The 57,671-nt window shown below is 37.8% G+C and carries 57 protein-coding genes and 3 pseudogenes (2 of these 60 cut by a window edge); 8 read left to right on the top strand and 52 right to left on the bottom strand.

Features of this window, described 5'->3' with window-relative positions; all coding sequences use genetic code 11:
* The 10 genes and pseudogenes from IGI49_RS16305 to srlA form a co-directional block, all read right to left on the bottom strand.
* On the bottom strand, positions 1 to 90 hold the 5' portion of the coding sequence (locus IGI49_RS16305) for a permease-like cell division protein FtsX (protein ID WP_429962525.1). Its footprint begins 798 nt before the window's first position; the window shows 90 of its 888 coding nt (coding positions 1–90); the start codon lies at positions 88 to 90; the stop codon falls past the left edge of the window.
* 266 nt (positions 91 to 356) lie between these two features.
* Entirely contained in the window at positions 357 to 2,999 is a 2,643-nt protein-coding gene (locus tag IGI49_RS16300; protein WP_429962524.1) for a calcium-translocating P-type ATPase, PMCA-type, read from the bottom strand.
* Between the two features lie 1,387 nt (positions 3,000 to 4,386).
* Complete coding sequence (locus IGI49_RS16295) at positions 4,387 to 4,821, bottom strand: type II toxin-antitoxin system HicB family antitoxin (RefSeq protein WP_429962523.1); 435 nt, start codon at positions 4,819 to 4,821, stop codon at positions 4,387 to 4,389.
* Between the two features lie 34 nt (positions 4,822 to 4,855).
* Positions 4,856 to 5,041, bottom strand: a pseudogene (locus IGI49_RS16290) (type II toxin-antitoxin system HicA family toxin).
* 206 nt (positions 5,042 to 5,247) lie between these two features.
* Positions 5,248 to 6,081: a class II aldolase gene (locus IGI49_RS16285; RefSeq protein ID WP_429962522.1), complete on the bottom strand. Its 834-nt coding sequence runs from the start codon at positions 6,079 to 6,081 to the stop codon at positions 5,248 to 5,250.
* Between the two features lie 20 nt (positions 6,082 to 6,101).
* Positions 6,102 to 6,776, bottom strand: a complete 675-nt coding sequence (locus tag IGI49_RS16280; protein WP_429962521.1) for a triose-phosphate isomerase — start codon at positions 6,774 to 6,776, stop codon at positions 6,102 to 6,104.
* The gene (locus tag IGI49_RS16275) at positions 6,766 to 8,229 is read right to left on the bottom strand and encodes a xylulokinase (RefSeq protein WP_429962520.1); all 1,464 of its coding nucleotides are present in this window, start codon (positions 8,227 to 8,229) and stop codon (positions 6,766 to 6,768) included. The genes IGI49_RS16280 and IGI49_RS16275 overlap by 11 nt, the downstream gene beginning before the upstream one ends.
* 5 nt (positions 8,230 to 8,234) lie before the next feature.
* Positions 8,235 to 8,603, bottom strand: a complete 369-nt coding sequence (locus IGI49_RS16270; protein ID WP_207700599.1) for a transcriptional regulator GutM — start codon at positions 8,601 to 8,603, stop codon at positions 8,235 to 8,237.
* Between the two features lie 18 nt (positions 8,604 to 8,621).
* The gene (gene srlE, locus IGI49_RS16265; protein ID WP_429962519.1) at positions 8,622 to 9,629 is read right to left on the bottom strand and encodes a PTS glucitol/sorbitol transporter subunit IIB; all 1,008 of its coding nucleotides are present in this window, start codon (positions 9,627 to 9,629) and stop codon (positions 8,622 to 8,624) included.
* Between the two features lie 29 nt (positions 9,630 to 9,658).
* Complete coding sequence (gene srlA / locus IGI49_RS16260; protein ID WP_207700597.1) at positions 9,659 to 10,192, bottom strand: PTS glucitol/sorbitol transporter subunit IIC; 534 nt, start codon at positions 10,190 to 10,192, stop codon at positions 9,659 to 9,661.
* A gap of 180 nt (positions 10,193 to 10,372) precedes the next feature.
* On the opposite strand from srlA, the gene IGI49_RS16255 reads away from it, so the two are divergent.
* From IGI49_RS16255 to IGI49_RS16245, 3 genes and pseudogenes are all read left to right on the top strand, one after another.
* On the top strand, positions 10,373 to 10,732 hold the full coding sequence (locus tag IGI49_RS16255; RefSeq protein ID WP_429962518.1) for a PTS glucitol/sorbitol transporter subunit IIA: 360 nt from the start codon (positions 10,373 to 10,375) through the stop codon (positions 10,730 to 10,732).
* Positions 10,733 to 10,884: 152 nt separating this feature from the next.
* Positions 10,885 to 11,619 (top strand): GntR family transcriptional regulator, encoded by a 735-nt coding sequence (locus IGI49_RS16250; protein WP_429962517.1) that lies wholly within the window; start codon positions 10,885 to 10,887, stop codon positions 11,617 to 11,619.
* An 83-nt stretch (positions 11,620 to 11,702) separates the two neighbouring features.
* Positions 11,703 to 11,861 (top strand): annotated as a pseudogene (locus tag IGI49_RS16245) (IS256 family transposase); the annotation flags it as partial.
* A gap of 229 nt (positions 11,862 to 12,090) precedes the next feature.
* On the opposite strand, the gene IGI49_RS16240 reads toward IGI49_RS16245, so the two are convergent.
* A complete protein-coding gene (locus tag IGI49_RS16240) occupies positions 12,091 to 14,400 on the bottom strand; it encodes a Spy0128 family protein (protein ID WP_429962516.1) in 2,310 nt (769 codons plus the stop codon).
* 658 nt (positions 14,401 to 15,058) lie between these two features.
* On the opposite strand from IGI49_RS16240, the pseudogene IGI49_RS16235 reads away from it, so the two are divergent.
* A pseudogene (locus tag IGI49_RS16235) lies at positions 15,059 to 15,359 on the top strand (IS256 family transposase); the annotation flags it as partial.
* 127 nt (positions 15,360 to 15,486) lie between these two features.
* Here IGI49_RS16235 and dagF read toward each other — a convergent pair.
* The 11 genes from dagF to IGI49_RS16180 form a co-directional block, all read right to left on the bottom strand.
* A complete protein-coding gene (gene dagF, locus IGI49_RS16230) occupies positions 15,487 to 16,227 on the bottom strand; it encodes a 2-dehydro-3-deoxy-phosphogluconate aldolase (RefSeq protein WP_429962515.1) in 741 nt (246 codons plus the stop codon).
* A gap of 2 nt (positions 16,228 to 16,229) precedes the next feature.
* A complete protein-coding gene (locus tag IGI49_RS16225) occupies positions 16,230 to 17,330 on the bottom strand; it encodes a DgaE family pyridoxal phosphate-dependent ammonia lyase (RefSeq protein WP_429962514.1) in 1,101 nt (366 codons plus the stop codon).
* Between the two features lie 25 nt (positions 17,331 to 17,355).
* Complete coding sequence (gene alr, locus IGI49_RS16220; RefSeq protein ID WP_429962513.1) at positions 17,356 to 18,501, bottom strand: alanine racemase; 1,146 nt, start codon at positions 18,499 to 18,501, stop codon at positions 17,356 to 17,358.
* Positions 18,502 to 18,578: 77 nt separating this feature from the next.
* Complete coding sequence (locus IGI49_RS16215; protein ID WP_429962512.1) at positions 18,579 to 19,646, bottom strand: pyridoxal-phosphate-dependent aminotransferase family protein; 1,068 nt, start codon at positions 19,644 to 19,646, stop codon at positions 18,579 to 18,581.
* A gap of 56 nt (positions 19,647 to 19,702) precedes the next feature.
* Positions 19,703 to 20,455 carry a GntR family transcriptional regulator gene (locus tag IGI49_RS16210; protein ID WP_429962511.1) on the bottom strand — a complete coding sequence of 251 codons (753 nt, stop codon included), beginning with the start codon at positions 20,453 to 20,455 and terminating at the stop codon, positions 19,703 to 19,705.
* 599 nt (positions 20,456 to 21,054) lie between these two features.
* Entirely contained in the window at positions 21,055 to 21,468 is a 414-nt protein-coding gene (locus IGI49_RS16205) for a PTS sugar transporter subunit IIA (protein ID WP_429962510.1), read from the bottom strand.
* Between the two features lie 24 nt (positions 21,469 to 21,492).
* Positions 21,493 to 22,710 (bottom strand): amidohydrolase, encoded by a 1,218-nt coding sequence (locus IGI49_RS16200; RefSeq protein WP_429962509.1) that lies wholly within the window; start codon positions 22,708 to 22,710, stop codon positions 21,493 to 21,495.
* Between the two features lie 3 nt (positions 22,711 to 22,713).
* Positions 22,714 to 23,553 (bottom strand): hypothetical protein, encoded by an 840-nt coding sequence (locus IGI49_RS16195; RefSeq protein WP_429962508.1) that lies wholly within the window; start codon positions 23,551 to 23,553, stop codon positions 22,714 to 22,716.
* A gap of 18 nt (positions 23,554 to 23,571) precedes the next feature.
* Positions 23,572 to 24,066, bottom strand: coding sequence for a PTS system mannose/fructose/N-acetylgalactosamine-transporter subunit IIB (locus IGI49_RS16190; protein WP_429962507.1), 495 nt, complete (start codon positions 24,064 to 24,066; stop codon positions 23,572 to 23,574).
* 18 nt (positions 24,067 to 24,084) lie between these two features.
* A complete protein-coding gene (locus IGI49_RS16185; RefSeq protein WP_429962506.1) occupies positions 24,085 to 24,960 on the bottom strand; it encodes a PTS system mannose/fructose/sorbose family transporter subunit IID in 876 nt (291 codons plus the stop codon).
* A gap of 16 nt (positions 24,961 to 24,976) precedes the next feature.
* Complete coding sequence (locus IGI49_RS16180) at positions 24,977 to 25,759, bottom strand: PTS sugar transporter subunit IIC (RefSeq protein WP_429962505.1); 783 nt, start codon at positions 25,757 to 25,759, stop codon at positions 24,977 to 24,979.
* A 684-nt stretch (positions 25,760 to 26,443) separates the two neighbouring features.
* Here IGI49_RS16180 and IGI49_RS16175 point away from each other — a divergent pair.
* Entirely contained in the window at positions 26,444 to 27,439 is a 996-nt protein-coding gene (locus IGI49_RS16175) for an IS30 family transposase (RefSeq protein WP_429962504.1), read from the top strand.
* Positions 27,440 to 27,943: 504 nt separating this feature from the next.
* On the opposite strand, the gene IGI49_RS16170 is transcribed toward IGI49_RS16175, so the two are convergent.
* From IGI49_RS16170 to IGI49_RS16085, 18 genes are all read right to left on the bottom strand, one after another.
* Positions 27,944 to 28,537 carry an SIS domain-containing protein gene (locus IGI49_RS16170; protein WP_429964934.1) on the bottom strand — a complete coding sequence of 198 codons (594 nt, stop codon included), beginning with the start codon at positions 28,535 to 28,537 and terminating at the stop codon, positions 27,944 to 27,946.
* Positions 28,538 to 28,557: 20 nt separating this feature from the next.
* Positions 28,558 to 29,031, bottom strand: a complete 474-nt coding sequence (locus IGI49_RS16165) for a PTS sugar transporter subunit IIB (protein WP_429962503.1) — start codon at positions 29,029 to 29,031, stop codon at positions 28,558 to 28,560.
* On the bottom strand, positions 29,032 to 30,111 hold the full coding sequence (locus tag IGI49_RS16160) for a PucR family transcriptional regulator (RefSeq protein ID WP_429962502.1): 1,080 nt from the start codon (positions 30,109 to 30,111) through the stop codon (positions 29,032 to 29,034).
* 99 nt (positions 30,112 to 30,210) lie between these two features.
* Positions 30,211 to 31,095 carry a 4-hydroxy-tetrahydrodipicolinate synthase gene (gene dapA, locus IGI49_RS16155; RefSeq protein WP_429962501.1) on the bottom strand — a complete coding sequence of 295 codons (885 nt, stop codon included), beginning with the start codon at positions 31,093 to 31,095 and terminating at the stop codon, positions 30,211 to 30,213.
* An 11-nt stretch (positions 31,096 to 31,106) separates the two neighbouring features.
* Positions 31,107 to 31,517, bottom strand: a complete 411-nt coding sequence (locus IGI49_RS16150) for a PTS sugar transporter subunit IIA (RefSeq protein WP_429962500.1) — start codon at positions 31,515 to 31,517, stop codon at positions 31,107 to 31,109.
* A gap of 11 nt (positions 31,518 to 31,528) precedes the next feature.
* Entirely contained in the window at positions 31,529 to 32,461 is a 933-nt protein-coding gene (locus IGI49_RS16145; RefSeq protein WP_429962499.1) for a phosphoglycerate dehydrogenase, read from the bottom strand.
* 12 nt (positions 32,462 to 32,473) lie between these two features.
* Positions 32,474 to 33,310, bottom strand: coding sequence for a PTS system mannose/fructose/sorbose family transporter subunit IID (locus tag IGI49_RS16140; protein ID WP_429962498.1), 837 nt, complete (start codon positions 33,308 to 33,310; stop codon positions 32,474 to 32,476).
* Positions 33,307 to 34,056: a PTS mannose/fructose/sorbose/N-acetylgalactosamine transporter subunit IIC gene (locus tag IGI49_RS16135; RefSeq protein WP_207700588.1), complete on the bottom strand. Its 750-nt coding sequence runs from the start codon at positions 34,054 to 34,056 to the stop codon at positions 33,307 to 33,309. The genes IGI49_RS16140 and IGI49_RS16135 overlap by 4 nt, the downstream gene beginning before the upstream one ends.
* 18 nt (positions 34,057 to 34,074) lie before the next feature.
* Positions 34,075 to 34,554 (bottom strand): PTS system mannose/fructose/N-acetylgalactosamine-transporter subunit IIB, encoded by a 480-nt coding sequence (locus tag IGI49_RS16130; protein WP_207700587.1) that lies wholly within the window; start codon positions 34,552 to 34,554, stop codon positions 34,075 to 34,077.
* 15 nt (positions 34,555 to 34,569) lie between these two features.
* A complete protein-coding gene (locus tag IGI49_RS16125; RefSeq protein WP_429962497.1) occupies positions 34,570 to 35,199 on the bottom strand; it encodes a ketohydroxyglutarate aldolase in 630 nt (209 codons plus the stop codon).
* 297 nt (positions 35,200 to 35,496) lie between these two features.
* Complete coding sequence (locus tag IGI49_RS16120; protein ID WP_429962496.1) at positions 35,497 to 36,015, bottom strand: helix-turn-helix domain-containing protein; 519 nt, start codon at positions 36,013 to 36,015, stop codon at positions 35,497 to 35,499.
* A 333-nt stretch (positions 36,016 to 36,348) separates the two neighbouring features.
* A complete protein-coding gene (locus IGI49_RS16115) occupies positions 36,349 to 37,458 on the bottom strand; it encodes an ABC transporter ATP-binding protein (RefSeq protein ID WP_429962495.1) in 1,110 nt (369 codons plus the stop codon).
* 25 nt (positions 37,459 to 37,483) lie between these two features.
* The gene (locus IGI49_RS16110) at positions 37,484 to 38,356 is read right to left on the bottom strand and encodes an ROK family protein (protein WP_429962494.1); all 873 of its coding nucleotides are present in this window, start codon (positions 38,354 to 38,356) and stop codon (positions 37,484 to 37,486) included.
* A gap of 16 nt (positions 38,357 to 38,372) precedes the next feature.
* Positions 38,373 to 39,845 (bottom strand): glycoside hydrolase family 32 protein, encoded by a 1,473-nt coding sequence (locus tag IGI49_RS16105; RefSeq protein ID WP_429962493.1) that lies wholly within the window; start codon positions 39,843 to 39,845, stop codon positions 38,373 to 38,375.
* A 13-nt stretch (positions 39,846 to 39,858) separates the two neighbouring features.
* On the bottom strand, positions 39,859 to 40,707 hold the full coding sequence (locus IGI49_RS16100) for a carbohydrate ABC transporter permease (RefSeq protein WP_207700581.1): 849 nt from the start codon (positions 40,705 to 40,707) through the stop codon (positions 39,859 to 39,861).
* Complete coding sequence (locus IGI49_RS16095; RefSeq protein WP_429964933.1) at positions 40,704 to 41,570, bottom strand: carbohydrate ABC transporter permease; 867 nt, start codon at positions 41,568 to 41,570, stop codon at positions 40,704 to 40,706. The genes IGI49_RS16100 and IGI49_RS16095 overlap by 4 nt, the downstream gene beginning before the upstream one ends.
* Before the next feature lie 107 nt (positions 41,571 to 41,677).
* Positions 41,678 to 42,994, bottom strand: coding sequence for an ABC transporter substrate-binding protein (locus IGI49_RS16090; RefSeq protein ID WP_429962492.1), 1,317 nt, complete (start codon positions 42,992 to 42,994; stop codon positions 41,678 to 41,680).
* Between the two features lie 143 nt (positions 42,995 to 43,137).
* On the bottom strand, positions 43,138 to 44,106 hold the full coding sequence (locus IGI49_RS16085) for a substrate-binding domain-containing protein (protein ID WP_207700579.1): 969 nt from the start codon (positions 44,104 to 44,106) through the stop codon (positions 43,138 to 43,140).
* Between the two features lie 496 nt (positions 44,107 to 44,602).
* Here IGI49_RS16085 and IGI49_RS16080 point away from each other — a divergent pair, with 496 nt between their 5' ends.
* Entirely contained in the window at positions 44,603 to 44,839 is a 237-nt protein-coding gene (locus tag IGI49_RS16080; protein WP_429962491.1) for a hypothetical protein, read from the top strand.
* A 115-nt stretch (positions 44,840 to 44,954) separates the two neighbouring features.
* Positions 44,955 to 45,053 carry a hypothetical protein gene (locus IGI49_RS16075; RefSeq protein ID WP_429962490.1) on the top strand — a complete coding sequence of 33 codons (99 nt, stop codon included), beginning with the start codon at positions 44,955 to 44,957 and terminating at the stop codon, positions 45,051 to 45,053.
* A 158-nt stretch (positions 45,054 to 45,211) separates the two neighbouring features.
* Here IGI49_RS16075 and IGI49_RS16070 read toward each other — a convergent pair whose 3' ends face one another.
* The 12 genes from IGI49_RS16070 to IGI49_RS16015 all read right to left on the bottom strand — a co-directional run bounded on the left by IGI49_RS16070 (position 45,212) and on the right by IGI49_RS16015 (position 57,494).
* Positions 45,212 to 46,165, bottom strand: a complete 954-nt coding sequence (locus tag IGI49_RS16070) for a tocopherol cyclase family protein (protein WP_429962489.1) — start codon at positions 46,163 to 46,165, stop codon at positions 45,212 to 45,214.
* 483 nt (positions 46,166 to 46,648) lie between these two features.
* Positions 46,649 to 47,530 carry a class II fructose-bisphosphate aldolase gene (locus IGI49_RS16065; RefSeq protein ID WP_429962488.1) on the bottom strand — a complete coding sequence of 294 codons (882 nt, stop codon included), beginning with the start codon at positions 47,528 to 47,530 and terminating at the stop codon, positions 46,649 to 46,651.
* The gene (locus IGI49_RS16060; protein ID WP_429962487.1) at positions 47,524 to 48,072 is read right to left on the bottom strand and encodes a DUF4428 domain-containing protein; all 549 of its coding nucleotides are present in this window, start codon (positions 48,070 to 48,072) and stop codon (positions 47,524 to 47,526) included. Before IGI49_RS16060 ends, IGI49_RS16065 begins: the two co-directional genes overlap by 7 nt.
* Positions 48,069 to 49,538 (bottom strand): xylulokinase, encoded by a 1,470-nt coding sequence (locus IGI49_RS16055; RefSeq protein WP_429962486.1) that lies wholly within the window; start codon positions 49,536 to 49,538, stop codon positions 48,069 to 48,071. The genes IGI49_RS16060 and IGI49_RS16055 overlap by 4 nt, the downstream gene beginning before the upstream one ends.
* 19 nt (positions 49,539 to 49,557) lie before the next feature.
* The gene (locus IGI49_RS16050; protein WP_429962485.1) at positions 49,558 to 50,601 is read right to left on the bottom strand and encodes a zinc-dependent alcohol dehydrogenase; all 1,044 of its coding nucleotides are present in this window, start codon (positions 50,599 to 50,601) and stop codon (positions 49,558 to 49,560) included.
* A gap of 15 nt (positions 50,602 to 50,616) precedes the next feature.
* On the bottom strand, positions 50,617 to 51,447 hold the full coding sequence (locus tag IGI49_RS16045; protein ID WP_429962484.1) for a PTS system mannose/fructose/sorbose family transporter subunit IID: 831 nt from the start codon (positions 51,445 to 51,447) through the stop codon (positions 50,617 to 50,619).
* Positions 51,440 to 52,204 (bottom strand): PTS mannose/fructose/sorbose/N-acetylgalactosamine transporter subunit IIC, encoded by a 765-nt coding sequence (locus IGI49_RS16040; protein WP_207700572.1) that lies wholly within the window; start codon positions 52,202 to 52,204, stop codon positions 51,440 to 51,442. The genes IGI49_RS16045 and IGI49_RS16040 overlap by 8 nt, the downstream gene beginning before the upstream one ends.
* 24 nt (positions 52,205 to 52,228) lie before the next feature.
* Positions 52,229 to 52,705, bottom strand: coding sequence for a PTS sugar transporter subunit IIB (locus tag IGI49_RS16035; protein WP_207700571.1), 477 nt, complete (start codon positions 52,703 to 52,705; stop codon positions 52,229 to 52,231).
* A gap of 61 nt (positions 52,706 to 52,766) precedes the next feature.
* Positions 52,767 to 53,180, bottom strand: a complete 414-nt coding sequence (locus IGI49_RS16030; protein WP_207700570.1) for a PTS sugar transporter subunit IIA — start codon at positions 53,178 to 53,180, stop codon at positions 52,767 to 52,769.
* Positions 53,181 to 53,198: 18 nt separating this feature from the next.
* Positions 53,199 to 55,100 (bottom strand): PRD domain-containing protein, encoded by a 1,902-nt coding sequence (locus tag IGI49_RS16025; RefSeq protein ID WP_207700569.1) that lies wholly within the window; start codon positions 55,098 to 55,100, stop codon positions 53,199 to 53,201.
* A 27-nt stretch (positions 55,101 to 55,127) separates the two neighbouring features.
* Positions 55,128 to 55,964 carry a class II aldolase gene (locus IGI49_RS16020; RefSeq protein ID WP_429962483.1) on the bottom strand — a complete coding sequence of 279 codons (837 nt, stop codon included), beginning with the start codon at positions 55,962 to 55,964 and terminating at the stop codon, positions 55,128 to 55,130.
* Between the two features lie 594 nt (positions 55,965 to 56,558).
* Complete coding sequence (locus tag IGI49_RS16015; protein ID WP_429962482.1) at positions 56,559 to 57,494, bottom strand: helix-turn-helix transcriptional regulator; 936 nt, start codon at positions 57,492 to 57,494, stop codon at positions 56,559 to 56,561.
* A gap of 89 nt (positions 57,495 to 57,583) precedes the next feature.
* On the opposite strand from IGI49_RS16015, the gene IGI49_RS16010 reads away from it, so the two are divergent.
* Positions 57,584 to 57,671: the 5' end (the start) of an FMN-dependent NADH-azoreductase gene (locus tag IGI49_RS16010; RefSeq protein WP_429962481.1), read on the top strand. Its footprint extends 581 nt past the window's final position; 88 of the gene's 669 nt are visible here — the first part of the coding sequence; its start codon is at positions 57,584 to 57,586; its stop codon lies off the right edge, out of view.

Below are 57,671 nucleotides of genomic sequence, written 5' to 3'. Positions count from 1 at the left end.
TACTAGCCAGCTCATAATTGAAAGAAAACGATGCCGCGAAATGTTTTGCCAGCTTTCTTTCCAAAGTTTTTTTATTCGGTAACGAAACATCTTTTCCCTCCTTTAACAATACCGCTTCCGGCATACATTGAAACTTACTTCTAGATAAGAATGTATCAAACTCTTACGCCAGATATAGCCGTACTTTGCTATATTTTCCTTACTTTAAAGCTAGAATTTTTATTTGTTCTAAATTATGACAACATCCTATTAAATTATTATCGTATGAATTCTTCTTGATTGTCAACCCTTTTTCCAGCTTTTACCTCAAACAAAAAAACGACAAGAAATGGATTAGATTTCTTGTCGTCGAAGGTTTAAATTTCTTCTGGATCAATTTCTGGTGCTTTATGAAACTTGATTAGTTCATTGATGATGATTGGTACAAAGGATAAGACAATCGCAATCATCCAATGCGTTAAACCAATTGGTACTAGGTTAAACAGCTCTTGCGTAATTGGTACTAACGCAATCACCGTGGTAATGCTGATAGCTAATAAAGCCATTTGTGCCAACGATTTATTGGTTAATAGATTCACCTGGAAGATCGATTTGCTACTGCGGACATTAAAGACATGCAGGATCGATGAGTACGCCAAAACTAAGAAGGCTACAGTTTGCCCCACTTCAATGCTTGGTGCGATCCAATGGCTGACTTCATTAACAAATGCACCAACATAAAAACCAATCAAGGTAACAATCGTAAAGATCGTCGCATTCAACGCAATCTTTTGCCACAATCCACGAGCAAAGATCCCCTCATCATGAGGAATCGGTTTTTCATCCATAATACCTTTTTCAGCTGGTTCACGACCAAGAGCAAATCCTGGAAGACCATCAGCTACTACGTTTACATACAATAATTGAACGGCAGTAAAAGGTGCTCCCCAACCTAGCAGCATGGCAATTAATACGATAAAGATTTCTGAGATATTACAGCTCAACAGAAAGTTGATCGCTTTACGAATATTTTGATAAACAGAACGGCCTCGAGCAACAGCATCGACAATCGTTGCAAAGTTGTCATCAGTCAATACCATGTCAGCAGCACCTTTAGCTACATCAGTACCAGTAATCCCCATGGCTGCTCCGACATTACTTGCTTTCAATGCAGGTGCATCATTGACTCCATCACCGGTCATCGCAACAACTGCACCGCTTCGTTGCCAAGCTTTTACAATTCGAATTTTATCTTCTGGTGTCACTCGAGCATAAACAGATAAATGTCTCACTTGCTCATCTAATTCTTCATCAGTCATTTTTTGTAATTGGGCGCCAGAAATAGCTTCCTTGCGCGAGGCCATGATCCCTAATTCTTTGGCTATCGCACCGGCAGTTACTACGTGGTCCCCTGTAATCATGACTGTCTTGATTCCCGCTTTTTTGGCACGGGCAATCGCTGGTTTTGATTCTGGGCGTGGTGGATCAATCATCCCGATTAAGCCCATTAAGTGCAGATCTTTTTCTAATGCTTCTGAAGTAATCTCTTTTGGTTCTTCATCATGGATCGCATACCCTACTGCAATTACGCGTAAAGCCTTTTTACCAAATCGGTCATTCACTACAGCTGCCTGATCTACATCACCGTAATGGAATTTAGGAAGTAGTACGTCAAATGCCCCTTTAGTAATCGACATATATTTCTTTCCGCGCTTATGTACGGTCGTCATCATTTTACGGTCAGAATCAAAAGGTATTTCAGCAATCCGGGGATACTTTTCTTCCAATTCAGCTTTGGTATGATAGTTTTCTTCGACCGCACGAACAATAGCAGCTTCAGTTGGATTCCCTTTGACAAGCAATTCGTTGTCTTCAGTTTCAACGATGACATCACTATTGAGAGCGGCAATACTTAGTACTTCCATCGCTTCATCGGTCATACCTTCTTCGGTATCGACCACGGAATCTCCACGCGTCCATACACGGCGGACACGCATTCTATTTTGGGTAAGGGTTCCGGTTTTATCCGACAAGATCACGTCGGCAGAACCTAATGTTTCAACTGCGGGTAATTTACGGATAATGGCATTTTTCTTCGCCATCTTCTGAACGCCATAAGCAAGGGTTAAAGTAACGATAACCGTTAGTGTCTCTGGAACAGCGGCAACGGCTAATGAAACTGAGGTGATGAACATTTCTAATACAGGTTCTCCCTGCAGTTCACCAATAATGAATACTAAAGCTGCGGCAGCTAACGCGATAATACTAATGCGTTTCCCAAGCTGATTTAAACGTTGTTGTAATGGTGTTTTCTGTTCATGATCTTGATTCAGCAGACCAGCAATTTTCCCCATTTCAGTCTGCATACCAGTAGCAGTAATCACGGCTTTTCCGCGACCATTTACGACGGTAGATCCTTTATAAATCATATTCAGACGATCACCTAACGAATCGTCTTCCTGCGTTTCATAATCTGACTCTTTCATAACTGGTTCACTTTCACCAGTTAAGCCTGATTCCTCTACTCGCAGCTGCGAATCCTCAATGAGTCGGGCGTCTGCGGTAATCAGCGCGCCAGATTCTAACAGAACAATATCACCTGGTACAAGTTTTTCAGCGTCAATTTCTTCTACTTTTCCATCACGCATTACTCGCGAGGTTTGTTTGTTCATGTCCTGTAAAGCCGATAGTGCCTTTTCAGCGTTTCCTTCTTGCACAATCGATAAAACGGCGTTGATCACAACAATGGCAATAATCAAGAAACTCTCGAAATAATCTCCGTGATCGGTGGCGATTGCCGTGTATAGCGAGATGACCGCTGCGACCAATAAGATAATCGTAGTAAAGTCCGATAGGCTGCGGAAAAACTTCTTAGCAACCGATTCTTTCTTCGCTTCCTCAAACTTATTTTCACCGTTATTTTTAAGTCTTTTATCAACTTCTTGAGATGTCAAACCGTTATCGAAATCCGTGTTGAATTCCTTCTTTATTTCATCAATCGTCTTTTTGTATGGTTCCATCCTATTCCTCCTTTGCGTTATAAAAACCCACTCTCTTTACTTACTATAACATAGTTTCTACGTGAAACTCAATGAATACAACTTGAAAACTGGTCTTAAAGTAACAAAAATCTGTAATAAAATAATCGGATGCAAACGCTTCCCAAACGCATGATTCTGTGCTATTATATAGATACAAGGAAGGAGGACAGTTGTTATTCGAAGAATTTCTCGATAGATTATGTAGAAGAAAAAAGTAAACAGTAAAGTTGTTCGTAATACCAGATTCACCAAAAAGCAACATGATATGTGTAGAGTATTTTCTTATAAGTAGTGAATGCGTATCAGTAGTTGAACAAAGAATCAAAAGTAAGTAATCAGAGATACGTAAGAATAGAACGTAAGTAAAACTGAATAGTGTGAAAAAAAGTAATATAAGCAAGATTTATGTTTATGATCTAGAAATTCGTTTAAATACTTTACATGTATATGAAGTAAAGAAGTAAGCAAATTCGAATAGCAAATCCTTCCGAAGCAACACAAAGCCAGGCTTATCGAGAGCCTGGCTTTTTTGGTGGTGAAGATTGAAATTGGCTGAAGCAACAGTTATTTGGCGTGGTTTATGGAGGCTCGAATTTATAATAAGGAACAGCTAAGTCATGTACCATAGAAAAATGCATAATAGCCTATTCTCGTCGAATGGCAGACGAAAAGAGATGAGGAGGATATATACCACCTGCGCATAATCAAATTATCATTACTGATTATTGCATTTCTGTTGCTGATTCTTCCATTATGGGTTTGTATTCAGGGTGTGATATTGGGTTCCTTAGAGATGTTTCCTCGAGCAAGCGATATAGCAGCACGACGTGTCATATACAGTTTATTTACGATTGGTATCTTGCTTTGTGAGATAGCAATCGGATATAAGATTATCCAATTCATAAAAGGCCCAAAGCGGAAGTAATGAGACAGACCCAAAGTCACTTCAAACGAATACAAGGATAAAGAAATTTTAGCAGGTTGTTCCCTTTTTCATCAAAAATCACTCATCTTAGCGTTTAATCACTAAAACGAGCAGTTCTCCTTATCATTTCGCCATACCTTGAATTTTTCAGACGAATGAGCCTTTTTTCTAATAAGCTTAAAAAAAATCATTGCTGGTATGAAATTGATATTGTTGACGATGAGATATTGTATTTATCCGAGATTTTCACTTTAGAATTGGGATAGGTTCAAGGTAAATACAATATCTCGGTATCCACACACCAAATAGCCCGAACCTTAATAATAGGTTTAAGCTATTTGGTATTTTTTACGTATGGTTTGGAATACATTTTTTGCACAATAAGAAATGCTAAGAACTTCATCTAAAGAGTATGTTCTAGTAGTCCTCTTGATTGAGTTACTATTTTCGAGATTTATTTGAGAGAAGGATATCGTTTGCTTTATCTGCGATAGCTTCTGTTAAAAGAACTGAAAAATTCATGCCTGCTCGTTTCCCTAAAGTATCTGCCCATTTAGGAATAGTCAACGTTTTCTTAACCAGTTCAGTATCTTTTAAATACTTTGCAACGTTCACTCGAATGAATGTAGTAAAGGAAGCATTTTCAACTTTTATTTCATTAATTGGTGTTGGTTTTGGTAAAGGATCTTCATGCTCAATATAATCAGCTAAGACCATTCCAAGTACCTCTTCTGCCATTGCAAGCCCATACGAAATGTCATCTTCATTGATTCCTGTATATGCGCCTTGAATATCAGGGAATGTAATAAAATATCCGCCACCTTCTTCTGGTTGAAATACAGCTGGATAAGTTTTAGCTAAAGGTTCACTCAACACTTCACTCAGTCCTTTCTTTTAATTAAACACAGGATTATTTCAATCCCGCGTCCTTCAAAATTTGTTGCTCAAGTCCTCGTCCAAGATCTTGATTACCATGAACAGGAACAGTAATTCTTATACCATCCTTATAAAGATGATGATGAGACCCCTCTTACCTACGTTCAATCCAACCATTCTTTTTCAATAACTTCAGCATCTGTTTTCCTGTAAGTGGCATGCGCACTATACCTCCTTACAGCTTCACTTTAACACGTATCAACACGTGTTTAAAGATTTTTAATGTTCTTCATCAGCTTTTCACTCGATCTTTCTGCTCTCTAACTCCCATATTATTCAAACAGACTTGTTAATTTTTCTTTGAGTCGCCATACTTTGCGCACTAAAAAAGCCAACAATATTTTGCTGGCTCGTTGATTGAAAAAATCAATCATTCAACTCTTTGATTTTTTCAATAGTTTTCTTTTGGACAGAATTTTTTGCACTGGTTAAGACCGCAATTAGATTCGCTTCTTGATGATTTTCATCGTAAGCATGACCAATACTTTGAATATAGCTCTGCCGCAATTCGCTAGCTACATTGATCTTCACTACATTGTAGGCTTTCATTTTCTGCAGCTGCTCGGAAGCAATCCCTGAACCACCATGGATAACCAGTGGAATAGGAGATTCTTTTTCGATCTCTGCTAATAAATCAAAATCAATACAAGGCTCTTCAGCCATTCCATGTACATTTCCTACTGAAACTGCAAGTAGATCACAGCCTGTTCGCTCAACAAACTCCTTCACTTGCTTTGGATCAGTCTTGCAATCCGCCTCATTGACATGATCATCCTCTTTTCCTTTGATCGCGCCTAATTCTGCCTCAACAGGAATACCATAAGCTCTCGCAAAATCCACTGCTTCTTTGGTATAGCGAATATTTTCTTCAAAATCAAACTCAGCTCCGTCAATCATTACAGAAGTAAACCCTGCTCGAACTGCTGCTTTGAAGTCTTCCATCTTTTTACCATGATCTAAATGCAAAGCTACTGGTGTATCCATTTGCTTAGCTTTGCGTTCTACCATTTCCACGATTCCCTCGTAACCTGCTAACTCAATATTTGAAGGAGCGATTTGGATAAAGCTTGGAATTTTTGTTTCTTCAATGGCCTCTAAAATCCCAACTGTCGTTTCCAAATTGGTCGTATTAAAAGCGCCGCCCATTACCTGTTGTTCTTGAATAAAATTTACTAATAACTTACCGTTAACTAATGGCATTTTTGTTCACTCTCCTTACGTTATCTTAACGCTCCTAGTAAATCCGTCAGCAGTTCATTTTTATTTTCTGCTAATGCCAATGTACTGGAAATCCCCGTACCTTGAGCACCTAATTTGAGCAAGCGCCGAACATCTTTACCACAAGTAATACCTGCACCCTCCATGATCAATATCTCAGAATTCACTGCCCGCACTGCCGCAATCGTCTCAGCAATATAGGATTCATCACTCACTGTCCCAGTACCTACTAAACAATCCGGTTCACATAATATGATATCAGGATCTAAAGTGGCAATTGCTGCTGATTCCTCTGGTGTATCTGCACAGGCAATGGTGATGATTCCTAATTCCTTTGCTCGCTTGATCGTTCCACTCAATTCTTTAATAGTTAATGGATGTTCCATATGATTCAAAAAAGTTGCCTCAACGCCATTTGCCTTTAAAGATTCTAAAGGGGTTCTCCCCATTCCTCTACCCAATCCATTAGCATCCGCCGTTTGTGCCGTTACAATCACATGTTCAGTATTTTGTACGATGTTCACCAACTCAGCTGCTGGTGCCACAAAAAAGATAGAAGATTCATGTTTTTCGGCTAATTCATCCGTCATTTTTGCTAATTCTATTAGTTCGTTACCTACTAAGTAAGATTTAGGGCTAACTGTGAAAAAGGGAGGAGTTATTTGTTCACGCTTCATATCTTTCTCTCCTTTCCTTTTTGATCAAAGCATCCGAAAAACTGATGAATGCTTGATAGTTTTTTTTGTATTTTTTTACCAGCGTCTCTTCTGGTATCGTTTTACGCAGCTCATTTTCTAATTCAGGAAATTCATTGAATAAATTATAGTATGCCAGCATTGCTGCACCGCAGCTCGCTTCACGTGCAGTTTGATTGACAGTAACTGTTGTATTAAAGACATTGGCGAAAATTTGCGGCCAAATTTTACTTTTCGCGCCACCACCAATCAACAAAATATCTCGTTTTAGTTCTGGCTGCATTTGTTGCATCAAACGTTTCATCGCAAAAGCGACCCCTTCATAAACTGCTAATGAAAAGTTTGTTTGATCGTGGTTCAAAGTAATTCCGTAAAAAGCACCACAAAGATCAGATTCCTTGAAAAGTGTTTTATCACCATTCAAATAAGGAAAGAAAAGCACTTGATTCTCTCCTAATTGTTGCTCCAATTGATCTTCAAATTGTGTAACATCCTGTTGAATGATTTTTTTGGACCACCAATCAATTACTTTTGCCCCACTCTGCAATGCTCCTTGGGTGACTACACGTTGATCGTTTGCTGAAATTTTAGCAAGGATGTTTTTTCCGGTATTCAACCATTGACCTTTTTGATTCGTCAAAATCACCACGCCAGATGTCCCCAGCGAAATAATTGGCTGATTCTGATTTTGGTTGGCAATTGCAGAAGCAACATTGTCTCCTGTCCCCATAACTACAGGGATAGCTGCTTCTGCCTCAATTCCTAACAACGATAAATCTAGATTCCCAGCAAAATCAGACGCAAACTTCACTTCTGGAAAAATTTCTGAGGGAAGCTGAAAAGTATTGATTACCTCAGATGACCATTGTTCTGAAACGACATCATAGAGACTGCTAGTAGAAGCATCACAATAGTCAGTCGCTAATTCGCCCGTTAAAACATACCGAACATAATCCTTAGCAATCAGCAGCTTGCCTAATTTCTGATAGTTTTCGGGTTCATACGTCTTTAGCCAAATCAAGTTGGCAAGCGGACTCCCGGTAGATAAGATAGAAAAGATATTTTCTGTTTGCTTCACCCTTGGCAGCTTCATTTTGATCTCTTCTACAATGTCTACCGTTCGTTTGTCATTCCACATGATCGCTGGGCGAAATGGTTGATTCGCCTGATCTAAGAAAACGGTCGTATGCATTTGTCCGGTAAGTCCGACGCCCTTCACTTGTCGATAAGGAATGCTTTCAAAAATCTGTGACAACTGTTCTAGAACGTGAGTTGACCAGATCGTTGGATCGATCTCCGTCCAGCCATCCGTGGTCGAGACATATTCATAACCGCTGCTGTATTCCTCAATTAACCTGAAATTATCGCTATAGACTACTGTCTTTATTGAGGATGTTCCGATATCAATGCCGATAAAGTAAGTCTCCTTCGCCATTGGTATCAACTCCGTTGTTCTTGGATTTTATTTACTGACAGCTTCAATGCATCATAGAATTTGTCGCCATCCAGTTCAGTTAAAACCGTATTTACCCCACAGCCGACTAATTCAGATTTTTGCTTAAACTTGGAAAAAGTCGTCCAACCATATAGGTACTGACACTCAGTGATATTTCCTTCAAAATCGCTCACGGTAATGATCATGACTTTTCGAAAAAAATTGACCTTACTGACACCCGTTCCTAAATAGCCGGAAAAACTTTGCTTCAATTCACTCAGCTTTCGATTGACCTTTTTCCAGTGAAAGTAAGAAGATATCGTGCCTAATATCCAAATCAACATAATCAAAAGTAATACTTTCAAATCTCCCATGGTCTTTACTCCTATCTTTTACAGTCCAAATGAGGCAAAATACGCAATAATGATTGCTAATGGTCCTGTTAATAGTTTCCCGATTAAAAAGGCCGGTACGCCATTTTCGATCGTTTCTGGTTTTGCTTCCATTAATGTCAAACCAACTGGGGCAAAATCTGATCCAACCTGACAGTTCACTGCATATAAAGCTGGTAATGCATAATGAGCAGGAATTGTCCCGCTTGCAATTTGGTTCCCAATCAAAAGACTGATTACCGAAGCAATAATTGCTCCTGGACAAATCAGCGGCGAAAGGAATGGGATACTACAAAACAGTCCGATCGCGATCAATCCCCAAATACTTCCTGCCAATGGTGACAATAGATTAGCAATAACATCTGCAAAACCTGTATAGTTAATAATCCCGATTAACACTGATACGAATAGCATGAAAGGAATAATATTTCGCACCAACGTATCAACTGTATCGCGAGCTGCCTGATAAATGACGTTGATAACATTACCTACACCTACACCGACTTTATTAATTGCATCCATCATGCCATTGCTTTTCGTCTTGTTGGATTCATATTTTTCCCGAGCTTCTTTGGTAATGCTTTTCTTTGGCCCTTGGACAGCTGTTTCTTTTACTGTTGAAGAAATCGGTGCTTCATCGCCTTCAGCAAGAGCAATACTTTCTGGCACAACACCTGAAACAAAGATATCTTCCGTAATATATTTTGCTAATGGACCAGAAGGTGAGCCTAATTTCACATTGACTGTTGGAATTCCTAGTTTCGGATAAGTACCACACCTAGCAATCCCTGCACAATCAATTACAGCACAGAAAGCTTCCCCCGTATCGATTGGATTGGTAAACTGATCAATCACTGTCGCACCAGATAATTCTGCAATTCGTTCAGCAACTGGATGAACACCACCTGTTGTGACACTAATGACGTATTTCTTTTCATCTGTTGGTTTTACTACTAACGGGCCACCCCAGCCGCCATTTCCATGAGAAATTTTAATTGAGTTATACATATCACTTCGTCCCTTTCTTTTTCATTTTCCTATGTTTCAGAAACTTCAGCGGATCTTCTAGCGGCAAAGCGTCTTGCTAACTGTTCGGTAACAATTCCTCTGATCAAGCAAATTACAAAACCTGTTAATAGGAAGCGAATCGCCAAATCACTCTGATTACCAACCGTTGCAAACCCGCCAGAAACACCCAACCAAACAAATAATTCTGAGGAATTAGCATGTGGGAACAAGCCTGTAATCGGATGGAGCATTGAAACCGTCGAATCATAAAACCCTGCTTTATACTCCTCTTCTAAAAAGGTTCCAAAGGTATAACACATTGGATTGGTCAAAAAGAAACAAGCCATGAACGGAATGATTGTGTATCTCAAAATCGTAAATCGCGTCATTTTTTTCATGAAACCAAAGACTCGATCTTCACCGATAAATTGAATAAGAGCATTAACAAAAAGAATCAGACAGGCGATTAGCGGGATCATTCCTCCAACAAACGAAGTAAATTGGTCGGCGCCAGCTTGGAACAAACCAGTAAAATGTTCAGCAATACTTACTAAGAAATCCATACGTAAACTCCCTTTCTTTAATTAAGATCAAAAAACCAACGAAACGAACAAATCCTCCCCTACTTGTGATAAATGCTAAAATTTGTTACTATACATATATAAACGTCTATAATGGTATAGTAATAGGAACGCTTTCATTTGTCAATAGGGTTTATCAAAATATTTCGAGGAGGAAGTAGAATGAACATTTTTGAAACTCAAGTAATTGCGATTGGTGAAGATGCTGAGGATTTCAAACTGGAGGATATGTTGTTGCTCTTTGGAGAAGCTGCTCCGCCTGAACTAAGTGATTTTTGTTATAAGATTCTAATCAAGCCGATTCAGCAAAGCATCGCACCTGGAATGAAGATCTGGTTTAATGAGAACGCCTACAATATTACAGCTGTCGGTGAAGTTGCTGAAGAAAATTTGAGGAATCTCGGACATATCACTATCAATTTTAATGGTGCGACTACTTGTGACATGCCTGGTACCATCTATGTTGAACACAAAGACTTGCCTAATCTCAAGGTCGGCGATACAATCTCAATCAAAATGTAGTTTTTTTATTCTTAATTTTTCGTCATGATCAACAAAAAAATAACCATTGTCATTTAGTTCAATTTTTAGAGAATTATTCCTACATATCACAGGTGAAATTGGATATAATGAGAGCAAGAACTTTTCGACTAAGAGTTAGGAGAATTGACTTTATGGAAATCGATAAAAATTCATTAATACCAATTTATGAACAAGTGATGGACTATATTCAAAAGAAAATAGAAAAAGGCGAATGGAAAAAAGGGGATAAAATATCTACCGAGAAAGATCTCATGGAACTTTTTGATGTAAGTCGTGGAACGATTAAGAAAGCGATTGCTTTGTTAGTAGAAGAAAAAGTATTGACGCAAAAACAAGGAAAAGGAACCTTTGTCATTGATGAGAATATCAGTTTTCCCTTTGCTGAAGGATTGATTTCCTTCTCTGAATCAATGAAAAACCAAGGCCTTGAGTTTGATACAAAATTAATTAATTTAGAAAAACGACAGGCCGACGAAAAAATCGCTCGCATGTTAAAAATCAATATAGACGATGACTACTTGTTTATTGAACGGACGCGGACGGTTCATGATGAAGTGGTAATGTTTATCCAAAATAATATCAACATTCAATTAGCACCAGATATTGATACTGCAGATTACGCTCATGAAAGTCTGTTTAACATCGTTGAAAATTATAGTAAACATAAGGTAGCCTACAGCGAGACTTCTTTTGCCGCTGTCCCTTCAACTAAAACGATTTCGGAGCTTCTTCAAGTTGAAGAAAACTCTCCATTGCTTTATCAAGAACAGCTTGTTCATTTAGATGATGATTCGATCATTGAATTAGGACGTGTCTGGTTAAAATCAAACAAATTCTACGTAGGAAGTATTTTGCAACGAACTTAATATTTTAACCTTAACTGTGTGAGTAACCATTGATTCCAAGTAGGTGGTTGCTTCACAGTTTTTCTTTTTCTAAGTGAAACTAAAGGGGCTTTGCTCATGTTAGGCAATTGTTTGATTTTTCTTCGCGATTCGTAAAATCATGTATGTTACGAATGCCGTTGAGAATGCACTCCTTAAGCTTCTATATTTACGTACAAAAGAATGGTGGTCGGATCCAAAATTGGGCGATGGTCATCAATTAATTGATGACCAACGAATCCTTCTCTTTCCGAATTGAAAAAGTATGCTGTGTATCTATCGTAAGACTGGGTTTATCTATCCATGCTTTCAATCGGACCATTCCTTACTGAGTAAGCCAATGAATATCTTTACCGTGTAGAAAGACTTTCAGCTAGATAATTTCCACAGTTTAGTTGACACCCCCTCTCTATGTTCCATGTATCAAAATTTTGCTTCTTAAAAAAATTAAGATTAATTTTCCTTTTTATATTTTTTTTGAATTGCGCACAATACTACAATAAAAACTATTGAAAATCCTACCAAGGTTAGTGTTACTGATTTCTTTTCCCCTGTAACTGGAAGTAACTTACCGGATGATTTTCCAACTCCACTACTGCTATTGTTATTTTTTTGAGTTGTTGTAATTGTAGTTGATGGTTTATAACTATTGTTGAAAGTTTGATCACCAGTATAAGCTGCTGTTGCTTCTAACTTCCCATTATTATCTTTCACTGTTACAGCTACAGTTATCACATGCGAGTCATAAGTCATTCCTACTTGAGTTCCTTGCACTTCTTCGATGGTGTACGTATAAGTACCTGCTTTATCGTAAGTAATTTCGTCAAAGTTGATTGCTCCTTGGGCATCATTACTCTTTGTTTGCAGTACTTTCCCGTCACTGTCCTTCAATTCGAAGTTAAAGTCTCCAGCATTTAAGGTCTTACCAGTCAATTTTTTATTGGCTGTTAAAAAGACTGCTCCATTTGATGGTTTATAACTATTGTTGAAAGTTTGATCACCAGTATAAGCTGCTGTTGCTTCTAAATTCCCATTATTATCTTTCACTGTTACAGCTACAGTTGTCACATGCGGGTCATAAGTCATTCCTACTTGAGTTCCTTGCACTTCTTCGATGGTGTACGTATAAGTACCTGCTTTATCGTAAGTAATTTCGTCAAAGTTGATTGCTCCTTGGGCATTATTACTCTTTGTTTGCAGTACTTTCCCGTCACTGTCCTTCAATTCGAAGTTAAAGTCTCCAGCATTTAAGGTCTTACCAGTCAATTTTTTATTGGCTGTTAAATTCATTTTAGTACTACTGATCTTTCTATTTATAAATTCCATGTTGTATTCTTTATTACTATCAAAATCCGCTGGTGAAATTTTTAGTTCTTGAGTTGATAACTGGTACCCATCAGGAGCTTTTATTTCCTTTACTGTATAATTATCTTTTAACACATTTTTTAATTGAGCATTACCTAATGCATCTGAAATAATCGTTCCAACAACTTGTCCCGTTCTATCTCTAACAATTTCAAATTCAGCCTCTGCTAAAGCATTTCCTTCACCATCTTTTTTTTGGATTTTTATGGCATAAGTATATCCTTCTGCAGTCCCCCCACCTTTTTGGTATTTTATTTGGCTTTCCACTTCACTTACGATTTCTTTATTTGAATTTAATACTGCTTTATTATTAAACTTTTCACCATCATTTGGAATATAACTTAACAAAACATTATATTTAATTACAAAACCCTCATCTTTTTTTATATCACCTAATTGTATTGTAAAGCCCTTGTCATCTGGATCTAAATTCACTATATACTCAGTTGTAACATCAGTTTGATTCTCAAGATTCCAGGAAGGTATAGAATTATCCCAGACCCAATTTCCTTTTAATATTTGAAAACTACTTATATCTATTTGTGCTCCATAAAAATCTAGACGATCTTTCACAGTAGTATTTGCGTAAGTTTGTTGATCATGATTGATTGCTAAATAATAATTCAATGTATCAGATTTAGCCGGGTCTACCCAACCACTTTTTTCAATAGGATCTTCATTTTTTCCACCCGGCCCATCGTAATCCAACTTGCCACCATTAATTACTGTTCCGTCAACATCAACATCAACGCTTATAGTTTCTTTTTCCTTTACGATTTCAGTATCAACTTTAGCATAGAAAAAAAATGTTCCAGAAATATCTGAATTTTTTTCTACAAAGTCTGTGTAAGTCAATACAACTGTTTTTGTATTAGAATCAATAACAGCATTCGCAACAACATTTCCTTCCCTATCCTTAACATCAAAACTTTCTGTTGCATAAAAAGTTAGCGTGTTTGGCAATGTGATTGTTGTTGTATTCCCAACACTTACTTGATTATTTGGAATTGTAAAATCTCCATAAATACGAAATGAATCCCATGACCCTATTGACGTATTTATGGCATTACCAAAAGAATCAGTAATTCGTATACTAGTAATTACATTTGGGGCGGCAGTATCAACCGTAGGCCCCCTCGATTTAGCATTATTTTCTACATCTTCTGACGATATAACACTTTCTTGTTTTGAAGCTTCAGGTATTTCTTTATCTTCATTAACTATTTTTTCGAAATCATTTTCTAGTTTATAATTTTCCTCTCTCGTATCAATTTTAGACTTTTCTTGTTGGTGAGAATTGACCTCCATTGTTGTTTGGGCTACTGCTGTTAGCGGCGATATAACATTAGTCGTCATTATCAACAATAATCCTAGATATCTAAACATTTTCTTACCCATTTTTAACACTCCCTCCACGATTAATAGTACCATTATATCAATTTACTTAATTTTTTTCAGATTTTTCTTTCTTTTCGAGTTAATTTCAATTCATCGTAAAGTCTTACATGTGCTACAACCTTCAGCTATGTTTAGAGGTTAATAATTAGCAATTGTCATCAGAATTTGATCGCTTTTACAAATCAACTTTGTCGAGGTTCTAATACACTGTAGTCTCCATTGGCGTTATATAAATCAAGATATTCCAAATCCTTTCCATATAATATAGTACTCATCACAAATTCATTGATGCAAGCTATCGTAGTAGCAATTATGCATCTACATAGTTAATCTTAAAATGATATATTACTTCTTGACAGTTTGGCCCTGAAAGGGTGGAACAATGTTTGATCATAAAATGTCGTTGATCATTACACCAATTGTTGTTGGCATAACCCTTTGTTGGATAAATATTTTAATGAGATAAATTTGCAAACTTTTTCATCTAATTGGTTTAATAAGAGATTGTCGATCTCAAACTGTCCTTTTGGCCTACTTATTTTAATAGGCGCAGAACTTGTGATAAGGTTTGTGATGATGGTAAATATGAATTGCCTTTAAGGATCAGATGGCACTCATGAGTAGAGTATGGTTTCCTCAGTAAGATAATGCTACTTTTGATTACTTGTCGTGCTGTTTTTATGAAAACTTCTATGGGACTTCTTCTTTTAAAGCTTCTCGTGTTGCTTTCGATAGCTTTTCATGCCGGTATCCTGAAGCGATTGATGTCCGAAAACAGAACTTCGCTTATGATGAACATTTGTTTGATTATGGAGTAGATTCGTAAAATCATGGTAAACTACGGATACCGTTGAAAATGTCCACACCAGTTTCAGAAAGATCACAAAAAGAGCACATTCTCTAATGAAAATGCGCTCCCTAAGCTGCTATATTTACGTACAAAAGAATGGTATAACAAATAGAATGGTGGCCATATCCCATTGATATGCTTCCTTTTTGTTTAATTTAAATCTGTATACTATATTTGCATCTAATGGTTACTAATCTCCCCTTTATACACTCATATAATTCACCATTCAAAAAATGTCATCCTAAAAGTTCCTTTACCTTCTCAAACAAGATTCTAACATCTTCAGGTCTTGTATCTCCAGTATTTGAATCAATAATCGATCTATAAACATGAGGAATAACTTTTTTTACACCCGCACCCAAAGCAATTTGCAGGATTTCTTCAAAATTTCCTAAGTCAATTCCGCCGGTTGGTTCCAAAGAAAAATCATCGTTGGCACATGCTTCGGCTACTGCTTTAAATTCATCAATATGAGCTAGACCGTTCATTGGAAAGTATTTAACCGAACTTCCTCCCATATCCTTTAACAATTTGATTGCGGTCTCAATCGGAATGATTCCTGCCGGTGCTTCTGAGCTTAATGGTCCAGTTGCTATATTTACATATCCGACTTTTCCACTTGGCGAGATTAAACCATTGATGACTGTTTCAGTTTGATTTAATAAGGCTCTCGAAATACCAATACCAGTAAAAACTTGATTTATATGTTGCGGTTGCAGTATTTTAGAAATTCTTGCGACCATTTGACTTTGGTTAGGATCGCCTGCACCTAATCCTACAGATAACGCATTTTTAGTTGCAGTTTGATATTTTTCCATATCTTCGATGGCCGCTTCATCAGTTGAATATTTTTTAGACAAAACGCCTAAAACAACATGACCTTCAGCTGCCTCATAACAATCCTGAGCATTTTCCACTGAATTAGCTAGAACATTTAAACAAACCCGGTCTTTATAATAGTTTGGACTAAGTGACATAATTAAACTCCTCGCATAATTTCTTTTAATCGGTCAATAATCTTTTTCATTTCAGCTGCGTTTACAGATCGAACATCGAATTCGATAATACCGTTGTTGGCCTGATATTCTCTCGTATAAATGGCCGGGGCATTCTGTTTCAACTCGGCGATTACCTCTTTTGCTGATTTTTTATCAGCTACTTTTACACTGGCTCTAAATATATCTCGTCCAGCACTATCCTGAACAATTTCTGCTGATAAATTGGCAATCGTATTTAGACTTCTTACAAATGGTTCAAGTCTTTGCCTCATTGATTCCCCGGATTCACTTCCCGTATTCAAATAGTCTTCTACCGCTTGAACCAATCCCAAAATATTGTCTTTTCCAATTTTCATGGCACGGCCGATTCCTTTTTCTTGCAGCCGTACCCAATTAATACAATTTTTCTGGCCAATCACCATGCCAGCACTAGGGCCTTCCATCGCTTTTGCACCCGAGTAAATGACTAGATCTGCACCTTCATTAATATATTTAAATAAATCTTCTTCCGCGGCCGCATCAACAATCAATGGTACATTATGCTTTTTTGCAATTTTCGCTGTATCTGTTACTGTTAGCATACTTTTTTGCACAGTATGATGGCTTTTAATATATAAAATAGCAGCCGTGTTGTCATTAATCATCATTTCTAAATGTTCTGGCGTACACATATTGGCATAACCAGCTTCAACAACTTTCCCTCCGCCAAGCTCAACCATAACTTCCACCGGTGTTCCATAATCAACATTGTGTCCTTTGGGTACAATTACTTCTCGCTTCACAATAGTTTCTGTATATGGATGATAAACGTGATACTTACTACCCTGTCCGATAATAGCAGCAACTGATTGTGCAATCCCGGCAGAGGCAGATGATACAATTTGGACGTCGTCAACTTTTAACAATTTAGCTAAATAAGCGCCCATTTGAATAGACAATTCGGCCATTTCAAAAAAATGCTCTCCGCCAAAACGTTGCGCTGCTATCACAGATTCAGAAACTTTTGAAACACCCAAAATAGTCATCCGACCAGAAGCATTAATCACTTCTTTTAATCCATATTTTTTATAGAAAGAATCCATTACTTATTCTCCTCATTAGAATTTCCTACTCATCACCATTGATATAGATCCGTGGAACCCGATTATTCACAACTGAAATAATCTCTGGTGTAGAGGCTTCAGCAATTCTTGCAACTTCATAGGGCATAATTGTTTCATGTCCATCCGCTCCAATGATTAAGGCGCAGTCCCCTTCATTCACATCTATATTACCTATGACATTTACCATCATAAAATCCATATTTATTTTCCCAGTAACTTGGGCTCTTTTTCCGTTTACAATGACCTCTAATTCTTTATACATATTTTTACGGAGTCCATCACCATAACCAAATGAAATAGTCGCGATTTTTGTTGAGCTTTTAGCTGTAAAGGCTCGATCATAACTTACTGTTTCACCTTCTGAAATTTCTTTTACGCGAATTATTCTACCAGTTAATTTGAACGGGAGCGTTGTTCCTAATTTTTCCATTGCATCCTCTTGCCCAAAACCAAAGAAAAATTTTCCTACTCTTACCATATCCATATTAAATTCAGGATAGTTTAAAATAGCATCACTGTTACAGCAGTGCTTAACTCCTACATCATAGCCAAGTTCTTCTAATTGTAGAACGACATTCTTAAAGGTTTCATATTGATGCTTAGTGAAATCTATATCTTCAGTTTTAGCGCTTCCAGCTGCTGCAAAGTGAGTATAAATTCCTGTGACATTAATATTTTTTAACGCGAAAATTTTTTCCGCTTGTTCAACAAAACGAGCGATAGTATGATTTTTACTATAGAGTCCGATGCGATTCATGCCTGTGTCTATTTTAATATGAACATCTAAATTCTTACCTTCAGGGACCAATTCATTCAAATGTTCTACATAATCCAATGAAACAGTCGTTAAGGTTATCTTCTGTTGAACCATTTCAGCAATTTGACTATCCATCACATACCCTAACACCAAAACAGGCTTATGAATATTTTGCTTTCGAATAGCTAATGCATCTTCACTTGTAGCCACTGCAAACCAATCGCTATACATCTCAATATGTTTTGGAATAACGTCAATCCCAAAACCATAGGCATCAGTTTTCACAACAGACATCAATTTGGCTTCACCAATATATTGTTTTATTTGAAAAGCATTTTGCTTAATTTTCCTCAAATCAACTTCTAAGTAGTTTCGATTACTATAACTTCCCATTTCCTCTCTCTTTCCAATTAAAATTTAAAAACTATAAAGTCGTTAGCTGATTCTACAACTCTATCATTTTTAAAGATTTATCTTGTCACGATTCTTCTTAATGCTTCAATGCAAGCTATTACGTCATTGCGAGATACGTAACCCATTGTTCCAATTCGAAAAGTATCTGTTTTTAGAGGATTTTTCCCTCCTCCAATCATAATATTTTCTTTTGCTAGTTCCTTTACATAATAGTCCGCATTATCTTTGCTAAAAACCGATGTTAGAGTTGAAGAAGCATATTTCTCGTTTTTAGCGAACAATTCAAACCCCAGTTTTTTTAGCTCTCCTCTAAGCAGTGTTGCATTAGCTGTGTGTCTTTGAATAACCTTTTCAAGGCCCTCATCAACTATCAATGCTAAAGCAGCATCAACAGCTAACAATGTATGTGTTGCTGGAGTATGAACGGTCAAATCACGCAACGTATATTCACGATCCCTTTTAAAATTAAACAAATATTTTGGATTATTTACACGATCGACACAATCCCAAGCTTTATCACTTAAACTGACAAAAGCAAGCCCTGGAGGTGACATCAACGCTTTTTGTGAAGCCGTAAAAAGTACATCGATATTCCACTCATCCATCTGTAATTCAATTCCGCCTGCGCCACTCACACTATCTACAATTAATACTACATCCGAATCCTTCAAGCCTAGGCCCAGATTTTTCACGTCATTCATGACACCGGTTGAACTTTCATTGTGGATCATTAAAATGCCCTTTGTCTCAGTAGTGATTGCTTCAAGCACTTTATCTCTGTCCACTTCATGACCATATTCAAAATCAATACGAACTATTTTTAAATCATAACCTTTAGCCACATCATAAAATAGTTCGCCAAAAACACCATTGATAGGTATGATTACCTCATCACCTGGCAGAAAAACATTCTGGATTACAGCCTCCATAGCACCTGTTCCTGAAGTTGTTAGCAATAACATATCATTTTCAGTACCAAAAATTTTTTTCAATCCTTCGGTTACTCGATGCTGGACCTCTTTGTAATACAAACTTCTATGGGAATAAGCATCGTGAACCATAGCCTCTTGCACTTTAGACGGCAAAACAGTCGGACCTACAAGCATTTGTATTTTTTTATCCATACTGTCATTCCTTTTCTTTTGAACTTGAGTACTCTTGCATTAATTTTATGTGAGTCTTATTTTTTTAATTGGTTCGTAGAATAATACTTGTTATATTTAGGGTTGTAATAACTTTCTGAATACTCTAGTGGTTTATCTTTCTCATCATAAGTTGTTCTGATGCGATAAAATATCGCTGCGTTTTCTGGTAACTCTAGGATTGAACAAGTGACTTCATCTGCGTTTTGAGCTTCTAACATTTCCTCAACATACGTGGGATTTTCGCCACTACGTCTTAATAAATTGGTTGTTGATTTCTTAGGGTCTGCTAAAAACATTGAAACATCAATCTTGTGGGTATAGGGCAGATAAGCGATTGTTCTAGCCAATTTCTTATCGTCAACTTCTCTCACTCGTTCAATTCTATAAACAAATTCATCTTCTTCACCTAGTCTTAATTCATCAATAGCAGATTGATTTGGTTTTTCAATTGAAACACAAACTAATTTGGTAACAAGTTTTTCATCAAAGGTTCGCAAGTCGTCAGTCAAATCATTTAGATCCCACATAAACTTACTTTTATCAATAACTATTGATGAGTTTCCTTGTGAACGTGCCAGATATCCTTCATTTTCTAAAAGCTGTAATGCTGATCTTACGGTTATTCTACTAACTTCGAAGGCTTCAATTAAATCCGATTCAGAGTAAAATGTATCCCCAGCATTAATCTTTTTAGAAACGATTAGATCTTTTAGTTCAAAATATAGTTGTTTGTATAATGGTATTTTTGAGTCGCGATCTAATTTTGCCTTTTCTATCTTGTTTTCCATAAATTCCTTCACCCTTACTAAAGATTATTTGAAATCAATATAACACATTATGCCTATTCGAAAATGCTCTTTTAATTTTCTATCATTCGCTCAAACTTTTTAATGGCATACTCTTTGCCGTTTTTACAGAATCCTTTTAGAAATGATAGTGAATTCCCCAGCTGCTGATTTAGCTGAAATATATTCCCACATATTTTGACTATTGATTCTTCCAGTTGGAATAACGAGATAAGGCTATTTCAATGCGTTAATTGCACCTAACTCTCCGTAATTAGTTGAAGGAAAACTTAAGTGTACGTCCCTGTTTGAAATCTCGACGGATTTTTCTTTAAGAATACACAAAATATTTTCTTTTTGACACAACTTAAGAACAACTTTACAAAAATCTGGTGTCAGGATAAACCGTCCTTCACTTTTAATCGTTCAAACAGTTACTGTACCAACAATCAATTTCCCAAACTCAGCTAGCTGCTTAGTAACTACTAAAGCCAAACAACTTCGGCAGATAATCTCAATTCTCTTTGTCAGTACTTCATCCGTATCTCTAAATAAATTTTGATTACTGTATAAAGAGGTAATAGTTTTTTACAATGGCTACATCAACTTGATAATGAGACATTTAATGTAGATATACTATCTTTACCTGTATTTCCCATATGAACCAGCAAATCATTTAAGTTAAGATTTTCTCTCATAATCGTCGACTCAATTAACATTGGAAGATTTAACCCAGTGATCACACCACAATTTATTTTTTCTTCAATCAGATTATCTCGAATAGAAGCAATTGTGTTAAAAGGGGTAGCTCCTAACATATCTACAAATACTAATACCCCTTCACCTTGATCAAGCTGTTTGATGATTTTGAAAGCTTGATCTTGAAACTCTTCCATCACTTGACCTTTATGAAGACCCAATACATCAAAATTTTCGACTTGTCCAGCTATCATTTCCAGAGAATTTTTTATCCCCTCAGCAAAATTTCCATGAGTTGTAACACAAATTCCAATCATTATCTTTTCCTCAATTCTTAACTATTAACCAAGCATTTCTATTGCAAAACCAATCATCGTTCCAATTGAGTATTTTAGTGCTTCGTCATCCATATCAAATTTTTCGTTATGGTGTTCAGCCCCCGAACCAACTTGATCATTTTTTATTCCATGAAAAACAAAAACACAAGGAGCTACTTCTTGGTAACGGGAAAATGTCTCAGAAGCAAACCATTTCACATTTTTTAACAAAGAATCAGGGTACTGCTTTTCCACAAAATTTTGAACTATTTTACTTAGTTCTGGATCATTTACTACCGATGGAGTACTTGGTCCAAAATCTTCAGGGAATTCCATTGTGCAAAGATGTGCTGCTGCAACATTTGTCGCAACGCTGCGAATGACATTTGAAGCATCTTCACCTATCTGTTCATCAAAATATCTTAGTGTCCCACCAATATAAACTTCCTCAGGAAAAACATTCCGTGCTTCTCCTGCTTGAAATTGAGTTATTCCTAAGGTGATCGTTTTTTCAATATCCAATTGATTCACCCAAGCACTTGCAAGATTCGTCACTATATTCGCTGCAGCAAATATAGGATTGATTGATTTATCTGGCCTTGAGGCATGCCCGCCCCTACCGTGAACAAACATCCGAACTCTCGCCGTTGAAGAAGTTACCGGACCAGCATCGGCTGCAATTTTCCCTGTTTCCAAAAATGAAGCTAAATGGTTACCATAAATTGCATCTACATTTTTTGTCTTCAACAACTCAACCATTGGCCAAATTCCCGTATTATTTTCTTCACCTTCCTCAAAGATAAAGATGATTTTACCTTTCAATTGCTTTTTAATTGAAACCAACAATTCCATTGCCGACAGTACGGTAGTCATGTGTCCATCATGAGCACAAGCATGCATAACTCCCACATTTTTAGAAATAACTGATCGGTCACTACTCAAATTTTGCTGATTTTCTACTATGGGCAAAGCATCGATATCCGTTCTTAAACCAATCGTTTTGCCTTCTCTACCAGTATCTAATATTGCAATAAATCCAGTCCCTGCACTATCAAATTGAGGTGTTTTATCTGTCGGGAGTAGCTCCTCAACAATTAGCCCTAAATCAAATGCCTTTTGTTTTAAAAATTCTGAAGTACTAAATTCTTTCGATGATTCTTCCGGATTTTCGTGCAAATAGTGTCTCAATTTGACAGCTTTCGGATAAATGTCATCTACTGATTGATCAATATTAACAATCATCGCTTACTTCCTCTCGTTAAAAAGTTCCAATAGATTCTCTGTAGTTTTTTCAACAGCTTCAACTAAAGGTGAATGATTTTCTTTAGCGGTTGGTTGGCCAAAAATATATGCTGGTTTGTTAAAATTATCATCCAACCATTTATTCTTTTTCCTTTCAACAACTGTCTCATCAGTTGTTATACTGTCTAAAAAAACAACTTTACATTTTGAATTTCCCATCAATTCCTTCAAAATATGGTAGCCTAAATAGTTGACTGTGCCATAATCAACAAATGCAAAAGAAACTTGTTCTTTCTGCCCCTTGTTTAAGCTGCCCGCAAAATTTAGTAGTGTTATGATGCTTGAAGTATTTCTTTCAAGCGTATCACGACTAGGAATTCCACCGTATTGAACTATTTTTGCTAAAATGAGCATCATTAGAACAGAAATTAAAATTAAGATTATTTGCTCAATATGCTGGATACCCTTTTGCAGTATTGGTACCAGAATACCAATAACATAACTTATAAATATAATTGAAAAACTAACCATAGGGATTAGATAGTTTCTTCTAGTACGAGCTTTAAGTTGACTTTCATCAAACGGTTCATAAGTGGTGCTAGAAAAATTTCTAACTGGTGTATCATAATAAGTCACGTACAGAAATTCACTTTTTTTTACGTTTCCTATCAGACCAATGATGCTTAATTTTTGTTTGTAGTTTGTTTTATAGATTTTTCCTGTAGAAAATCCGAAAGCTTTAAAATCACCGAACAATGTGGTCAAAAACCTAATTTTTTGATTCTTAGAAAGTCTCACACTGGAAAAAGCACCATACCGTGTAAATAAATTTTTGATATCCATCTAATCATCCTTGCTATACTAGTTAAATTTATCCACCACATTTTTGTAATCAACCCGTTTCATATTAGGTAACGCTTGCACATAAATTTCAACACTATGATGATCATGCAAATCTTTTAACCTGTCGAATTCTTCTTGTGTAATACTTACCTCATTAATAATAGAAACGGTATCTGGTTTTTGTGACTTACCGCCAACGTTTAGTTTATCAACCTTTACACCCGCCTTAATTAATTCGTGCATCCCTTCAATTGTTTGAGTGATTAGTAAAACTTTATTCTTCCCAAATTGATTTTTTTCCCAATGTTTTATTGCTTCTGAATTACTCAACACCCGTGCTTTCATCCCTTTGCTTGAGCCAGTAGCCTCATGAATACCTTTCATGAAGGTATCTTTGGCAGCTGCATCGTCTACTAATAATATTAAATTGGCACCAGATGAAGGTGCGATAGCAGTCATGATTTGACCGTGTATTAATCGTTCGTCTACTCTTGCAAAAACAACTTCTCCCATAATATAAATCTCCCTCTTTTATAAAATACCTATTGCTGCTAAAATACCTAAAATCAACGTTACACCTATTACAGCTTTCATGATATTGAATTCTTTTCTGGTGTAATAGTAGTAAACCACCGCAGCTGCCACGAAAGGTAATAACCCTGGTAAAATCGAATCAAATAATGCTTGCAACGATTGTTCACCTTGAACAGTTGTCCATTTGAAACCAGATGATATTTTAACGTAGTTACTGATCAAAACACCCATCATCCACAAACCAACAATCGATAATCCATCGATGATCGATTTACTTTTTTGTCCAGATAACAATTCAGATGCTGCTTTAGTCCCTAAGTTATAGCCCATACGAGTGAAATTCCAGCCCATAAAGAATTGATAAGCAACAAATGCTACCCATGGAAATAATGCACCCCAAACACTACCAGCTTGAGCCCAAGGTAAACCAATAGAAATTAAAATATACATGATAGTAAACGAGTCAATCGAATCACCAATCCCGGCCATAGCTCCCATTAAACCTGCTTTTATATTGTAGATGGCCTCATCTGAAATTTGCGTCTCACCCGTTTCATATATTTGAGTCGCTCTTTCTTCTTCCATTGACACCATGATACCTGTAATCGTTCCACCGCCCCAGCTAGCATTCGAGTTAAAGAACAACAAGTGTCTTTGGTAAGCTGCATTCAATTCAGCTTTATCTTTATATATTTTTTTAAGTACTGGCATCAGTGCCCACATCAATGCAGCTGCAGTATAGCGATCAAAGGCATGAGGAATTTCATTAGTAAAATACCAGCGCATCCAAGAATTCCGGATATCTTTAGGTGTGATCTCCTCAGGCTTTAAATCCAGATTTTTTTTATAAGGTTCTACCATTGAGTTTTCCATCTATTTATTCCCCTTTCTACAAATCGTCATTTTCAAGTTGTGCTAATTGATGGTGATCTCTACCTAATATATAAATTGCTGCGATCGCTCCTCCAATAATTGCCCAAGTTAAAATATTGATATCGGTCAAGTTAACAGCTAAGAAATAGGCCATTAGGAAAAAGATCATAAATTTTTCTCGACCAATCGCAACCATCCCGGCTACTAAACCTGTGACAGCTAACCCTCCACCAATTACACTAAGTACATGAGCGACCGTTCCTTGAATATATTTTGCACTAAACTCAGCTACTAGTGGTGCTCCAGCATACAACGAAATAAACATTACTGGAAAGACTAAAATAAATGCGGAAAGCAATGGTAGACCAATAATTGTCTTGGTTAAGTCGCTGCTATTTCCCTTTGCCGCATATTTATCAACCAGTTTCATAATATAGGTGTTGACAAAAAATCGTGCCTGATAAAGATAAGCGCCTAACAAACCTATTGGAATAGCAATCGCAGCAGCTGAGGAAGCATCCAGATCACTAATCAAAGCCACCGGAACAGCAATCGCAGTTGCAATCGCAGGCTCGGCCGATGCAGCTCCACCTGCTCCGCCAACATTAAACAATACCAATTGAACAGCAGCCCCAACCGTCATTGCTGCCGGAATATCCCCCATCACTATACCGATTACTAAAGCAGTCATTAATGTTCCATACCTTAATTGTAATGTGGCTAAAGAAACCCTAGCCAAAATAAACCAACACCATAAAGCAATAATTGCAGCTTGCATTATACTTAATCCGTTTTCCATAATTACACCCTTTCTTAGTCAATCGATCCACACAGTTTTTTACCATTTAAAAATTATCAGTAAAAACATCCCTCCCCAAGGTAACGCTTTCACAGATTATAATATCTAACTTGACATAATAAGTCAACAACATTCATAACATTTTTTCTTTAGTATCGAATACAAGTTGTCTAAACAATGATATTAACACTGCATATTTTATGTGAAATTGTCCATAAATTTTAGTACCTCAATTAATCGTAGTAAAATGAGGGCTGAGGTCATCCACCAATAACGTCATCTTTCTTTGTTTACTCTCAACACCATTCATTATCCCTCATCTCTCAGTTGTTCAAACAGATAAAAAGCATTAAAAAATTTTTAGCTTCTGCTAACATGAATTCAACACTGCTTAAATGCTTTCATATCAATCTCTACTTCATTTTCTATTTTAATCAAAAGGTAGCTATGCTCTTTATGAAGAATACCAATCGAATGATAAAACTATAAGATGAACAATACTTATCTAAATCGAAAAAAAAAGACAGATGATCGATTGTTATTGTCGATCATCCGCCGTTTTTTCAATTTCTTTTTAACTTCACCTTGAATTTACAATTTAAGTGCAACACATAAAAAATGACTCATAACGAATTTCCAACTAGAATAGGTCTGTCGAAGAACACTATCAGGAGGAATTCAATTATGAGCCACTACACCCATCTTACCATAGTCGAGCGAGAAAGGATTTTTCTGCTCCATGAAAATGGCTGTTCTCTTAGAGAGATTGGTTCTGACATCCATCGAAGCCAATCGACAATCTCTCGTGAACTGAGTAGAAATAGTGAAAAAGAATACTCACCTTCCCATGCGAATAAGAAATATAAAGTACGCAGAAAAAATTGTGGACGACATAAAATCCTAGATGATTCACGGATTTGGTCAATCGTCCGCCGGTTATTTGTCGATCTTCAATGGTCGCCAGAAGAGATTTCTAATCGATTAGCTTATGAGCAAGCCGATTTTCACATCAGTTTTGTGACGATTTATCGGGCAATTTATAATGGAACGTTTGACATCACTCCATTGTCTAAAGGAAATCGCGGTTTAGTTCGTTCTTTACGTCATAGAGGAAAAACGCGTCATACTAAGAACCATACAGAAACTCGTGGGAAAATCCGAATCACTCACTCTATTCACGACCGTCCTGAAACTGCTGAAAAACGGAGTGAAATTGGGCATTGGGAAGCTGATACAGTGGCTGGGAAAACAGGAGGTGCTTGTTTAGTGACGCTAACTGACCGGAAATCTCGTTTTCTTATAGCAGGGAAAGCACTCAAGAAAAATTCTCTTTACGTTTGCGAAAAGATGACAGAACTATTTAATACTGTTGATAGAGAGCTTGTCAAAACCATCACTCCAGATAGAGGAAAAGAATTTTCTAAACACTTCGATGTCACCCAGTCTTTGGAAGGCGTTCCGTTTTATTTTCCTGATCCTCATGCGCCATGGCAACGCGGAACGAATGAAAATACGAATGGATTGATTAGGGAATATCTACCGAAAACAAAAGAAATGGATACCGTGGAAGATACAACGATCTATCGAATGGTTGAAAAACTAAATAGCAGACCAAAAAAATGTTTAGGTTGGAAGACACCTTATGAAGTCTTCTTCAATAAAGTGTTGCACTTGATTTGACAATTCGCCACTTAAAAAAGTGAACCTTTTTAGTACATGTTATAACATGGTTACAGTAAAACGAGGAAGGTGTAAATATTTTTTCGATGTGTGATTCGTCTAATCGTTCTTTTAACTCACTTGTTATAATAATGGAAATTAGCTGATGATACATCAAAAATACTGAATAGATGATAACAACTTGTACTAATCACAAAATAGTTAAGAATACCATCTACGTTGATTGAATCTCTTCCGAAAAACTAGATTACCTAAATTCTAACGTACGTTTTGCTGACTCAGATTAGTCGTCTATCGCCAAGTAACACCAGATCAAGTAATAAATTTCCTTCATTCTATGTTTTATTTGCTATGACATTTATTGCTTGGTTTTGACATCAGTTTGTAAAGCTTTTTAATCATTATAAACAATTCTAAATTCATTCAATCATCACTGCCAACAGGATAAGGAAAGAATAAACCTAGGAAAAGCTTCACTCTTTCTCAATTTTATCGAGTACGTTCTTATCCTCCTGTCGCACCCAAAGACTCCCCAATAGCTCCCCCAGGATGCCACGTGACATAGTCTCGAGGAGAAATCTGCTTCTCTTCTTGCAAAAGAATCGACAAAGCCTGCAAGAGCAGGGTTTGCTTAATGATAGATGCTCTTGGTGGTTTATTCAAATCGTCGCCTTCATCCTCCGTGCAGGTGCATAAACAAACATCAGACAACTGGCTCAGAGAAGACTGAATACTTTTGGAAACACCAATAATTTTTGCGCCATTTGCCTTTAAGGTTCGTATTGAGTAGAGCAGCTCTTCTGTTTCTCCACTATTAGAAATTGCAATGACTATATCTTTTTCCTTTACTTGCCCACTAGAACCATGTACTGCCTCTGTGCCATCTAAAAAATAAGCTGGAGTTCCTGTAGACGACAACAACGAAGCGATATAACCAGATACATAGGATGGTTTGCCAATGCCTGTTACATGTACTCTTCCGTTACAATCTTCTGCCTTTAGGATCATGTCCTTCGCTTCTTCTAACGTATTTATATTGATTGTTTCAAACAGCTCATTAACTTCTGCCTTGATTGCTTGTTCAAAATGATTAATCATATACATCCATTCTTTCCTCTTTATTGTTTAAAGATAGAATAGTCCTTTGAATCATGAGGTGCAGTTTGTAAGAAAAACTTTGTTCCCTTTTCTTGAATATATCGGATATGTTCAATTTCCTCTGGGCTGAAATAAGCATCTAACTGTTTGATCATTACACGGCTAGCTGGATAAGGAAGTTGAACTTCCGCTATTACAAAACCCTTTTCTACAGCCTCTCTCAACACTTCCAGATTTTTGAAGATGATCATTAAATTGCATTTTTCTTCTCGATCCTTTTCCAAAAAAATGATCAGCTGTTCAACAGAAAAAATCCCTACCCCGTTTTTCTTTGGAAAACTAAGCTGTAGAACTTTCGCAAGAAAAGGATCATCAATGTGAGAAGGATCTACAACTGCAATGAAATTTGCGTTCACGAAGCTATTCCAGTTTAAAGCTACCGTTGCATGCAGCAAGCGGTTGTCAACACGAACCAATTTGATCTTTACACTCATCTACTTTTCACCTACTTGCTTTCTACTTTTGTCATTTTTGAAAAAATCAGCTAAAAAATAGACTAATAATTTCCCTTGAAAGCTGCCTCGAATGTCTAAATGAAATATTTCTTCATACCGTTTTATTTTGTACAGTAATGTATTCTTGTGTAAAAACAGCTTCTCAGCAGTTTTTTTCACACTAAAATCATTTAAATAGAGTTGCTCAATCACTTGGATAAACTCATCCACATCAATCTGATCAGCTTTTCTTTTGTAATAATCGAATACATTGGAGGTAATTCTCCTAGATGATTTTGAAGCAAAGTAGGAAAAGAGATTGTCTTCAAAATAAATTGGCTGGTCCTTCTCCATAGAAACATTTTCCTTTAACCATAAGCAATTATTGTAGCTAAAATTGTATAAATCAGTGTCTGATTGAATAGAGCCGACTGCATAATAGCAATCAGATAGGCCCCATTCTATCAATTCATTAATAAATGTCTCAACATAATCTAAAACTTTTCTTTCCGCAATTTTTTTAGGAATCGACTTAAAAATCAATAAATAACGCGTATTCAATAGTGAATAAATTGTACTGCGATCATTGATTTTATATTTAAGCCCTGTAATCTCCTCGTTGTCAAAGCCTTCCTCGTTGATTATGCAGATAGGAATGCGCGGGAGTGTACTGTCAAACTTAATCTTTTTCATCAAATCTTCGGTATAACGATAATTTGTACGTTCTTCCCTCAAAAATTCCTTAATCAGCTGATCATCCACAGAAAGACTTTCCTTTGCGGATTGCTGATTCAGCTCATACTGAATGCGTGTTTTCAAGGAATCAAACAAAATATTCCCTACTACATTGATTGCTTGCTCAGGTCCGTTGATCCACAAGTAGCCATACTTCTTGTTAGACACAAGGATTTCATAAATCCTAATACTGGGATTAGTTTCATTTATTGCTACTTGGTCGCCAATTTTTTCTTCCAAACTGCAGAATACTATTTTACCTTTTTCATTTAACAGACCAATAACATAGTCGGGATTTTCCTGAACTACATGAATGAATTCCCTAAAAATTTGATCCAATTTCATTTTGATCACCAAAAATTCTATTTTAAAATAACTATACCATAAAATTTATTGACTACTTTGCATTCAACGTTCAAACTATCGCCAACTACCTGTTATTGTTTAGATCTGATAATAAGACAGCATTGCCTTAATTCTCTGATCTGTTTCTGAATTTGGTTCCATTACAGGTCCTCTGGTAGGTCCAACCTCTGCTATACCTGCCAGCTCTACTGAACGTTTTAATATAACTGGAACAGTTCCTAATTTTAATACACTTCTTAATTCTTCAATTTCCTGCTGCAGCTGTTCAGCTTTTGACAGATCTCCTGCTCTATAAGCAGCATCTAATCCCACAAGTATTTCTGTGATTAAATTGCTGGTCCCAGCAATGGCTCCAGTTGCGCCTAACTGATAGCCTGCTAAAATTTTCGAATCTGAGCCGACTAATACTTTCAATTGTGTCCCTTTGGCAATTTCGATATATCCCGCTAGATTGTCAATTTCGCCGCTGCTGTCTTTTATTCCTTGAATATTGTCAATTTTTGCCAATTCCTTCAATACTCTTTTGGAAATATTTATCCCTGTATTTTTCGGAATATTGTATAAAAGAATGGGAAGCTTGACGCTTTCCGCCACTCTTGTATAATGAGCGATTAATTCATCTTCTGATGGTCTGATGAAATACGGAGTAATAACAGACAAAACATCCGCTCCCAATTCCTCAGCTTTTTTAGACAGCTCGATGGTTTCTTTCGTTGAACAAGCACCTGTTCCTACGTATACAGGGACTCGCTTATTTACATGAGTAATAACCTCTTTTGTAAACTGCATTTTTTCTTCATTGTTTATTACATGAAATTCTCCGTTGCTTCCTAAGGGGAAAATTCCTGACACTCCTTTGTCGATTAAGTGGTCTACCAAATTTTTCATTGCATCGATGTTTAGTGATTCCTCTGTATCTCGATGGAAAGGAGTCACAATTGGGGTAATAATTCCTTCAAACACACATCTTTCTCCTATCTGTCTTCTAACCGTTCGTTTGTCAGCACAAGGCTTTCATTAAATACCGTAAAGCTGTCTTTAACCAACTCATCTAGATCAATCATTTCTGCCATGGTTCCTCTCATATACAGATCAATAAACAAGGGCAGATTCAATCCGCTTAGTACTTTATGCTCATATTTCTGAGTTAAAACAGTTAATACATTTGATGGCGTTCCACCAAACAAGTCAACCAAAGCAATTGTTGGTCCCTCAAGCTCAGCAAAAAGCGCCGTAGCTTCTTGATAAAAATCTTCAAAGGATTTTTCAGGCAATAGAGAAAGGGTATACACATTTTCCGTGGCTCCGGCAATCATTTCTGCTGAGTTCACTAGTTCTTCACCGAACCGTCCGTGGGTTGCTACAATAATGTTCAATTTAGCCATATCTGCTTCTCCTATAAAACACGTAATTTTTCCATAACAATCTCTGTCGAGTATGCACAGGTTCTTTTTTCTGATTCAACTGTTCGAGCAGCCGTATGGGAGGTTAACAAGAAGTTATCCAGAGCTAACAGCGGCTCTTTATCAGCAGGAGGTTCCTGACTGAAGACATCAAAGCATGCACTCCGAATTTCACCTGAGATCAATGCCTCATACAACGCTTTTTCATCAACAATACCGCCTCTAGCAGCATTAACTAAGCAGGCTGTCTTCTTCATCATCTGAAATTCATTTACAGAAATCATATTTTTGGTATTATTAATTAGTGGTAGGTGTAGTGAGATATAGTCTGAACTTTTCAGCAAATGATCCAAATCGACTTTTTCAACTTGGTACTCGTCTAATACTTCGGTTGAAATATCGAAAACATCGTTTACTTGTACAGTCATCCCTACGCCTACTGCTTGTTTAGCTAAATACTTGCCGATTGCTCCAAAACCAACGATTCCTAAAGTTTTTCCACTAATTTCATAGCCTGTTGGCTTTTGCCACTGGTGATTTTTGACTCCACGAATAGTAGGCCATAGATTTTTAGCTTCGCAATAAATCATGCTCATCACATGTTCAGCAACAGCATTTGAGTTTGAACCGATTGTTCTTCCCACATAAATGTTCTTGCTTTCTGCGTAAGCAACATCAATATTATCTGTCCCCACTCCAAATTTACAAATCACTTTTAACTTAGGACATTGATCAAGCACTCTTTTATCCATGATATCCACACCAACGATAATAGCGTCTGCATTTTTAGCCAGCGCTAAAAATTCTTCATCTGAATAGGCCAATCCTGTATCATTGTAATGAACCTTTAAGCCATATGACCGCATTTTTTCAATCTCTGATTGCCCATAAGCCGCAAAACCTCGTGGGGTTATTAATACATTCATTTCACAACTCCTTTATATAATCCCTAAGAACGTCAGTAAAATCGCAAAAGCCATAGTAACCAAGATAATGTTTAAATACTTCGGTCCCTTTTTAATAATGTAAAAATACATTGCCATGACTAAACAAAACGGCAGCAAGTTTGGCAGCATCCCATCCAAAATCTCTTGCACCGAAACCTTTTCAGCATTGTTGGCAAACTCCAATATTGTAGAAAACTTGACATAAGCAGCAGATAAGCAACCTATCATGAATAAGCCTACGATACTGGCAATATCAATAACCTTCTTGATTGCTCCTGACTGCAAAATGTTCATTACTGAATTCTTCCCCAAGGTATAACCTTTATTGAATAGGAACCATGACCAACCATAAGACCATATCAAGTAAATCAGAGCTGGAATAAACGCAGCAATTACCGATCCATCCAATGCCATTGGAACAAAGATAGCCAATGGAATCGTTGCAACAATCCCCTGGTCGACACTATCGCCAATCCCTGCTAACGGTCCCATCAATCCAATTTTCAATGATTCCATCACTTCAGGCGTGATTTCTTCATTCCCCATCGCTCGTTGTTCTTCTAAGGAGATAATGATTCCGTGAATGACACTGCCCCAATTACAGTTAGTATTGAACATTTGCACATGCCGTTTCATTGCCTCTTGTAACCCATCAGGATCATTCCTATAAACCTTACGCAAAATTTTATTCACTGAATAACTAAAAGCCAAAGCTTGCATCCGGTCAAAGCTGACAGGTACCTCAACTGCCAACGTCCACTTCCACCAGGCCTTCAGCAGATCTATCCGAGTAACTCTCTTATCTGATACTGTACTTGCTTCGCTCACGCATATTCCTCCTCATCAGAATTTTGTTTAAACAATGAACTAATCATGGCAATACATACAGCAAATACTGCCCCTGTCAGCATTGAGAAGCCCATTACAGAATAAAGGAAGAACCCTAAAACGAAAAATGGCAAATATTGTTTCTTCCCCATTACAACAAGAGTCAAGGCAAAACCTAAAGCCGGAAGCATGGCTCCTGCATTCGATAACCCATTCATCAGCCACTCAGGAATGACATTAATAAACGCTTTTACAACGTTTGCCCCAAAGAGGGTAGCGATAAAAACAGGTGTAAAATAAAGTACTCCATTGGTTAGCCAAGGAATCATAAATGAGAACAATGACAACTGATCATATTTTTCTTCCTCAATCAGCTTATCTGCTCGCGTATTATAAAAAGAGTTAAAGGTCCGTCTAACGTTATTAATCAATACACCTAAGACTCCAAACGGAACCGCTAGCGCAACCGCTGCATTGGCATCTAAATTACTTAACATAGCTGCTGGAATCGCAATACAAGCTGCCAAGGCCTGATCACTAGGAATATTTCCCCCAGCCTCAATTCCACCCATGTAAATCAATTGAATCGTCGCTCCATACAAAAGCCCCTGCTGAACATCACCAAAAACCAAACCAATAAACACACCCAACACAACTGGCTTCCTAAATGCAAAGGAAAAGAAATACTGTGCTCTTCCCATTGCAATCCAATAAATAAGACCTACTAATGCTGATTGGACTACCATAATAATCTCCTTTTCTATTTATAATTTCGCGACCGCATTTTTTAGTGTTTCAGATGGGTAATCTGGTGTGGTTTGGAAATAGATAGCAATTCCTTGTTTTTCTAATTCCAAAAGTAAATCTGCATCTGTTCTATCTAATGTAATCGCGTTGTTCACTGCTTTTCTGCCAGGTCCACCACCTAAGCCCCCAATTTGAACCTCTTTTAAAGCCAATCCTTTATTAACTGTTTCACTAAGCTCCTTCACACTCTTAAACAGTAGCAGCACTCGATTTTTCTCTAGTTCTCCTTTCTGCTGGACTTCTACTGCTTGATCAGAAGACAATACTCTGATTCGAACGCCTTTTGGTGCTGCCATCTTAAACACATCCTGCATAAATGTATCCTTGCTTAATGCTGTATCAACAGTGACAATTTCATTAATATCACACTGCTTCAACCACCGTGTAATTACCTGTCCATGAATCAACCGGAAATCTACTCTTGTTAGTGCAATCATTTTTTCTTCCTCTTTCTATCTGTATTCTTTTATAATCGCTGAAATCTTTCTTGCATTCTCTTCAATTTCCTTTGAGGTTCCTTTAGTCAGAAGAGAACCGAAGCCACACACATCAACCCCGTTTTGTAGCCACTGTTCCAAGTTCTCTAATGTGATTCCGCCACTTGCTAATATCGGCATATCAGGCAAAGGTGTCTTAAATACTTTCACCAGCTGATGTCCATAAAAATCTGAAATAGGGAAAGCCTTAATAAAAGCTGCTCCTTCAGTCAATCCTTCTACTGCCTCAGAAAAACTAGTACAGCCAGGCGCATAAGGAATTTGATAACGGTTACAAATATGAGATACTCCTTCATTAAAAGTGGGAGAAATGATAAAATCTGCCCCTTCTAAAATAGCGTGCCTAGCCGTTTCAGAATCCAGAACGGTTCCAGCACCAACACACAGAGAAACACCATATTTTTCTTTCAATTTCCGAATAATTTCACCCGCATTATTTAAGGTGAAGCTCATTTCCATAATCGGAATACCTCCTGCCATACAGCCTTCTGCAATTTCACTAGCTCTTTCAATTGTTTCTGCTCGGACAATTGCCAATGCGCCGATATCATATAAAAATTTTGTTGTTACAGCTTTTTTCAACATCGTTTATCTCCTCCTAAGACTAATTTTCACATGATTCGTCAAATAAAGATATGGTCCGCAAAAACAAAAAAAGAGAGGCTAATTTGTTTTTGAGAACCATAAAAATATGTATCTATTTTCACATGACTTATTTTTTTAATAAAATGGGGGCGATATTTGGGTGAGATCGCAGGACAATTGCGGACGAGGATAAACAAATGAAACCGATATTTAATTCACTCTACTTTCTCTATTTATAAACGTTGGTATATCAGCATTCGTAAACAGCAAAAAAGCTAGGCTTTTTGTGTCAAAAATTTAACGCAAAAAGCCTAACAACAATACTACAGCTAACCAAACTAACATGAATAATGCCGTCCAACCGATTGCCAAGTAGAAATACGGCTTGTATCTGTTTTTATACTTATTCCTATTCATCTTTAAATAGTAATAAGTCAACGGCAGCAGATTGGCAAATAGGCAGCAGAAAATTAGAAATACATTTGGAAAATTATTCTGCGATTGATGAAGCAGTACCAATTGTTTAAACAGTATCAACAGATTTGCTAAAAAAGGAATAATGAATAATATGAGACTTTTACTAACTGCGGTCTTTCTTCGAATATCTTTCACGATGGTCGATTCCTCCAATAATATAGTATCTAAAGACAAATTGAATAATCGAGCCAGACGAATCAAGCTGTCAATATCTGGCGTTGTCTTCCCTGTTTCCCAATTGGAAATGGTCTTTTTAGAGACAAATATTTTTTCTGCCAGCTGTTCTTGCGTCAGCTTATGTTCCTTTCTCTTACTTTTGATCATCTGGTTGATTTCCATTTATCTTCACCTACACTCTATTATTTTGTCACAGCTTCTTCTATCCAATCTATTTCCTTTTGAGCAAAATGTCGATAGCAAATCCTTTCTATCATTGGTAATAGGAGGATTATTTGCCGATTTATAATATTTTTCTTTGATAAGCAAGCTCAGGATAGAATATTTCCACACTAAAAAAACCCGATCACTTCTATAGTGATAATCGGGCTTTATCGTAACAATAAATGTTTATACAGAGTGTTAATCTAAAATAATCAAATGTATTTGCTTGTTCCAGATTTAACACTTAGTTCCAAGCGCTAAAAAATTTCTCTAGTGCATCGGAGTCACCTTTTATGGTAAATTGATAACCGATTCTGTTGCTTTATCGAAAAAGTTCCCCTTATTTAAATCAAATGCTAGATCTAAGTACGTTCCAGGCTCGTGGAAGTTTCGTGCATCAACTTTTGCAACAAATTCTGTGTCACCAATGACTGAATAGAGCATCGTTTCGGCACCTAGCAATTCTGAAACCACTACTTTGGCACGAACCGTTGCTTGAGGAGCTGCATCGAGAGCGATTTGTTCACCGTGAATGTCCTCGGGACGGATACCGAATATAACCTCTTTGCCTTCATAACCTTTTTCTTTCAAGACTTTATTTTTACCTTCAGGAATTGTGAGACTTAAACCTTGATTATTAGTTAATATCCCATCCTTTAATGTTACAGTAAAGAAATTCATTGCTGGCGAGCCGATAAAGCCCGCTACAAAAACATTATTAGGGGCATTATATACCTCTTGTGGTGTACCGACTTGCTGGATTACACCATCTTTCATAATTACAATTCTATCGGCCATAGTCATCGCCTCAGTTTGATCATGTGTAACATAGATAGTCGTAGTCCCCAAACGCTGGTGCAATTTGGCAATCTCAGCACGCATTGACACTCTTAATTTCGCATCTAAATTGGATAACGGTTCATCCATTAAAAAGACGCGGGCATCTCGAACGATTGCTCTTCCTAAAGCGACACGTTGGCGTTGTCCTCCAGACAATGCTGCCGGTTTTCGATACAGATATTCCGACAAACCCAAAATATCCGCTGCATTTTCTACGCGATTTTTGATTTCTGTTTTATCATATTTACGCAGCTTTAATCCAAAAGCCATGTTATCGAAGACTGTCATATGTGGATATAAAGCATAATTTTGAAAAACCATGGCTATGTCTCGATCCTTTGGTGCAACGTCATTCATACGCCGACCATCGATCGTGAAATCCCCTTCCGAAATGTCTTCTAACCCTGCGATCATCCTTAATGTCGTGGACTTCCCGCACCCTGATGGACCGACAAAAACAATAAATTCTTTATCGTTGATCTTCAAATTAAAATCCGTCACCGAATACGTTTCAGCATTATCATATTTTTTATGAATATGGTTTAAGCTTAGTTCTGTCATATGTGTTCACCCATTTCTTTTTCTATTACGAATGCAGCTGATGTTCTTTTGCTAATGCCAGACAACCGTAAGTTCCTGCATTATCCTCTAATTTCGGAGTGACCAAATAATGATCCAAGTCTGGAACTTCTACGTAGTCATTTAAAAGCTGCTTAAATGCTGTTTTTATTTTGTTTAACACATGCTGCTGTTTCATGACTCCTCCACCGAAAATTATGACATCAGGTGAAAGCATGAGTGTGGTATTGTATGCACATTGGGCAAGATAATAAGCGATCAACTCCCAATGCTCATCTTCTTCATCCAGCTCCTGCCCCTTTTTTCCAGCCCTCTTTTCAATGGCGGGACCCGAGGCCACTCCCTCTAGACAATTGCCATGGTAAGGACAAACCCCTGCAAAAGAGTCTTTCGGATGTGGTTGAATTAGCATATGTCCCATTTCGGGATGGCTGAAGCCTTCAACAAACTGGCCATCAAATATAGCGCCACCACCAATCCCTGTTCCGATCGTATAATACACAGCACTGGATAGACCGCTGCCGTTACCAAATAAATATTCACCATAGGCCGCTGCGTTTACGTCTGTCGTCCAAGCGATTGGCACTTGAAAAGATTCTTTTATTGTTCCGACAAAATCAAAATTTTGCCAGGCCAGCTTTGGAGTGGACGTAATGTAACCATAAGTTGGTGAATCTCGATGAATATCAATGGGACCAAACGAGCCCACACCAATTCCAACTAATTCTGCGGCATATTCTTTGAAAAAGCCGTTCACTAAACCTATCGTTTCTTTCGGAGTTGTCGTAGGAAAGCTCTGGCGTTCAATAATTTCTAATTCCTGATCGGCGACTGAGCAAACAAATTTCGTGCCACCAGCTTCGATTGAGCCATAAATCATTATTGTTCACTCCCTTCTATAAATTAATTAAGCCGCTTTCTAATGAAAAAGTTACTTCACTATCTGCTTGTAAAAGAAAATCATGCCCTTTTTCTGTCTCATAAAAAGTCATACTCATGGTCAGACGATCATTTAAAAAAATCTCAACAGCTGAAGTATCACGGAAAATTTCGATGGTTAGGTAATTGTTTTCCAGAGGAACAGTCATACTACGCTTTTTCAATACTTCGCTTTCAGCTCCTGGTAAATCGTAAGGCATTTGTTCTCTGGAAACAGTAAAGTACTCCTGCTCAACATCATAACTCAGTAATAATGTATGCTCTGCCCCTTTTGCGTATTGAAGCTCTAACTTCGTTGCCAGTTTTAGGTTAATTTCCAAGCGTAAATAATGCTGATCGTAAACCAAATCCTTCAGTAAAAACAAATTCTTCTCTGTTTTAGCCTTCTCAATACTCTCCTGCTCATCAATTACTTGATAGATTGTTGAAATTGGTCTTTGCACTAGTTGATTATCAGTTACTCTCAGCTCTCTAGGTAAGGTCATAGACCCCGACCAACCATGTCCTAAATCATTTGTAGGCATTTTCCGCTGCCACATTTGCATCCAAGCGGTCATAATTCTCTGTCCAGCTTCATTTTCACATGTTTGAGGTGCATAGAAGTCTAGGCCTCCATCAATCTCGTGGAAATTTTCTACTTGAAATTTACCTGCTTGCCAATCGACGGTACCGACAAAAGCGACAGTTGAGTTAGTGTTTTGGTAAGAATTCCCTTGTGCGAGCATTTGAATCGGAGAAATAATTAAGACTTCTTTACCATCTATTTCAAACAAATCTGGGCACTCCCATACAATACCTTGTTCCGGAGTTCCTTCCAGCAACACAGAATAAAACTCCCAAGTGAGTAAATCCTTGGAATGAAACATTACTATTTGTCCACGATCATCCGAAGTTTTAGTAGCGACTACAGTGAAATAATCCTCCTGGCGTTGAAACACTTTGGGATCTCGAAAATCTTCAGTTGTTGCAACAGAGGCTACTTGATCTTCTGCAATTATCGGATTTCCAGCATATTTCTCAAAGTGAACACCATCCTCAGAAACCGCCAGACACTGAACCTGTCGGACATGTCCATCCACAACATTGTGTCCTGTATAAATCAAATACAACTTGCCATCCTTTTCTATGGCACTACCAGAAAAACATCCGTCCTTGTCATAGCTTTCTCCTGGAGCTAAGGCTACTGGCAGATGCTCCCAATGAATCAAATCTTTGCTTTTGGCATGCCCCCAATGCATTGGCCCCCAAATACTGTCGTAAGGGTAATATTGATAAAACAAATGATATTCTTCTTGATAATAAACAAAGCCATTAGGATCATTGATCCAGCCAATCGGAGCCATTAAATGAAATTTATTCCGGTATTCTGGATTGACTAACGGCGCATTATTTTTAATGAATTCGTTAGCTTTTGAAAGTCTTTGCAGCATTGAGTATTCTCTCCTATTTTATTCCTGTCCCAGAACCGCCAAGTCCCTGCAGAATATATTTTTGTGCGACGATATAGACAATAATCAGTGGAATCGTTGAAATTGTTAAAACAGCCATCACCTGATTGATATAAACCGGCTGTGTAGTATTAATAGTGGTAATTGCCACTTGCATTGAAAATTTGCTGCTGTCAGTTAAGACCATCAAAGGCCAGATATAATCATTCCAGCTTGAGATAAATGATAAGACACCTACTGTTGCTATAGCTGGTTTTGACATTGGCAGCATGATATGAAAGAACACTTTAACAATACTTGCTCCATCTAATTTCGCTGATTCTATGATTTCTTCTGGAATAGCGATAAAGAAATTTCTAAACAAATAGATATTAAAAGCGCTGGCCATCGCCGGCAAAATTACTGCCAGACGAGTATTGACCAAACCTAGTGAGTTAACAATAGTAAATTGTGGAATCAAAACCGTCTCCATTGGTACAATTAGTAAGGCTAAAAGAGCCCCAAAAATAATTTTCTTACCTGAAAAATTAACCTTAGCAAAGGCAAAACCCGCTAAGGAGTTGACAATAATCGAACCACAGGCAAAGGTTAATCCATAAAAAATACTGTTTAATAAATAAGTACCTACGCTAAAACGGGAAATGACATCTTGATACGTTTTAAACCAGTTAGCTGGATTAAGGCTAGGTAAAAAAGCTTTGAAAGAAGCTAAATTTTGATATACATCTGCTTCCGGCTTCATAGAAGAAACCACCATCCACAGCATTGGGAAAATGAATAATGCTGCCAAAAGGAACAGCAAGAAATATTCTACAATCATTAACGGTCCAAATTTCTTGGTCATGCTGGATCATCCTCCTTCACCAATTTTCTTTGAGCAATTGTGATTAAACCAATCATAGTGGTAAAGATTAACGCAATAGAGCTGGAATAGCCTACCATCCGGTCAGTAAAACCAGTTTGGTAAATGTAATACACCATCGTCATGGTAGAATTCATCGGGCCTCCTTGAGTCATTACCATCGGTTGAATAATCAGCTTAAATGCTGAAATTAAAGTTGTAAGAAGAATAAAAATTGCAGTTGGCTTCAATAAGGGCATGGTAATATAACGAAATTGCTGAAATTTAGAAAAACCGTCAATTTCTGCTGCTTCGTAAACATCTTGAGGAATATTTTGCATCCCACCTAAAAACAGCAACATCTGATATCCTGCGCCTTGCCATGCTGATACGAAAACAATCGTATACATTGCTTGTTTCGGGCTAGTCAAAAAAGGCTGCGAAGCAATTCCAATCTTTGCAAATAAGGTATTGATTAAGCCTTCGTTAGGGTTTAACAGGTACAGCCATAAAATCGAAATAACGACTAAAGACATCACAACTGGTGCAAAAAAGGCTACTTTAAAAAATATATTTCCCTTACGCTTTTTATTGATAATAAGTGCCATTCCTAAAGCGGCTCCCAACTGGACCGGAATAATCCAAACAACAAATTTAGCCGTATTCCAAATACTTTTTACAAAAATTGGATCGTCGAACAGCCGCTTGAAATTTTCCAAGCCGATAAACTGTCTAGCATCTGGTGTTAGTAGATAGTAATCAGTAAAAGCATAATAAATTACCATGATTACGGGGATAATTAGAAAAATGGTCAGTAACAGCAATGCTGGTGCTAGAAATCCGTAACCTATCAGATTGTCTTTCATTGTCGGTTTTTTTAACACTCGATTGTCCTCCTTTATATGGAAAAACAGCTGCTGAAATCGTCAAGCTCTGGCTAGGCTCTTTCTGTCAGCAGCTGCTTCAGAAAAATCTATTTCAATGAAGTATTAATTGCCTGTTGCATTTCAGCAGCACGACTATCCGCTACTTTCTGTACATCCGGATTTTCTTCAAAATAGCTAACATCTTGAACCGCTTGCTGGAAGGCTCTGGACACTTGCGGATACGCCACAACCACCGGGCGGGCATGTCCAGAAATTTGGTTTTGTTTAATCAGTACCTTCATTCCTTCTGATACATCGTCTTTGATTAATTCAACCGTTGAATTTCTGATAGGCAGAACGCTGTTTCCTAAACTCATGATACGACTAGACTCTGTATTGGTTGCAAATTTAATAAAAGCCGCTGAAGCATCCTTTTTCTCCGTTTTTTTAGTCATTGCCAATTGCCAGCTGCCGGTTGGTGAGACTAATTCACCAGTTGCATCTGAAACAGGGTAAGGTAAAATACCATAGTCAATATCTTGATAGTTTTCTTCCAAGTCTGCCATTGTCCAAGAACCGCTCAAAAGCATCGCATATTTTCCGGTTTCGAATCCTTTTTCAATAGGACTGATTGTGGTGTATTCTTTTTTTACCAATCCTTGAAGAAATTCCAACGCTTCGACAGATTTTTTATCGTTAAAATAGTTCTCTGCTTTGGTTCCATCATCATTAACCACATCACCGCCATTCGACCACACAAATGGTGTATATGCATAGGTCAGCATTTCATCTCCAGAGGCCATTTGCATGTCAATTGCAGGTGTTTTATATTTATCAGTCAATTTTTGGCAAATCGCTTGGAATTCAGTCCAAGTCCACGGATCCTCCAACGTTGGTAATTGATCTTCTGTAATGCCCGCATCTTTAAACAGCGACTTATTATAATAAACACCTACATTAGATTCCGAGAAACCAAAAGCATACATTTTTCCATCATAAGTTCCTTGCTGAACAATACTGTCTAATACATCATCCATATCAGCATCTTTTAGATAATCATCTAAAGGAGCAATAACTCCTGAGTGAGCATAAGCAGCAGTGTTGGGGCCATCTAAAGTAATAACATCAGGAAGACTATTGGTTGTAACTGCGGCGTTCACTTTATCTTCGTATCCTCCACCGCTGCCGCTACGAGGAATGTACTCAGTCACAGCTTTATATTCACCGGCATATTCATCATTAAAATTGTCCACAATCTCGGACCAAGCCTTTCCTTCAGGCGTTTCATCAGAAAATTGAACCCAAATTTTAATTTCCCCCGGATCGCTGCTACCTGAACCTTTTTCCTTACTGCCACCACATCCTGCCAAACCTCCAGCTGTTAAAGCTAAAATTGCTGCAAATGCTAACACTCGTTTTTTCATGATGTTCCTCCTATTTTTTTGAAACGTTTCCGTTTTTTTATAAATTAATTTGGAAACGTTTCAATTTATTGACTTTAAGATATCATTGAAATCGTTTTCTGTCAACATAGCTACAAAAAAAAATCGTTAAAAAACGATTTTTACTATTTTGTCGTCTCTCCGGCATGAAAGAAAACCGGTAATACCACCCGTTTAGGCGGTTCTTCATTCAAAATCATTGCCACGATCGTCTCTACCGAAACTTTGGCCATCTCCTCTATTGGCTGTACGATGGTTGATAGTAAATAGTCTCTTTGTAACGATAGTTTGATTCCATCACACCCGATAATTTGAAAATCCTTTGGTGCTTCCTTTCCAAGTCTATTTTGGGCTTTTATGACATCCAAAGCCATGAAATCATTGATAGTAAAAATACCATCAATCTCAGGATTATCAACGAAAAAAGTGTGCAATTGCTCGTCTAAATTACTAATTGGTTCGGGCATATCAAGCACCTTCACAGCTACTTTATTTTCCTCACAAATATTATAAAAGCCAGCTTTACGATTGTTCGTTTCATTAGGATAAGGCGAAACACCCCCAACATAACATAAATTTTTACAGTTTCGATTAAGTAATTCTTGAGCAGCTATCTGTCCGCCTAAAAAATTATCTGCAGTAACATAAGAAACTTGTTCCGAAAAATGCCGATCTATACTGACAAATGGCAAGTTTGATGATACATATTTATCAATGTCCGAATAGGTAATACCGATAATTCCATCCACTTTACTTTGCTTAACCATTTGGATATATTCTTTTTCTTTCTCCGCATTGCCATCGGCATTACACAAAAAAAGTTTATAATTTTTTAGGCTAAGAGCCTCCTCTACATAATAAGCAAACTCTGAAAAAAAAGGATGCCAAATCGTAGGTAAAATAAGAGCGATAGTATTGCTGCTATTCGTTTTCAGACCTCTGGCATACTCGTCAGGCTCATAGTTAAGCTCGCTTATGGCTGCCATCACTTTTTCTTTAGTAACCTCTTTCACCTTTACGCCATTAATTACTCTAGATACTGTGCCAACACCAACCCCTGCTAATGCTGCAACATCCTTCATAGTAGCTTTCACTTCACAAACCACTCCTTTCAAAAGAATTCCAAGTCTCATTATACCAAAAAAAGGAAACGATTCCAATTGTATAGAAATATTTTGTTTGGTACGGACAAGAAAAATAAAAAAATTCCACCTAAGTATTTGTATTTTGTTCATGTATATCGGTAATCAGTTAATACTTAAATTATTTTACGTCATACTATTTTAAATAATTCTGATAGTTAGTTTATTATCTCTTTAATGAGATACTCTAGTAATATTGTTTACTTAACAAAACAACTACTAAAACGAAAAGAGTTGTTTTAACGATAGATAATTCCAACGACTCTTAGAACTTTTTCCATTCGGTTTCGATTATTGTCAATCGGAGAAAAAGACTCCCTACATTTGCATCGATAGAGAACCTTTGAATAAAAAGAATACGATCTTTATCTCCTCAAATCATTATCAAGGTGCATTTGAGGCAACCTAGATCCTGATTCAAAGCAGCTTGACACATCTTGTGACCGTCATGCATAAACGGAAATCACCATCCGTAAAAGAGCGGCATAATGGCTTCAAAGAAGCGTTGAAGAAGAACAATTTCAGTTTTGACACTACGCAGAGTGTTTTCATTACAGACGTTTTATCTGAACATTTCAATTCTGAGCTGGATGCTTTTCTTACTGCTACTCCAGATACAGATGGACTTTTTGCAATCAATCTTAATCGCTTTAGAATTGATCGTTGCACTCAAGAGAATGCATAAAGATGTGCCCTCTGAAATAAAAATTATCGGCTTCAATGATATGCCTTAGGATCGTTATTCCACCCCAACGCTTTCTTCGATCAAGCAAGATACAGATACTATCGCATTCAAAGCTGTGGAAAATCGGATAAATCTGATCGATAACAAAACTGAAACGGGGCAACCCATTGTTGCACCAGTATCATTAGTACTCAGAGAATCAACCGAAAAATAACCTGTTATCCCTATCCGCTTACTATATAAAGTCAGAGGATAGGGACTTTTTATAAAATCTAAGTACACTATTGGCAAGCCTTCTTTTGTTCATTACATTTAGTCTTATCTACGACAAAAATAATCCCTAAAATACTTTTGCAAAAGCAGCTATTCCGATTAGTACTTGAAAGAACCAACCTGTCCTACCTCTTCAAAGCCCGCCATCCGACCTTCACCTTTAAACAACTCTTTTCCTTGTTCAGTAAGCTCAATGTTTATGGTTGTATTCGCATTTTCGCGGATAATCCGATTCATTTCACCTTGACTTGGAGCCATCAAATCGTGGCCGATTTTACTATCAATAGTTATTTTTAGTACCCTATTCTTTTGCTTAAGAATAATTGATAGTTGGTCATTGTCGCGCGTGATTGAGTCAACTTTTCCTCCATAATAAGTCGCAATTCGATATTCTTTTCCGTCGATAACTAACACACAAATCAATCCTAAAAATTCAAAACCTATAAAAGGAATGTCTGCCAGTGAAAAGAAAAACTGAGCATCCTTTGGTTGGAACTCATTCGACTGTGACCAGATATAAGCTTTAGGAAATGATGTTCCCCAATCTTTTTCAATATAGCCTGTTCCCCTAGAAAAATCTATCCTTTGGTCATTCCATTGGAGACTCCCTTGTAGAGAATGTGACATGCTTAAAATTCCATGATAGCATTCCATAAAGCTTAGATAAGAAAAAGGACCCATTATACTTGGGGAAAATTTGCTGCGTTGAATTGGAGAAAACGGACCATACGTAAGTTGACCTGAAATAAACAGGTTTTCTTTCTCATCCTGGATATCCAACGAAATTCCTTCTTCTCCGAAAACATTGTTTCCAATCCGCACATAAAAACGATCTTTTTCAGCAAAAAATTCATCCTCAGAAAAATGAATCACATGGGAACTTTCATCATGTATAATTTGAATAAAAGGGTGTTTACTTCCATCTCTCTCAATAGAAATCCCTGGAATAAAAGCATAAGCATGTTGCTCTACTTGATGTTTTAAGTACCAGCCTTCAAAGAAAGAATGTTTCTTTTCTTTTCCGTGATAGTAAATATCTGTTGTTAGTGTCATTCCTTCATCATCCTTTCGGCTAAGTGTTTCCATTCAAGTTCATTATACTGAACTGCTGGAAAAGTAGCTAAGGATGAACCTTTAAAAGGCTTCTTAACCCATTTACTCCCTCTCAAATAATCACTGCAAACCAGTTAAGCTAAAAGTCGTTCTTAACTATGCACACCTTTTTGTTCGCATCATTCTTGTAGAATCGTTCAAATACTTTATCTATATTTTTGTCCTTCTTCGTAAAAATACCACTCCATTTGTCCATGATGTGATCTGAAAATCAGCATTGGTTTAGTATTGGGAGAGGGCTTTTTCTATCTCACTGGAATCTTTTTGGACTTACTGTAGAACAAATGCTTTTTGAAGTATACAAAAAAGTGTTAGCGACAACTGCTGCCACCAACACTAGATATTGTAGAGCCAAATTTTTTACAGCTCTCATGCTTGGGAAAAATGTGCTGATTCAGTCATCAAGCGACAGATTTAGTCAGCCTATTGTAAATTCTTTTTATTTCTGCTAAAGGCTTGTATAGCGTCTAAGTAATCTGCTTTTACCGCTTCAGTTGCTGCAACTACGCAATCTTCTAAAAAGTATTCCTGCGATGTTTCGGCTAAAAAGTCCTTTGTTTTAGCCCCTCCTACTTTGTTTGCATAGGTGTAGTAGTTGATTTTGGCGATTCCCTTATCGATTGCACTTTGGTAATCTGCAGCACTGACACCTGAACCACCATGCATTACTAAAGGGATTCCTACTTCCTTGTAAACTTCCTCCACCCGATTCAAATCTAGTTTCGGCTCATTTAGATAGATCCCGTGAACTGTTCCAAAGGCGATGGCTAGGCAATCAACTCCAGTGGCTGCCACAAATTGCTTGGCCTGGGCCGGGTCAGTATAGATATCGATTTTACCAATTTCATCATCATCGGGGACTCTTCCTTCTCCACCACCTAAAGAAGAGGTGAAGACATGGCCCAATTCAGCTTCGACACTCACACCTAAACTATGAGCAATTTTGACAATTTCCTTTGTGCGGGCAATATTCTCTTCAAAGGGAAGGTCCGAAGCATCAATCATCACTGAAGTAAAACCTAATTTCATCGCACGAACAATTGCCGCAAAGCTTTTCCCATGATCTAAATGAACGACTACTGGTACCTTACTCTGTTTGGCATATTGCAACATAATCGGTCCAATTTCTTCTAAAGGAATCAAGCTGTCATGGCCTTCTGCATGCTGTAGAATCACTGGCAGGTTTAATTGCTCAGCTGCTGAGATAGCAGCTCGCACCATTTCCAAATTAGGAACATTGAAGGCTGCAATCGCAATTTTCTCTGATCGGGCTTTGACCAATACTTCTTTTAAATCTGCTAACATAAGATTCCCTCTCTCGACTGATTGATTTCGTTCACAACATTCTCAGCTAAGGATTTCATGGTTTGATATGGCATACTGGTTGTATTAATAAAATTGGGAATCAGCCAGATAGCTCGTGTCACTTTTTTCCCTTGATTAAGAGTCAGAACAACTTTGATACACCCTAGCGTCTGCTTCTTTTTCTTCACTACTTTTTCTAACTGCTCTTCCATCATCTGACAATCAATGATAGCTGAAAAAGGATAAATTTCCGGTTTTAAGTCCTCCTTGGTGTACTTTTTATGATTAGGCAGACAAAATTGTTGGTTTTTATCATCGAAAAGAAGCAGCTGATTAATTTTACGGGAAATCTCAAAGGTAGCTTCTTCTTTAACTTCGATAGCTGTGTCAAACTGTTTAAGCAATTCTTCTTTGGTTCTATTCTTGATAGTTTGGCTGAAATTTTGACTGGCTTTCTCATAACAATCCTTGCAGACATAGCCATCCGCACACTTAAACTTGATGAAACGTAAAGATGTTTTGCATATCAGACATTCTTTCAATTTTCGTCACCTCCTGCAAGTAGAAACAGCTGTGTCAATTTTAGATAGCTTTGGTAGCGCCCATTGTATTTTTTTACAAGCATCGGGTCTGGCTGAACCAACTGATAATCTGCCTCGGGAAAATCAACGAACCCCTCCACACCCATCATTGCTAAAATTGCAGCTCCGTGAACTGCTTCTTGTGCAACTAACACACGCTTAATGGGATACCCGAGAATATTAGCAAATAGGTTAATCCACAAATCACTTTTGGCGCCTCCTCCAACTATCGTAAAATATTCTGGCTGATCTTCATTTCGCATTGATTTGAACAGCTGACGAATTCCGAAGGCTAATCCTTCCAGCACAGCTAAGTACATTTCTTCTCTCGTCGTTTCCAGACTTAAGCCAACAAAGGCACCCTTTAGATGTGGATTAGCAAATAAGGTTTTTTCTCCATTCATATGAGGAAAGAAAAGGACATCGTTTTCGCCTAATAATTCCTTAGAAATCTGATTTTGCTCTTTTGCATATTCCTTCGTATACAAAATATTTTCCAACCACCAGCTGTTTACCTTTGCTCCCGCCTGAACGGTTCCTTGGGTGATGATTGATCGGTCGTCTTTAGTAATTTTGGCAACCACATTTTTTCCTACTTTTTTTAACTGGTGCTGACTATTAGGAATTACTACTACCCCCGAGGTCCCTAAAGAAACCAACGGCTGATCGTGTTTAAAACTGCCAGACACCAAAGCCGATGCTACATTGTCGCCCGTTCCTGATACAACGGGCAACTGCCGTTCAATCCCTAGTCGTTCACACACCTCGGGGGTCAAAATGCCAACAACCGTTGATGCTGGTTGAATCGACGGGAATATTTCAGCATCAAGCTCGAACAGCTCCTGCACCTCTTTTGACCATTGATCCGTTGTTAAGTCATATAAAGAAGAAGTAGAGGCATCGCAATAATCGGTCGAATAGGTTCCAGTCAACTTCAGTTTTATATAATCTTTAGCAATCAAAAATTTGCTAATCTGCTGATAGCTTTCTGGCTCATTTTCCTTTACCCAAAGCAAACTGGCTAAAGGACTTCCGGTTGAGACAATTTTAGCTATGTGAGCAGTCTGAGGATTTGTTGTCAGCGTTTGTTTGATAATTGGCAAACTATTTTTGGTACGATTATCATTCCACATAATGGCTGGTCGGACAGAAAAACCGTGTTTGTCTACAAACACGGTCGTGTGCATCTGGCCAGTGATCCCAATCCCTGCGACCGTTTCGGCAGGAACGTGCTGGAAGAGCTCTTTCAGCCCTTCCAAGGCAATTTCTACCCAAGTATCTGGATCGATCTCTGTCCAGCCTTTACAAGGAGTAAGATAGTCATACGCATATTGCATTTCATAGACTGGTGTCAATTCTTGGGTAACCGCAGAAATCTTAATTGATGTGGTCCCAATATCTAACCCAATATAAATGGACGGCTTCATACTTGCTCCTGCTTTCTATTTAGTCGAAGGTAATAATAGTCTTCAATGTTTCTGGTCGTAGTGCATACTCAAAAGCATCTACTGCATCTGTGTAGTCAAAGGTCTTATCAAGCAATGGCGTGATATCTACCAGTCCTTTAGCAATCAATTGAATTGAACGATAGAAAGTACGAATTGTCGGACTAACAGTCCCCGTAATTACTTTTTCATAGGAATGTACGGCGCCCATATTAGTTGGTACTGGATCGTTTGGATGCAAGGAGCTAAACATAAACGTTTGACCACCTGTTGCTGTGAATTCCATTGCCTGCTGGGCAATCGCTGGAATAGCTGTGGTATTGAACACCACATCGGCTCCGCGCCCTTCCGTTTGCTCTTTGACAAAGGCTACCGCGTCAACAGCAGTTGGATCGAAGGTAACATCTGCCCCTAGTTGTTCCGCAAGGCTTCGCCGTTCTTCATTTAACTCGCTGACAAGTACTCGTGCTCCTTGCAGCTTTGCCAACATCACGTGCATCAACCCCATTACCCCACCGCCGATGACCAAAACATCTTGACCGAATAAGATATTCGCCCGTTCGACGCTATTGACAACACAAGCTAACGGTTCAGTGAAGGCACTATGAGTAAAAGGAACCTCCTTCGGGTATTTGTACAAGTCCTTACTTTTAACTGCGACGTATTGAGCCATCCCCATGAAACCGGAGATACCCTCTGGATTTTGAAACGTTGAAGAGGATGCCACTTCGATACACAGATTTTCTCTTCCAATCTTGCAATAATGGCACTCGCCGCAAGCAGGAATAATATATTTCACCACATGATCGCCAACTTGGAAGTGTGCTGGATTCACAGCAGAACCAATTTCTGCCACTTCCCCGCTAAATTCATGACCGCCGATTCGAGGGAAGGAATAGACCGTATCCCCCAGATAATCGCGAATATCATTGGTACATAAGCCGTTGCTGCGAACCTTCATTAAGACTTCATCTTTTTCAATCACAGGTGTCGGCAGCTCTTGAATTTCCAACTGCTTAACCCCGATTTCTACTATTGCTTTCATCTAAAAATCTCCTGTCTAGCCTAAAATTCCTAAGAAACCAGTGACAATACCCACCACTACAATCAAGCCGATGATCTTCAATGAAGACCATCCGCGCTTCATCAACCAGTAAATCAACATAGTAAAGGCAAATGGCAGGATATTCGGCATTACCGCATCTAAGAATTGTTCTTGAACTTTAAAGGTGGTCGTTGAGCTAGCAATTTCCAATGCTACATGCATTTTTACATAGCTGGAAATCAGGCCGCCCATAACCATACAACCCATGATTTCTGCACCCCGCAATACTTTGTTTAGAATTCCCTTCTCGAGAAAATCCATCACAGCATCTGCACCGGCTCGATACCCAAACATGAAGTTGGCATAGCTCATACCCCAAGCAATGGCAATAATGGCTACCGCATAAATAATGGAACCCCAGATAGTTCCTTTTAAAGTTAAGTCAATAGTGATAGCTAACAAAATCGGGATTAATACCCCTTGGAAAATTGTATCGCCAATCCCTGATAATGGACCCATCAAGGAAGTTTTCAAACTAGTAATAAATTCGCTGGGAATCGCTACACCCTTCGCTTTTTGTTCCTCTAGAGCAATGATCATCCCAATAATACAAGAACCAAACTCGATATGAACATTGAAAAATTCAATTTCGCGTTTCATCATTTCTTTTTTCTTTTCTGGATCATCATTGTACAGGCGTTTGGAGATCGGTACAAATACGTGTGCAACAGCCTGTCCCATCATGCGTTCGTAGTTGTAACAAGTTTGCGGCAAGTTTTCCCAAATCAGCCAAGAGCGGAATAAATCCTTTTTGCGAATCAAGCTTCCTTCAACCTCTTTACTCATAGATTTCATCCTCCTCTGAATCAGATTTATGACTTGTTGCCTGTACGTAAATAAGTGCTGCTAATCCTGCGATCACACCCAACGGTAATAGGTCTAAACCAGAATAAGTTGCTAAAATAAAACCTAAGAATAAGAACACACGTGCTTCACCTTTGAAGATGTATTGCAAGGTAATCGCTACCCCAAGAGCCGGCATCATGCCACCAATAACGGTAAATATTGTCAGTGCAGTACCACTTAGTGCTTCAATAAAACCTGAGATGTAACTAGCACCAAAGTATGCAGCTAATCCGCAGGGAATAATTGTCATCAACGCAGTCATCAACTGTGGAAACAATACATTGGCACGCCATATCTTGTGGTACTCACCTTTTTCAATATAGTTGTCTGCCACGTGAACAAATACAGAACCAAAAGTCATCCGACCATACCAGACAATCGTTCCTAACAAGCCGATCGGTACAGCCACTGATAAAGCTGTTTTAGCATCTAGACCACCAGTAATAGCAAACGCTGTTCCTAAAATACCAGCCAGTGCCATATCCGCTGGCATTGATCCACCGGCAGAGATAAAGCCTAAATACACTAAGTTAATCGAAGCACCCGTCATCGCCCCCATTAACGGATCGCCTAAAATAATACCTGTTACCAATCCACAAACTAACGGACGCTGCAGCGACCATAACCCAACAAACGGCAGGTTCCCGATAGCCAGGAAATACACTACCCCACATAAAAATGCTTGAAAGACAGACATACATTTTTCCTCCTTTTTTATAAATTACAATAAGTTCGTAATTTCAATTAATCGTTGTTCTGGTACTAGCTGATAAAAGACATGTACGCCTTTGTCTACCATTTGACGAATTGCTTCTACTTCGGCCTCATCACAGGCAACATTTTTTATGAATGGTTTGCGTTCATCGCGGATACCCATTCCACCTAGATTTACCTGCGGCAGCTCGATACCACCTTCAACTAGCTTGGCATAAGTAATCGGTGTTTTAGTCAGCAATAAGCAACGTTCCTTCTCATTGAAAGGCTTCTTCAATTCTTCGATTCCCTCTGCAGTGGTAAAAGCGTCCACGCGAACCTTGGTAGGTGCCAGCGCTTTCAAAATACGTTTTTGGAAGGGGTCGCTGGCTACGACATCATCGATGATCACAATATGGTTGATACTATAAGTTGGCGTCCATGCAGTTACTACCTCCCCGTGAATCAATCGATCATCTACTCGTGCAAATACAATATTTTTCATATTTCTCGCTCCTTACATATTGGTTGTTTTTATACTAGTACTGTTACTAAAAAATGAACGGCTACTCCTCCAAATTAACTCCTAAATAGTTATTCACATCAATGAATGTTTCTGGTGCTTGGGATAAAAGTTTAGTTGAAATATCTTCAGCCGTCATTTCATCATTCATCCGAATCATAAAGGCCTCCAATACCATCGGCAAATTCATTCCAGTGATATGGCGAATTGGGTAGTCTCCCATCAGTGCCACCACTGCATTAAATGGACTGCCGCTGAACAAATCGGTAAAACAGATAATGTCTTCTTTCCCGCCAAATTCTTCAATTGCTTGTTTTATCTGATCCTTTAATCCCCCAATATCGTCAGTGGGATACAGCCCAAAAGCTTTGGCATCGGATTGTTCGCCAACAATCATCTGGGCGCTGCCCAGAATACTTTTGGCCAGATCTCCATGAGATACAAATATATATTTCATTCTCCATCCTCCTATTTTTTAAATATATTCATCCAACAATTGTGAAAGGTTTTCCTTGAAATTATCAAAGGTAGGATCTTTTACCAACCGATCAACAAATCCTTTTTCTTGAATAATCTTTCCAAGATAATTCCACAACTGAAAAACTTTTGCATTATTTTTCTCAATGGCCACCAGCATGACCAATCGAACCTTATTACCGTCAGTGTCCCAGATCAGCTCATCCTCCAGCAAAATCACTGATACAAAAGTTTCTGCCATTATAGGATTGATCGGATGCGGCAGAGCAATACCATTACCAAAATAACTGCTGCCTAGACCCTCTCTCAAATCCACTGCTTCTCTTAGCTGGAATACTTTATCATTGACTTTGGTGACTGAGCTTGAACAAATCTTGTCCAACACCTCTTTTTTGCTTAAAAATTTCCCATATTGAAAGAGTTGTTCATCAAATAAATTAACGATCTCAAATTTGTCATTAAATCCGTCAATCGCTAGCTTAATTTTGGAATATTCGGCTTCGCTAGGGAAGAAACTAATCAATATGGCACCCATTTGTTCAGTCAGCTCTGTTTGTTCAGTTGTAAAGATGACGTCGTAATCTTCCACGTCGATCGAACCGATTTCATGGGTGTTTAATAAGGTCAAAATCACAATTTCATTTGCAAACCAAGTCGCAAACCGTTGCCTTAACAAGACACTTTCGCTGCGCTTTAGGCTGGTAATAATCAAAATTCGTTTTTTCCCTGAAATGTCATTGTACTTAGCCAGATATTGGTTAAAATAAATCGCCAGATAAGCAATCTCGCCTTCTTGAATTCGTTTATCCACCGTCTCTTGCAGCAGCAAGCACATATAGGCTGCAATGTCGAAGCCTAATGGAAACGACTGCTTGATATGATCCAACAACTGGTTTTCGTTTTGAATATTGTACTCAATCCGGGTCAATAAAGGCATCAGATGCAGAGCTAACGAAATTCGTAAATCAATTTCCTGTGTAAAATCAATGTCAAATTTCTCATTAATTTCCTTTAGAGAATATAGAATAAACGTATTGACCTCTTCAGAGATGTAATCATCGTTCTCGTAGTCGCTTTTGCCTTTGATATAAATGGCTAGATTGACAATTTCTGATTGCGATATCGTGAAGGGAAAGCGTTCAGCTAGTCGGAAAAAGATTTCCTTTGAGACTTCAATTTCCGATTCAAAATCTCCTGTTTGATCGATTTCCCTTGATCCCACATAGAAACCACTCTTCATTCGCTTAATCGCCATCTCAATGTGAACAATCAAGTTCTGAAACAATGTCTCGGAAATGTGAAAATGATGCTTTAATAGAACACTTACTAAAATTTTTTCAATTCCCTGACGAAGCTTGTCGTAGCTGGACAAATTTTCTTGCTCTTGATGAATCCCAATATGACCAAGCTTCAGCAAGCATTTTCGCTTGTTGTACTCCGTGCCGACAATTACGACACCAGCATTTCTTTTTCGTTCAATTACCAGCTGATAGCCTTCCAGTACTTTGTCTGCCTCTTTCAAGTCTGAATTAAGAGTAGATGGAGCAATGAACAACTGGTCCAGCAGAACCTGCCGACTGATGGGCCCTCGCTGGTGCAACAGTAAAACACACAATTTCCGGACACGATCTGACTGATTTTGTTCAACCAGACCGTTGCTTTTATCCAACTCCTCTTGATAGGCAAGCTGGTCATTGATGATCAGCTTGCTCCCTTTAGAAGATACCGAAACGAGCTCTGCATGGTCTTTAGCAGTCAAGTATTCTCGAACACTCTTAATATCCGATTGGATCGTACGCATACTTACATTAAATTTAGTAACAAAGTAATCAGCAGTTAAAAAAGAGGGGCTGTGTTTTTCGAATTCTTTTAAGATTGCTTCTTGGCGCTTATTCAACACGTTGGTTCCCCTCCCTATTTCTTACATTTATTTCCCGTTCACTTCCGCGATAATCGCTTTAACACGCTCTTCCACGTTTATAATGGCGTCTTTTGACAGAGACATGATGTCAAACTCATTATGATTTTGTTCATAGGCTTGACCAAATGTTCGAATGAAGGCTTGTCTAAGATCAGAACCGTAATTTACTTTAATCAGATTCTGTTCCTTGGCTCTTCTAACTTGGTCAAAGGGAATGCCTGATCCGCCGTGTAAGACTAAATGAACTGATGACAGCTTTGCGATTTCCTCCAACAATGGGAAGTCTAGGTTTGGAGTTAAATCCATACCATGAACATTACCGATGGCAACCGCAAGCAGATCACAATTGGTTCGTTCCACAAACTCTTGGATATCTTCCGGATTTGTTTTATCATCACCTTCTGATACATGATCGTCTTCTTTACCGCTAATCGCTCCCAACTCTGCTTCTACTGGAATACCGTAGAAGTGACAGTATTCAACCGTCCGTTTAACTTCTTCGATGTTTTCTTCAAAAGGCAAATGAGAAGCATCTACCATAATAGAGGTAAAACCAGCCTCGATACAGGCCTTCACATCTTCAAAGCTTTTTCCGTGATCCAAATGCAGGGCTATTGGTGTTGAGCAATCCTGCATAACTGATTTCACCATATCGGCGATGATTTTCGGGCTGGAAAGCTTCAGGTTACTAGAAGAAATAGCAATATATCCGCCCAAACCGGTTGACTGATAGCCTTTAATAATTGCGGCTGTTAATTCGTAGTTTGTCGTATTAAAGGCTGGTAATACTAAGCCTTTCTCCTTGGCATAATCCATTAACTTGTAGCCGTTCACTAATTGCATTGTTTTTCCTTCTTTCTCTCTTGCTGAATCCATCATAGCTTGAAAAAGAAAGCAATAGGGTTGATCTTTTTGCAAGGTATATCCTGCAATCTTTACTTGTTGCAGTAGTTGCTTTGCAGGAATGGTCCTTTGCAGTGAATGGTTTAAGTGATAAGAAAGGCTTTATTTCAAAGCTACCTTTGCCACGGTTTAGGACGATTCTTTGTTTCAATCATGAAGTCTTTTTAGTACTAACGACAAATTGCATGAACCTTCCTGCAATTCTTTGGCTGCTAATATTGCTAAATGTTTAAGCGCGCTCTTTTTTAACTTGCTTTCATTACTTATTACTATTAGTATAACGAATTTGCTAGTGTCATATTGTCCAAATTAAAAAAAACAAAATCCTTCTAGCGAGTAAAAAGAAAAAACTGAACGAATCCTGTTTATCATTTCTGATAAAATGAGATTGTCCAGCTTTATTGTGTGATCCTCTATCCTCAGCTAAAGGAAATATCCTTTATCCTAGGTGATCGGTACTACATTTCTTATACTAAAAATAAGTCTCTCTCGGTAAATTTGGGTAAATAGCTAGTGCAGTAATCAGCTATCCTTTTAATGATTTTTTGAGATCATTGCCTCAAGCGATTGTATATAGCTCTCTTGAAGCTGTTTTGGGTATTCAATAACTAAATGCTTCCCATAGGAAATCAAATAATGAACCATATAGTCAAGTTCTTCTTGGTTGTATCCTCCTGTTAAATAGGAAACACCTTCGTGCTCCTCCAACAACATATTTGGATAATGATGTTTTAGAAACAATTCTTTTCCAAAAGGACTTAATCGGCAACGAAAAGAAATATCATGAAAGTTTTTTTCATAATACTCTTGGAACGCTCGCAACTCCTGAAGGGTGTGTGTTTGTTCAGCATTTTCGATAATCTTGATTTCTTCCATATAATCGCACCGGTAAGTTCCCCACTGTTTATTTGTCACATCAAGTGCACTGCAAAACCAAATCCCTTCTCGATAGAAAAGCTCTGCAATTTGCAGCAAAACTTCTCTAGTATAATACTGTTTATAAAGCAACTGTATTCTCTTTTCTTCTAAAATCGATTGCATAATAACTGCAAGAGAATCCACATATTTAACCGGAGCAATTCCGTAAAATTTTACAACCTCAAGTAATTTATTGACTTTTGCTTGTTGACTCTTTGGAAGCGTCGCAAGTAATTTTTGACGAATGTGCACATAGGATTTTTCAAAAGGTGTACTGGAAAGTAAGCTCTGGGCATTCAGTGCAAAAAAAATTGCTTGGATCTCTTCATTACTAAAGAATACTGGGGAGAGGAAGGCCTGATTAATAATTTGATAGCCCCCGTATCTTCCCAATTCTGTATAAAAAGGAAGACCTAATTTTTCTAGATCTTCAACATCTCTAAGAGCTGTTCTTCTTGAAATCTGAAATTCCATCATTAAGTCCTTAATCTTAAACTGTTGCTTATCTTTTAGAAAAATTAATTCTTGATTTAGTCGTTCTGATTTTTTCAAGCTGAGCCCTCCAGAGGATTTAATGGTGCCACAATTTGACACCTTATAATGCTAAACTTATTGTACAAAGCAGGAAAGGAAGCCTATCAATGAAGACCTTACTAATTAATGCTCATCCAGATTATACTAATTCTAGTCATTTTTCAAACCAACTACAAAAAAAGTTTGTACAACTTT

Origin of the sequence: Enterococcus sp. AZ071, assembly GCF_050499065.1 — a bacterium.
GTDB classification, from domain to species: domain Bacteria; phylum Bacillota; class Bacilli; order Lactobacillales; family Enterococcaceae; genus Enterococcus_A; species Enterococcus_A ferrettii.
The sequence above is the reverse complement of the archived record's forward strand: the minus strand, read 5'-3'. Positions and strand labels throughout refer to the sequence as shown.

Excerpts from the sequence above, each read along its gene's own strand:
- IGI49_RS16165 (WP_429962503.1), bottom strand. The coding sequence starts at position 29,031 with ATGAGTGTAAAGATCAAATTGGTTCGTGTTGACAACCGCTTGCTGCAT.
- IGI49_RS16185 (WP_429962506.1), bottom strand. The coding sequence starts at position 24,960 with ATGGAAAACTCAATGGTAGAACCTTATAAAAAAAATCTGGATTTAAAG.
- IGI49_RS16070 (WP_429962489.1), bottom strand. The coding sequence starts at position 46,165 with ATGACACTAACAACAGATATTTACTATCACGGAAAAGAAAAGAAACAT.
- IGI49_RS16035 (WP_207700571.1), bottom strand. The coding sequence starts at position 52,705 with ATGAAAAATATTGTATTTGCACGAGTAGATGATCGATTGATTCACGGG.
- IGI49_RS16175 (WP_429962504.1), top strand. The coding sequence starts at position 26,444 with ATGAGCCACTACACCCATCTTACCATAGTCGAGCGAGAAAGGATTTTT.
- IGI49_RS16285 (WP_429962522.1), bottom strand. The coding sequence starts at position 6,081 with ATGCCATTAGTTAACGGTAAGTTATTAGTAAATTTTATTCAAGAACAA.
- IGI49_RS16215 (WP_429962512.1), bottom strand. The coding sequence starts at position 19,646 with ATGGATAAAAAAATACAAATGCTTGTAGGTCCGACTGTTTTGCCGTCT.
- srlA (WP_207700597.1), bottom strand. The coding sequence starts at position 10,192 with ATGGATTTCTTAGTAAGTATTGCTGAACATTTTACTGGTTTGTTCCAA.
- IGI49_RS16160 (WP_429962502.1), bottom strand. The coding sequence starts at position 30,111 with ATGAAATTGGATCAAATTTTTAGGGAATTCATTCATGTAGTTCAGGAA.
- IGI49_RS16065 (WP_429962488.1), bottom strand. The coding sequence starts at position 47,530 with ATGTTAGCAGATTTAAAAGAAGTATTGGTCAAAGCCCGATCAGAGAAA.
- dagF (WP_429962515.1), bottom strand. The coding sequence starts at position 16,227 with ATGTCACTTAGTCCAAACTATTATAAAGACCGGGTTTGTTTAAATGTT.
- IGI49_RS16120 (WP_429962496.1), bottom strand. The coding sequence starts at position 36,015 with ATGGAAATCAACCAGATGATCAAAAGTAAGAGAAAGGAACATAAGCTG.
- IGI49_RS16240 (WP_429962516.1), bottom strand. The coding sequence starts at position 14,400 with ATGGGTAAGAAAATGTTTAGATATCTAGGATTATTGTTGATAATGACG.
- IGI49_RS16110 (WP_429962494.1), bottom strand. The coding sequence starts at position 38,356 with ATGATTTATGGCTCAATCGAAGCTGGTGGCACGAAATTTGTTTGCTCA.
- IGI49_RS16275 (WP_429962520.1), bottom strand. The coding sequence starts at position 8,229 with ATGGCGAAGGAGACTTACTTTATCGGCATTGATATCGGAACATCCTCA.
- IGI49_RS16270 (WP_207700599.1), bottom strand. The coding sequence starts at position 8,603 with ATGGGAGATTTGAAAGTATTACTTTTGATTATGTTGATTTGGATATTA.
- IGI49_RS16225 (WP_429962514.1), bottom strand. The coding sequence starts at position 17,330 with ATGGATTCTTTCTATAAAAAATATGGATTAAAAGAAGTGATTAATGCT.
- IGI49_RS16020 (WP_429962483.1), bottom strand. The coding sequence starts at position 55,964 with ATGCAATTAGTGAACGGCTACAAGTTAATGGATTATGCCAAGGAGAAA.
- IGI49_RS16135 (WP_207700588.1), bottom strand. The coding sequence starts at position 34,056 with ATGGTAGTCCAATCAGCATTAGTAGGTCTTATTTATTGGATTGCAATG.
- IGI49_RS16205 (WP_429962510.1), bottom strand. The coding sequence starts at position 21,468 with ATGATTGGAATTTGTGTTACAACTCATGGAAATTTTGCTGAGGGGATA.
- srlE (WP_429962519.1), bottom strand. The coding sequence starts at position 9,629 with ATGTATAACTCAATTAAAATTTCTCATGGAAATGGCGGCTGGGGTGGC.
- IGI49_RS16045 (WP_429962484.1), bottom strand. The coding sequence starts at position 51,447 with ATGAGTAAAGAGGTTGAAGGAAGCTTGATTCGCAAAAAGGATTTATTC.
- IGI49_RS16080 (WP_429962491.1), top strand. The coding sequence starts at position 44,603 with ATGCATAAACGGAAATCACCATCCGTAAAAGAGCGGCATAATGGCTTC.
- IGI49_RS16190 (WP_429962507.1), bottom strand. The coding sequence starts at position 24,066 with ATGGGAGAAGTTGTTTTTGCAAGAGTAGACGAACGATTAATACACGGT.
- IGI49_RS16195 (WP_429962508.1), bottom strand. The coding sequence starts at position 23,553 with ATGGATATCAAAAATTTATTTACACGGTATGGTGCTTTTTCCAGTGTG.
- IGI49_RS16050 (WP_429962485.1), bottom strand. The coding sequence starts at position 50,601 with ATGAAAGCAATAGTAGAAATCGGGGTTAAGCAGTTGGAAATTCAAGAG.
- IGI49_RS16125 (WP_429962497.1), bottom strand. The coding sequence starts at position 35,199 with ATGTTGAAAAAAGCTGTAACAACAAAATTTTTATATGATATCGGCGCA.
- IGI49_RS16090 (WP_429962492.1), bottom strand. The coding sequence starts at position 42,994 with ATGAAAAAACGAGTGTTAGCATTTGCAGCAATTTTAGCTTTAACAGCT.
- IGI49_RS16255 (WP_429962518.1), top strand. The coding sequence starts at position 10,373 with ATGAACATTTTTGAAACTCAAGTAATTGCGATTGGTGAAGATGCTGAG.
- IGI49_RS16105 (WP_429962493.1), bottom strand. The coding sequence starts at position 39,845 with ATGCTGCAAAGACTTTCAAAAGCTAACGAATTCATTAAAAATAATGCG.
- IGI49_RS16100 (WP_207700581.1), bottom strand. The coding sequence starts at position 40,707 with ATGACCAAGAAATTTGGACCGTTAATGATTGTAGAATATTTCTTGCTG.
- IGI49_RS16200 (WP_429962509.1), bottom strand. The coding sequence starts at position 22,710 with ATGATTGTTAATATTGATCAATCAGTAGATGACATTTATCCGAAAGCT.
- IGI49_RS16115 (WP_429962495.1), bottom strand. The coding sequence starts at position 37,458 with ATGACAGAACTAAGCTTAAACCATATTCATAAAAAATATGATAATGCT.
- IGI49_RS16250 (WP_429962517.1), top strand. The coding sequence starts at position 10,885 with ATGGAAATCGATAAAAATTCATTAATACCAATTTATGAACAAGTGATG.
- IGI49_RS16040 (WP_207700572.1), bottom strand. The coding sequence starts at position 52,204 with ATGTCTGTCTTTCAAGCATTTTTATGTGGGGTAGTGTATTTCCTGGCT.
- IGI49_RS16180 (WP_429962505.1), bottom strand. The coding sequence starts at position 25,759 with ATGGAAAACGGATTAAGTATAATGCAAGCTGCAATTATTGCTTTATGG.
- IGI49_RS16210 (WP_429962511.1), bottom strand. The coding sequence starts at position 20,455 with ATGGAAAACAAGATAGAAAAGGCAAAATTAGATCGCGACTCAAAAATA.
- IGI49_RS16030 (WP_207700570.1), bottom strand. The coding sequence starts at position 53,180 with ATGAAATATATATTTGTATCTCATGGAGATCTGGCCAAAAGTATTCTG.
- IGI49_RS16130 (WP_207700587.1), bottom strand. The coding sequence starts at position 34,554 with ATGATTGCACTAACAAGAGTAGATTTCCGGTTGATTCATGGACAGGTA.
- alr (WP_429962513.1), bottom strand. The coding sequence starts at position 18,501 with ATGGGAAGTTATAGTAATCGAAACTACTTAGAAGTTGATTTGAGGAAA.
- IGI49_RS16300 (WP_429962524.1), bottom strand. The coding sequence starts at position 2,999 with ATGGAACCATACAAAAAGACGATTGATGAAATAAAGAAGGAATTCAAC.
- IGI49_RS16150 (WP_429962500.1), bottom strand. The coding sequence starts at position 31,517 with ATGGCTAAATTGAACATTATTGTAGCAACCCACGGACGGTTCGGTGAA.
- IGI49_RS16170 (WP_429964934.1), bottom strand. The coding sequence starts at position 28,537 with ATGATTAATCATTTTGAACAAGCAATCAAGGCAGAAGTTAATGAGCTG.
- IGI49_RS16280 (WP_429962521.1), bottom strand. The coding sequence starts at position 6,776 with ATGAAGCGTGAACAAATAACTCCTCCCTTTTTCACAGTTAGCCCTAAA.
- IGI49_RS16095 (WP_429964933.1), bottom strand. The coding sequence starts at position 41,570 with ATGAAAGACAATCTGATAGGTTACGGATTTCTAGCACCAGCATTGCTG.
- IGI49_RS16055 (WP_429962486.1), bottom strand. The coding sequence starts at position 49,538 with ATGAAGCCGTCCATTTATATTGGGTTAGATATTGGGACCACATCAATT.
- IGI49_RS16145 (WP_429962499.1), bottom strand. The coding sequence starts at position 32,461 with ATGAATGTATTAATAACCCCACGAGGTTTTGCGGCTTATGGGCAATCA.